Genomic DNA, 56683 nt, shown 5'->3' with positions numbered 1-56683 from the left:
GGCTGTGTTATGCTAGTCGTAGTCACCGGGCATAATACAATTCTGTATATGATTTGAGCCTATTACTCTCCCACCACGAGAGATCGTAACAGTCACAGCATCAAACCTCACGGGTGGATCCTTTTCCCCGTCATAACATTCGAAAATCCATATCTTAGCTAGGACAAGTAATCGCCTGGCCTTATGTACATCGATAGATTCCTCAGGGGTGCCCAAACTTAGGCTGGAGCGAGTCTTAACCTCGACAAATACGATTTCATCTTTGTCTTGAAAAATGATATCTATCTCGCCTTGCCGACATCGCCAATTTCGCGCAATGAGCTTATATCCTTTTGATAGCAAAAAATTACAGGCATAATCTTCGCCAATACGCCCAAGAGATCTACTCATGTCCTGCACCTAGCACAGCGCTTATAGGAGCGAATGAGCGTCTATGTTGAGGGGTGACACCATAGATAGCTATCTCAGCCTGATGCTCGCGTGTGCCATAACCCTTATGTTTATGAAAGCTGAAACCTGGAACGTATTCTGTAAGAGCTGCCATGTACCGATCTCTCGAAACCTTAGCTACCACAGAAGCAGCAGCTATAGATAGACAGAGAGCATCACCATCAACTATCGATACCTGATTAATGAAACAAGCTCTAATCTTGAACGCATCAATTAGAAGTACGTCCGGTAAATCGACGTCTCGTAGGGCACGAAGCCACGCCAACTCAGTAGCCCTAGCTATACCCAAAGTATCAATTTCATCAGGAGTACTTGCACCAATGCCGATATATAATGCTGTTGCTCTTATGGCTTCGTATGCTAACTCTCTTGCGTTGGGTGATAGCACTTTAGAGTCCCTGACGACCTGAGCAAGGGACCCTAAAGTGCTGAGGTCAGGAGGAAGCACCACTGCAGCCCCAAATACCGGGCCAGCCCAAGCGCCTCGACCGGCCTCATCCAGTCCAGCTACATAAGCATACCCTTGGCGCCACAGAGTTGGCTCGAATGGGTGAAATCCATTTTCCTCTATAGGAGCTATGGAAGCGCACATAGCACTTACTCTACTGAGTGCGCTTCTCCTTTAGCCTAGCAGCCTTACCACGGAGATTTCTTAGGTAATAGATTTTAGCGCGACGCACTTTGGCACGTCTTACGACCTCGATTTTATCAATACGAGGTGAGTGCAACAGAAAGTTGCGCTCGACCCCAATTCCATGGGAAGCGATCCTTCTCACGGTAAAGTTTTCAGATATACCACTACCCCTACGTCGAAGCACAACCCCCTCAAAAATTTGAATCCTCTCGCGGTTGCCTTCCACAACCCGGGCATGGACGCGCACGGTATCACCAGGACCAAAGTCTGGTATATCAGATCTTAATTGCTGCTGAGCAACAGAAGCTAGAACTTCTTGGGACATCGAAATCACACTCCTAGTATTAAGAATGTTTTAGCCAACTTTTGTGTGAAGGTAAGAGCTTTTACACGAAAAGAATGCCAACAGGCATTTTACTGATTTACAACAGCCGGTGTCAAAGTGTTCTCGTGCGCTGTGCTAATCAACGAATCACCTAGCGCAGATATTGACAACCCCTCTCAACTAGACTATAAATTGCTAGAAGAGGCGGTTATTTCGGGGGGCGAAGATGCATAAGTACGAGAAGGAAATAGAGGAAATAATAGCACGACTCGAATCCAAAGAATCCCCAAGACGCACAACCTCCAAGACTTATAGGGATATACCCCCGGTGCTGCCGCGCCGTAGAATGTCTTTTTCAGCAATTATGAATAAGGTAGCAGGTAAGCTTGGGTCAGGATTAAGGGACAGCGAGCTGCTGATATTAGGTGTGCTATTAATCTTTATATCATCCACATTGCTCTCAGGGCTTGGTGTTATCCAGGATTGGATAGCCGTAATCGGTGCAATCCTGTTCTTACTACCAAGCGTCTTTGGTGCTCTAAGGTGGAGACCACAAGATAGACCGGAGAAGCTATGGCGAGGCAGACCTGTGGATGATAGCAACCCTTGGGATAACATGATAGATAGGTTTAACGGATCATCTAGGGACTTTAGAGATAGGTTTAAGAGGCGTTAGTTTTATCCTAGATACTTCCCGTATATCTTGTAGCCACCTCTGCATAATTTGAACCCAAACGATGAATATAGTTTGAAAGACCTTTCATTAGTCTCTTGAGTGCTTAGCTGTGCATACTTAGCTCCCATAACATGGAGCTGCCTAAGGGCCCAGGATAATAGTTGAGCCCCATAGCCCCTACCTTGAAATTTTGGCCTAACAGCTAATCTATCTATATGCCCCCAATCGTCGTAGAGAGTTAGGCTTACGTATCCAATAGGTTCTTCAGATTTGTAGGCCACCCATGCTTGAACACCAGGAGAGTCAAGATATTCTTCAAATTCCCGACGTGAGTTCCGCCAGAGCCATGGAAAAGACTCCCAATCTATTGATATTAGTTCAGCTACCCCCCTCTTGAGCACTGATTGTATCTCTACTTCCACATTTACCTCCGGCCCAGGTATATGAGTGCTTCTCAGCATCAATATTGTTTCTAAACAAGAAACCTTGACAGTATGATAGAAATGAGCAGCTGACTTGTATTCGGTAGGGTCGACGATAATTGCTCCGGTAGTGTTGACTATAGATTCCATAAGAGATGTCCACAAAGCTGACCTATACCTATCGCCCCTGGATTCTAATATCTCAACTATGTCATCCCTGTTCCTCCATGGACCTGCTATAAGATACGCATTCGTACCAGGCACATACCAAGACATACCTGGGTATTTAGCAACATGTTGCACTAAATCTTCCCGAGAAAGAAGACTGGTCCATGGAAGCCTCAGATCAGAAGCGCTTTGTGGATCAAGTGGAACTGGTAACGCAAACCGCATTCCCTAGAGTTACCTGCTTTCAGTGACTACTATGTTATTTTACTCCCTGGATAGATGAAGTATAAACAAATGAGATATATGCTACAGCATTGAAAGTATAAACTGAATAGTGTTTGCTAGAATTCTTCGTATCGATCTGTGAACGACAGATCTTAGTAAGGATAACACCATGCCTAAGCCCATAGACTTCGAGATAGGAGACATACTTGAGTTAAGGAAGCCACACCCGTGCGGTGGCTATACCTGGACCGTTATAAGACTAGGAGCTGATATAGGTATAAAGTGTCACGAATGCGGTCGAAAGGTGCTTATGCCTAGAAGCGAGCTAGAAAAACGAGTAAAGAAGAGGATCCCAGCTCCCTCAGTTGAGGAAACCACGTGAGTAATATATCTACATCGCTAAGAAAGCCAGAAATAGAGCCAAGCATACTTAATCCTATTTTCCTTACATTATGGGCCATGCAGGCTCTTACTCAGACCTCTCAAAACGTAATCAACTTTGCTCTACTAATTCTGACGCAAACCATAACTGGTTCAACAGCTCACGTAAGCTTCATAATACTATCCTTTAGTTTACCAGCTGTCATCTTCAGTAGCATAGCTGGCGTCCTAGTTGACCATTGGAACAAACGTACTGTGATGGCGGCCAGCAATATAATAAGAGCACTTGCCGTAGCAAGTTACGTGTTCGTCAACGACAGCTCGGATATGCCTAGAGTGTACTTAGCTAGCTTTGTGCTAGCTTCTTCAGCTCAATTCTTCGCTCCTGCAGAGGGGGCTGTTATACCGAGGATAGTAGGAAAGCGAGCATTAATAACTGCGAACTCGCTATATAACTTGACTTTCATGGCTTCTCAGTTCCTAGGATTTACCATAATAGGGTGGTTGCTCATACGCTTCATGGGGCTTAGGACCGTATTCATACTCATAGCTATCCTGTATGCGATCGCAGCAATAGTGATTGCAACTCTGCCCATTCCCGATATACGGCCAAGGACGGGTGAAGGAATCAGCCTTGAAAAGATATGGCAGGATCTAAGAGAAGGCTGGCACTTTATCATTGAAAGAAGATCCTTAGCGATCACCATCATACACTTGTCGATCGCCAACTCCAGCTACTTAATGCTAGGTACATTAGGACCTTCGTTTGTAACAAACATACTGCATATAAGATCAGAGGATTTAGGATTACTACTTGCACCTGCAGGCATCTTCACTTTACTGGGAATAATATTGGTCAATAAGTTGGCTAAGCCTAGCAACAGGCACGAGATGATACATTTCGGACTAATGGGTGTAGGAGTTAGTGTGCTAGGACTAGCAATTACTACTCCCATCACGCATCTCATAGCAGAGAACGCATCAGTAATTACGCCTTCTTGGTTAACGACTTTCGTTGCAGTATTACTAAGCATGTTATTTGGATTCTCGGCAGCTTTTGTGGCTATACCTGCGCAGACAGTACTTCAAGAGAAATCACACGATTACAATCGAGCTCGAGTCCTGTCGACATTCTACACAGTTTCTAATGCAGCATCCTTTTTCCCTATATTGCTTGCAGGTAGCATAGCAGACCACATAGGCATATTACAGACGATGACTATAATCGGGCTATTTATTGTTACCGTTGGAGCTAGCAGTCAATACTTGTTCTTACAGAACAACAGGAACTGGGATAAAGCAAAGATAGGTATCACAGAGACATTTCCTGGGAAGGACTCAAAAGCTTAACAGAAAAACCTTATCTACTATCTCTGTTGTAGCCGCTATCTACAGGATTAGGATCCTTGTGCAAGAACTCCCTAAGAAGGTCAACAGGCACTGGGAATATCAACGTCGAATTTTGGTCAGCCGCTATCTCGGTTAAGGTCTGTAGGTAACGTAACTGTAAACTTATAGGTTCTTGCGCCATTATAGCTGCAGCATCCCTTAGTCTTTGCGAAGATTCATACTCGCCTTCAGCATGTATAATTTTAGCTCTTTTCTCGCGTTCAGCTTCGGCCTGGCGGGCCATAGCACGTTGCATACCTTCTGGCAGCTCTACATCCTTTACCTCTACTATACTTACCTTGACACCCCAAGGCTCAGTCTGCTCATCAATTATCTTCTGCAGAGTGTCGTTAATCTTCTCTCGATGCGCTAAAAGCTCATCTAGCTCCGATTGTCCAAGTACACTTCTGAGGGTAGTCTGGGCTATCTGGAAGGTGGACTTTATATAATCAACTACATTAATGACGGCCATCTTAGGATCAAATACCCTAAAGTAGACCACAGCATTGACCCTGACCGATACGTTGTCACGGGTTATCACCTCCTGAGCAGGGACATCCATGGTAACCACACGTAGATCTACTCTGACCATGCGCTCGATAAGAGGAATGAGAGGGATCAGACCAGGCCCCCTTACACCAGCAAATCTTCCCAGCCTGAAGATGACTCCGCGTTCATACTCCTGAGTCACCCGTAAAGAAGCACGTACCAATAACGCTAGAACTATTATCAGAACTATAATCACATATAGCATAGCACTGCTCCTCGATTACATAGCTATCTTGCGAAGCTCAGCTATCTGATCACGCAAGATAGCTGCTTTCTCAAACTCTAACGCCTTAGCGGCCTGTTTCATCTGAGATTCCAGATCCTTTATCATCCTGAATATCTCATCCTTGGATAGACTCACAGCACCGTCCGCTCGATATTGCTCCTTAGACTCAGCAATAGCCTTGACTCTCTCAGTAATATCACGCACTTCCTTGACTATGCTTGCAGGTACTATATTGTGCTTGAGGTTGTACTCCATCTGAATAGCACGTCTACGGTTCGTTTCATCTATAGCCTTCTGCATCGACTCAGTGATGGTGTCTGCATACATGATAACCTTGCCTTCAACATGACGAGCAGCCCTACCGATCATCTGTATAAGCGATCTCTCAGAACGTAAAAAGCCTTCCTTATCAGCGTCTAGGATAGCTACTAAGGATACCTCCGGGAGATCTAGTCCCTCCCTCAAAAGGTTTATGCCTACTATCACATCATATACTCCAAGGCGTAGATCGCGAAGTATCTCAACACGCTCCAAAGTATCTATCTCATGATGGATATAGCGGTTCTTGATACCCATCTCGCTCAGGTAATCAGAGAGTTCCTCAGCCATACGCTTATTGAGCGTAGTTATTATCACCCTCTGTCCCTTGGATACTCTCTCGTGAACCTCATCCAGGAGGTCGTCTATCTGACCTTCCGTAGGACGAACGCTGATCTCCGGATCAAGCAGTCCAGTAGGCCTAATGATCTGATGGACGATCTGTTCTGAGTGCTCCTCCTCCCATGGGCCAGGAGTAGCCGAAACGTATATGGCGTTGACTATATGGGATTGAAATTCATCGAACGTTAATGGGCGGTTATCTAACGCTGATGGTAGTCTGAAGCCATACTGAACGAGCACCTCTTTCCGCGATCGGTCGCCTGCATACATTCCTCTGATCTGAGGCAGAGTAATATGGGACTCATCGACTATAAGCAGGAAATCGTCAGGGAAATAGTCAAGCAACGTTATAGGGGGCTCCCCAGGTTTACGTCCCGACAGGTGTCTTGAGTAGTTCTCGACACCTGAACAGTAACCAGCTTCGGAGAGCATCTCAAGATCATACAAGGTTCTCTGCTTGAGCCTTTCAGCTTCAACTATCTTGCCCTGCTCCATAAACCATTTATAGCGTTCCTCAAGCTCTTCTCTGATAGCCTTGATAGCCTCTTGAAGCCTCTCTTGAGATGTCACGAAGTGCTTTCTAGGATATATATCTGCTCTGGTGCGCTCAATAAGCACCTCGCCAGTGAGGGGATCTATCTCGGTAATCCTGTCCACCTCGTCACCAAAGAACTCGATTCTTAGAGCTATCTCATCATAAGCAGGCTGTATCTCAAGAGTATCTCCTCTAACTCTAAACGTACCTCTTGACAAAGACTGATCATTCCGATCATATTGCGCCTCTACCAGGCGACGGATGACCTTACTGAGTCGTACAGTATCTCCCCGCTTGAGAGATATAACGAACTTACTGTACTCTTCTGGAGAGCCGAGACCATAAATACATGACACGCTGGCGACGATTATGACATCTCGCCTCTCTAGGAGAGCCATAGTAGCGGCATGACGCAGCTTATCTATCTCGTCGTTGATCTCGGTATCTTTTTCTATGTATGTATCGGTCTGAGGAATATAAGCCTCAGGCTGATAGTAGTCATAGTAGCTAACAAAATACTCAACTGCATTATTGGGGAAAAATTCCTTGAACTCAGCATAAAGCTGAGCTGCAAGAGTCTTATTGTGAGCTATAACCAAAGTAGGACGCTGCAGACGTTCTATAACATTGGCTACTGTGAAGGTCTTCCCCGTCCCTGTAGCGCCTAGCAGGGTTTGATGTCGCATACCTGCATTTACACCTTCAACCAAGGACTCTATCGCCTTGGGCTGATCACCTACAGGCCGAAGGTCAGATACTATCTTGAACTCACCCATAACTCCAACCCAATCACACCATTATGTAAGTCAAGTTCATTATATCTGACACGGAATATATAAACGAACTGAAGATCTAACCTCCCCCGATAAAGAAGAAGTCCCTGGTACCTTTTATCAGTCAAAGCACCAGGGACTCACAATTTGATCCAAAAAGCAGTCTTATTCTGATTTCACGGCAGCAATATACAAGGCAATCTTGACCTTATCGCTTACAACTGCCTGACCGCTTTCAAGCAAGGCATTCCAACGAAGTCCATAATCCTTGCGATTGATTTCCGTTTCAGCACTAAAGGCTGCTCTCTGTTTGCCATATGCATCGATTAGCTGCCCCTCAAATGTAGTATGCAACACTACCGGCAGAGTTACGTCCCGGATAGTAAGATTACCGTGTACATCAGCTGTGTTCTCACCTGTCCGTTCAATCTTAGTGCTTGAGAACAAGATATAAGGATACCTCTCGGCGTTGAAGAAATCATCTGAGCGTAGATGTTCATCACGCTTACTGTCTCCCGTATCGACGCTGCTAGCTTCTATCTTAGCTTCTACCTGGGAATTCTCTGGATAATCCTCATCAGCATGGATGATTCCCTCAAATCTGCGAAAGTAACCTTTGACCGTCGATACCACCATATGACGCACAGAGAACTCTACAACCGAGTGCGCAGAATCGATCACCCAAGCAGTGCGGACCTTTTCACCGGTTTCTATTGACATACTTCCCTCCTATAAGCAACTTACTTTTGATAACCAATTTTATCTTTCGTGTAAACCGTTGTCAAGAGAGCGCGCAACGTTTACAATTGTATTAGGATGGAGGATCATAGAATCAAACACGATGTATTCTGTCCGTACTACCAGAAAACGATCGAATTGATCGGACGAAGGTGGACTGGTGCCATCATAAGAGCGCTGCTCTCTGGGGTGAACAGGTTCTCAGATCTGCGAGAATCTATACCTGACCTTAGCGATCGTATGCTTTCCGAGCGTTTGAAAGAATTGGAGGAAGAAGGCATAGTAGAGCGCCATGTCTATCCGGAGACGCCAGTACGGATAGAGTATAAGTTGACACCCAAGGGGGAAGATCTAGCTGAGATAGTAGAAGCGGTATCAAGGTGGGCCCACGAGTGGCTGGCCAAACACGAGTCCACGGAAGAGATTAGAACCGTTTCATAATCTTAGAGTTGGGTGATCAAGCAACGATACGACAGCTAGGTAATGCTGTATAAGTTTTTTTGTCTTAATTTATAAAGATGCCTAACTACTCGTTGCTGCTACCGAGGTATCCTTAGCAGCATGTAAGAATTGTTCCCTGTAAAGCTTTGCGTAGAGCCCTTCAGCAGCTAGTAACTCGGAATGAGTGCCTCTTTCTATAATCCTGCCTCTGTCTATAACAAGTATCTGATCAGCCGACAAGATGGTGGATAGACGATGAGCTATAGCTATTGTTGTCCTACCTTGCATTAAGGTGGCTAGAGCTCGCTGTACAAGCCTTTCAGACCGAGTATCAAGAGCACTGGTAGCCTCATCTAGTATGAGTATACGAGGGTTTTTCAGAACTATCCTTGCAATCGCAATACGTTGCTTCTCACCACCCGAAAACCTATAACCTCTCTCCCCTACAATTGTGTCAAAACCTTCAGGCAGCTCGGTTATACGGTCGTAGATATTAGCAGCCTTTGTAGCGGCTATCAGCTCTTCCTCGGTAGCATCTGGTTTGGCAAACAGGAGGTTTTCGCGCACGGATGCATGAAATAGATAAGTCTCCTGAGATACCATGCCTATTATCTGGGGGAGGCTTGTCAATCTTATATCACGTACATCAATACCATCTATAAGCACTCTGCCCTTAGTGACATCATACAATCGGGCTATTAGATAGGCTATGGTGGTCTTACCAGCCCCGGTTGGACCCACTAAAGCCACGAGAGAACCTGGTGGGGCATCAAAGTTGATGTCATGCAGATTCATAGGCCGCCCTGTGCGGCTGTAGCTGAAGTACACATGATCAAAGGTTATCCTGCCTTTTACGGTGTGTGGGTCAAGCTCAACAGCATTTGGCCTATCGGTAATCTCTACTGGAAGATCTAGGTATTCAAATATGCGATCAAACAAAGCTAATGCTGCTTGAATCTGAACCTGCACAGTCAGTAGCTGTCCCAGAGGGAAGAAAAGCCTACTTTGTAGAGTTGTGAAAGCTACTATCCCTCCAACCGTTATCGGAGGCACCTGGTCAGGAGGGGTATGTATTATGGTTCTACCTGCAAAGTAGTAGACCAGTGCAGGGGTTATAGAGAAGAACGTAGAGGTAATCATAAAGAACCATCTACCAACCATTTGCTGGCGTAGTTGGAGATCAGCAAGGCGCTGATTCTCGCGTGAGAATCTATCAATAGACTCACGCTGCCTACCAAAGGTCTTGGTCAGCAGGACGCCAGACACAGATAGAGACTCCTCAATTAGAGCGCTAATATCGGCAAGGCTCTTCTGAGTGTTCTTAGCAAGCTCTCGCCTGATACTACCGACTTTGTAAGTCAGGTATAGGAAGAGGGGTAATAATGCCAGAGACAGCAAAGTTAGCTGCCATGAGAGCAGAAACATCGCAGTAATTGTAGACACAACAGTAGTTATATTAGATACTATGCTCGAAGCAGTGTTGGTAATAACATCCTGTATTCCATTGACGTCGTTACCTAGTCTTGATTGTATCTCTCCAGTTTTAGTCTCGGAGAAAAACCGCAAAGACATCTTCTGCATGTGCCTGTACAGTTCGTTTCTAAGATCGCGCATTACCCTTTGGCCTATTAAGTTGTTGAGGTATGTCTGCCACACACCGATAAGGCCATTCACCACGGGAATAACGATCATCAGGACCGCATACAAGATGAGTTTATCCATGTCTCGCTTGAGTATGGCGTCATCAACTATCAGCTTGAGGAGATAGGGGTTAGCCAAGCCAACCACAGAGATGATAAGTATCGCTATCAGTACAAGCAGCACATGTAGCTTGTACGGAGCAAAGAATTTGACTACTCGCCTAGCAGTGCCGGCCCTTATAGGCTTCTCAGGTTTCTCAGCCATAAGTGCTCTTCGAAAACCACCCCCGCCACCTCCTGCCCCCCTAAGCATCCAACGACCTCCTATTGCTACCGTTTACACCAACAAGGCTCTCAGCTTTACGCTCTGCATTCCTCTGCAGGCGTAGGTAAACGAACAACATAGCTATCAACGTACCAGCTAGACAGATAATTGCCATAAGCTGCAAAGTAAGAGGCACGCCGATCAAAGCCGAAAGGGAACCTACTATTACACCACCAAAAGGCGTACTACCAGCAAAGACAAGAAAGTACAGGCTCATGATCCTGCCACGCAAATGGTCAGGCGCGAGCAGTTGGAGCCTAGTGTTGGCGTTGGAGCTGAAGGTTACGCTGGCGAAACCTAGAATAAATAAACCTAGAAGTGTTAGTGGATAGAGCCTAGATACCCCTACTAACAATAAGGAAAAACTGAATATCAGTGCACCTGCCAGCATAACTCCTACTTTAGCCTTACCAGCATAGGCCACAGCTAACGCAGCTAGCACAGACCCTACGCCCATGGCGGATGTCAGTATACCCAATACCTCTGGCCCGGCTCCCAGTATGTACTTATCTATAAGCGGAAGCATGACAGTGAAGTTGTATCCGAATATACCTAAGCATGCCATCAGCAATAGCACAAGCAATATATCTGAGTGGCTGAAGGCATACTTGACGCCTTCAGCCACTTGAGTAAGCACGCGTCCTCTCGGTGACCGTGCTACAGCAACAAATTCGTCAGTATGCATAATAAAAAGACCAAATATGACCGCGAGAAAGCTAAGAGCATTAGCAGCAAAAGCACCGCCGGTACCTAGCCATCCTATCATTAGGCCACCTATGCTAGGCCCAATTATCCTAGCGGAGTTGAAGAGCATACTGTTAAGCGCCACAGCATTAGCAAGCTTATCTGGTCCTACAAGCTCCACTACAAATGCTTGTCTTGTAGGATTGTCAATAGAATTGATCACTCCTAGAGAAAATGCCAGCACATAGACATGCCACAGTTGAACATGATGCGATATCACAAGGAACGCTAAAATACCAGCTTGGATAGCAGCTGAAGATTGAGTTATTATCAAAACTCTATGCTTAGGGAGCCTATCCGCCAGCACCCCTCCGAATAATGCCATGACGGTAATGGGTAAAAACTGTAGCATCGTTACAAAGCCTAGAGCACTGGGGGAGTTGGTGAGTTGCAGAACCAGCCAAGATTGGGCTATGGTCTGCATCCATGTCCCTGATAGGGATATCAGCTGCCCAAGCCAAAAAACTCTATAGTTATATACAGACAGCGCACTAAATGTACGTCTTATACTAGCGGTCAGGCTCAATAGACACCTCCAAGGGGTTTGATGGCGAAGGTAGAGTCTCGGCAGCGTTACCAAGCTTCTCTAGCGCAACAGTCACCTCTTCCAGATCCTCACCTAATGCACGAGCTATATTAGCCAAGTACTCCCTATTAATCTGTCTTATATCGCCGACGACCGACTCTCCCTCAGGAGTTAGTCTAAGAGGTATAACTCTTCGATCTTCAGGTGTCTGGAGACGCTCGACCAATCCTGCTCTGACCAGCTTATCCACCAGACCACTGACAGTAGAGACAGTCACGCCTAACTGCTGAGATATAAAGTTAGTTGTGGCTCCTGGGTGCCTTCTCAGTATAAACAACACCCTGAGTTGTGGAAGTGTCAGTCCTTTGTCTTCCCACAACCTTAGCCTAAGTGCATCTACCAGGTGCACTACCTTCCAATATGCTCTCCGGAATCTAGCAAGACTTTCTTCTTCCATACCTTTAGCCCTCCGAATAATTATATACTGATTTCTAATATTTCGGAAATGCCAAAATGTTTGCAATTTGCACACTCTTCTCAAGAGTAACATGCAGTTCAGCATCTAACAACAGTGGGTTAGGAACTGAGCGTCTGGCAGGAAATTATAAGGTGCACTCTTGAGTTTCATATACATAGGGTAGAATTCAGCAGGTCAGACGGCTTTGGCATGGTTACTGATATCGGACATTAATTGCCAGTTTGCTTTGAGTAAAAAGTGTTCAGGAGTGAGTGATGGCAAATAGAAGATTTGAAGGGAAAATAAGGGCCCCAGATTTCCCAGGCGGTCTTAAATGGTTCAATACAGACAGACACATAAGCCTGGCAGATTTGAGGGGAAAGATAGTTATATTGGATTTCTGGACATACTGCTGCATTAACTGCATGCATATACTACCTCACCTACGAAAGCTAGAAGAGAAATATTCAGATGAGTTGGTAGTAATAGGCGTACATTCAGCTAAGTTCATGGCTGAAATATCAGACACGGGGATAAGAAACGCTATTAGGAGATATTCAGTTAGGCATCCAGTCGTGAATGATGTTGACCTCCAAATCTGGAGTGAATACGCCGTACGAGCCTGGCCTACTCTCTACTTTATTGACCCTACAGGTCGAATAGTGGGTATGCACGAAGGTGAAATAAGGTTCCCTGAACTTGATAACATCATCTCGCAGATGATCCAGGAGTACGACTCGTTAGGCATTCTCGACCGGACTCCCCTAAGATTCAATGCAGAGAGGGCTACAGAGGGAATACTAGCTTTCCCCGGCAAAGTGCTAGCTCTGGAAGATGAAGATAGCTTATATATAGCGGATTCAAACCATAACCGTATCCTAGAATGCTCGCTATCTGGAAAGATACGCCGAATTTGGGGAAGTGGTGAGGAAGGATTGGTAGATGGGTCTAACTTGGATGCAAAATTTAATCACCCACAGGGTATGACGATCCTTGGCAATGAACTGTACGTTGCCGATACTGAGAACCACGCCTTACGTCTACTGCATCTAAATGAAGGCAAAGTTGAAACTATAGCTGGTACTGGAGAACAGGGATATCCGATCTCTTTCCAACCTTCAATTGGAAAGTACACGGAGCTGAACTCCCCTTGGGACCTGGAGATAGTCAACGACGTACTATATATAGCTATGGCTGGATGTCATCAGATATGGGCTATGGAGTTGCCATCGAGAGTAGTGCGCCCTCTCGCCGGCACAGCTCGGGAAGGTATCAAAGATGGACCGGCTTCCGCGGCATGGTTAGCTCAGCCCAGCGGGCTTACTACAGATGGCCGATTAATATATTTTGCTGACAGTGAAACGAGCTCTATTCGTCTTCTCGATCCAGCCAGTGGAAACGTAGAGACTTTAGTAGGCATAGATCTATTTGAGTTTGGAGATGTGGATGGCATAGGCGGAATGGTTAGACTTCAGCACCCTCTTGATGTTGAATGGCATGCTGGAAAGTTGTACATCGCTGATAGCTACAACAACAAGGTCAAAATTCTAGATCCCTATACTCGTGAGTGTCGAACCTGGGTTGGATCTAGTAGACAAGAGCTAAGAGATGGTACCAAGCAGGACGCAAGTTTTGCCGAACCAGGCGGTCTATCTGCCACATCTCGCTATCTATACGTAGCCGACACCAACAATCACGCTATTAGAACCGTAGATCTCAGCACAGGTGAGGTATCTACACTGAAGCTACTCGAGTAGATTGCTATGTAAAGTACAATTGAGCGGCTTGAAGCCGTTATTGTAACCTTAATTCGGCTTTATCAGCTACATCACAACATAACGTGCAAGTATTATGAGCTTCATCATAATACCATGTATTCTTTTTCAGCTCATAGGTTTGGGCACGCTCTAGTATCACGCCGTTAACAAAAATCTTGGTAGGCATAAATCCAGGAGTTAGTTGAAATGTGAAGTCATGGCAATGGATTCCTTGCACAACTTCTATGGACAAGACAATTTCCTCATCCAGTACCGTAGTCTGTTTACAGATAGCAGTTTCCATCGCAACATAATAGCTAGCAAGCTGGCTAGGGGTCATCCAGACAATATCTTTTCTCCATGCAGAGTCTATGCGCCTTATTACTTCTCGCAAGCCTTCTAGACCCTTCCATGAGCCATTTGAAAACAAAGATTGCCAATGAGTGGTCATTACCAAGGGACTTTGATGACGTAAGAGAAATCCTAATCTACCACTTAAGCCATCTTCTGTAACCCACAAATCGATATCTGGATCTCTCCCTTTTTGGGTATGCCAGGCAAAGTCTATGCATGTACCAGAGACTATGCTTACTAGAGATTCGCTATACCCACACATAGAAATCCTTGGGAATACAATTTCAGAAGTATTATCACAGTGGACAAAATACCACCCGTGGTTTGTACCAGTAACAGCTTTAAGCGAAGTCCTGATGGCTTCACAGTATAGATCTTCAACAGCTGCTCCTAAGCTCCAAGGGGATGTAACACCATTGGGAGATAATCCAACGTGAGTAAGTATTTCTAATGCAACGCTTATGTAACTGACCATCGTGTCCAAGTTCTGTCGATCAAACCATACATCCTCACGCTCATCTAGTGGCCGCCATGCCGAGATATCCATGGCATAATTGTGAGTCAGCAATTCGGGAGAGATATCACACCTTTTCGCGATTCTCTCCCTAACTACCGTGAGAAAGAGTTCTAGTTCGTCTCCACTAACTTCTGGCAAGTAGCTATCTATTCTGCCAGTAGCTCCTGGGCAAGGGATCAGTGAGAATTTGCCTCTAACATCATACTGGTCGAGCAGGTCAGCAAAAGCCTCAAGGAATGAAATTGGCACTACAGGCTCATGGCCATCATTAGGAAACTCATACCAAGCAGGGTTACGACAGGGGACAGGATCATCTACCAGCAGGACGGCTGGTATTTTCCGCCTCGGCCACAAAACTCTAAAGTTGTCTCTGCTAGGCATGCTGGGTAACTCCTGACGAGTTAAACCTCTTCAGAGAAAGAAAGTCTATTGGGTAAGATGTGTGTCCTTCAATAGCAAGATCCGCCAGGACTTCCCCAATTACCGGAGCAAATTTGAACCCGTGACCTGAGAACCCACAAGCAAGTACTACCCCGCTTTGCAATGGGTGATGATCCACAACAAAGTGTTGGTCCGGCGTCATGGTATACATACATGTGGAGGCATCGACCGGATGAGATATGGAGGGAATTAGCTTAGCAACTATGTTTTTTAATCGTTCTATCTCATCCAGTGTAACTCCTCTGGCGATAGTATCCGGGGTGCAAGGAATGCCATCATCATGACGACCAAACTTCATGCCTACACGCTTGTTGTAAGGCATACCATAGTATGTCCCCTCAGGTAATTGCCATAAGTGTACTGGCAAGTGATAGCCTTCTATACCATCGCGCTCATCTCCACGCCTAAAGTAAGCCACAAATACTCTGAGAACCTGTAAAGGAATCCCTATATCTGCAAGAACCTCAGGAGTCCAAGGACCTACGGTAAGAATGATCCTCTCTGCCAGATAACCACTAGACGAAAGGGAGGTAAATATCCTGAAACCCGAGCCTTCTGACCTCCAGGACAAAACTTTCTCTCTCATGCGCAGGTGCACCCCACGAGATGCCGCACCCTGAAGGAAAGAGGATATACAAGCTTCAGGCTGCAGGACTCCCACCCCAGGTTCGTGTATGGCTACCAAATTCTCTGGCACACGTATTTCTGGATAACGATGCCTTAGTTCATCGCTAGTTAACAGTTCACAAGGAATATTCCACTGTTGGGAACTGAACAGCACACCACTGATAAGTTCCCCGTCACGAGGCCCTACATATAATCCTCCGGTTATAGTAAGCAATCGAGTATTAGTGTCTTCTTCCAGTGATCTCCATAGTTCGTAAGATCGCCTTACAAGCGGTACATACTGAGGTGATTCAAAGTACGCTTCACGAATAATCCGACTTTCACCGTGGCTAGAACCAAGAGAGTGTGGAGGAGAATAAGCGTCGAAACCTATTACTCTGTAACCGCGAGATGCTAGTATATAGGCAGTAGCGCTTCCCATTGCCCCCAGCCCTACTACCGCTACATCGTAACTAGCCGTATTGCTAGAACTCACAAGGGCACCTCCCTATATAGTAAATCAAGTCAGATGTCTTGCGACCATAGCAACCATAGTAATTGATTGTAATGAGGTAAAGTGTATTTCTCCTCATCTACGAAAACAAAGCCCTTCTAGCCCTTTACAGCTCCTGTGGTAAGTCCTTGGATAAGTTGCCTCTGAAATATCAGGAAAATCACTGTGAGTGGTACGTAGATAATTGTGGCCCCCGCTGCAGTGACTGGGATGTTAGTAGTCCAGCGCTGCTGGAAGTACAGCAGACCGACCGGTAGAGTCTGATACTGAGGATCAGTTGTCACTACAAACGGCAGGAGAAATTCATTCCATGTCCATATAAAGAACAGCAACCCTAGAGTGCCTATTACTGGGCGAATAAGCGGCACGAGCACCCACCATAGTATCCTCCACGAACTAGCTCCATCCACTATTGCAGCCTCTGTTATATCTTTGGGAACACTACTGAAGGCCTGCCTCAGTAGCAAGGTTCCAAAAGACAAGCTGAGAGCGATCTGAGGCAATATCAACCCCCAGTAAGAATTCAGCATGTACATAGTCTTAAGGACGTAGAAAAGAGGTACCACTATCGCTTGTAAGGGGACAATCAACCCTAGTAGCAGGAAAGCAAAGAGAAACTGAGCACCTTTGAAATCGAAACGGGAGAAAGCATAACCTGACATACAAGACAGAATGATCGAAGGTATCACCACCGCCACCGCGACTATCAAGCTGTTTATAAAGAACCTGCTAAATCCTCCCTGCGTCCAGGCAACAACATAGTTTTCAAACTGCCACCTGTGAGGAAGGGAAAAGGTTCCTTGGACGAGTTCTATGTCGGTCTTAAAGGATGCTAAAGTCATGATGATAAAAGGGCCTATGGCTACTATCAGGCCAACTATCAAGACTAGATAGATCAAACCTTTCTTAATCACTGCTTTCTCCAAATAGCCTTAGCGTGACCAAGGTCAAACCTAGAGTTAGAACGGCTATGATAACTCCCAGCACGGAACCATAGCCCACCCTGTTTATGTTAAATGCGTTCTCGAGCATATAGAGTACCACTACGCTAGTAGACCTTCCCGGACCGCCCCTAGTGGTAGCCCATATCACGTCAAAGACCTTGAGAGCATTTATCAGGTTAACGGCTATCACCACTGCCATCTCCCCACGCAGTCCTGGCAGAGTAACCGCAAGAAATTCCTGCCAGCCAGAAGCTCCGTCGATCCGAGCAGCCTCATAGAGTTCCTGAGGGATCTTCTGCAAACCTGCAAGAAAAACCACGTAACAAAAGCCATAAGTAGCCCATGCCCCTATAAGCCCCACAGAAGGCAGAGCAAGGTTGAAGTCGCCTAACCAACCCAAGGGTTGTATACCCAACAGTCCCAATAGGGTATTTACAGGCCCAAAAGCGGGGTTTAACATCCACCTCCAAACCACGCCTATAAGCACTCCAGGCATGATGTAAGGCAGGAAAAAACCTACACGGAAGATAGAGCTACCTCTCAGCTTGAGATGATGAACAACGGCAGCAGGTGCCAGCCCCAACACAGCTGGCAATAAGACGTAGTAAGGAATTAGTACAACATTATGCCAAAGAGAAAGCCAAAATATAGGATCCAAGAAAGCCTGCACATAATTAGCTAGTCCCACGAACTTGGGTGCTGTGTACCCATCCCAAGAAAGCAGGCTGAGCACCACAGCACCCAAGGTAGGTACACCAACGAACAGAGTAAATATTACTAATGAGGGCAGTAGGTAAAGATACGGCTCCAAGTTTGAGCCGTATCTCTTGCTACGTCCAGACATGCTGTACTTCACTCTGTGATGACCTACTTTTGTTCTTGCTGCAGGAATTTAGAATAGTCAGCCTCAAGCGCCTTGGCAAACTGATCAGGGCTCTCCTTATGTGCCAACAGAAGCTGCAGGTGAGCAGTTAGGGTGTCATAGAATGTGGGAGTAGCCCAGTCCAAGTAGTGCCCTAGAGCATTTTCGTCATTGACCTTATTCCAAGCCTTGTAGAGATCTCCAGATACCGTATTAGGCTTTATGTAAGACTGAGGAACCTTTATCGCTGGTAGCTGACCATTTTCAAGCAGTAGCTGAACTGCCCTGTCGGATACCAAGAAATTAATGAACTTAGCAGCTACGTCCGGATACTTAGTGGTCTTGATAATACCATATGGTATACCGACGCCGCCCACGTGGAGTACGGTCTTATTATCCCTGGGTGGCATGGCGAAGAAACCGGCGTTGCTCCCCATAGCCTTCTGTATATCCCCAGTTAGCCAGCTTCCCTGTAAAAGCATTGCACCTTTGCCGGCAGCAAAAAGCTTCCAGGCATCATCCGAATGCAGAGCAGCGTAGTTCTTTATAAAGTAGCCTTTAGACTCCCACTCTTGAAGCTTGGCAGCTGCCTGCTTGATCTGAGGAGTATCCCACGACTTATTCCCTTGGCGGTAAATCAAACCATCCAAGTAGTCCCTAGTGGTCATGGTCCCTAGTATCTCTCCATAGAGGTGAATAGCCTGCCATTTATCCAAGTTACCAAAGATAAGTGGGGTCACGCCCTTGTCCTTGAGCGTTTGCATCACCTGCTCTAACTCATCAAACGTCTTGGGAACCTGTACGCCGTTTTGCTGGAAGATTTTCTTGTTGTAATAAAACCCCACCAACTCTCCTGTCTGAGAAACTCCCCAGAGCACACCTTTGCCAAAAGTTTTGCCATCCTCCGTGTACATGTTCCTTGCAAGCAATGCGGGCGCAAACTTCTTGGACCAGCCATACTGCTTATCATACTTGGTAAGTGGGATGAGTAATTTAGCTCGCACTAGGGGCCCCATGCTACTTTCTCCATTGTTTATCTGCGCTATATCAGGCCCCTTACCGGAAGTGATGGCCCTCTGCAAGGTCTTTTGCAGTTCGTCAAACGGATAACCCTCATGCTCTATCTGGACTCCAGGGTTATCTTTCTCAAATTCTCTCGCTAGGGTCTCTATAACCTCTTTCTGCACGCCTGAAGTGGCGGTGTCCCACACAACGAGTTTGATGTTCTTCGAAGCTTGGCCACCAGAAGTAGGGCTAGGGCTAGGTTGAGCACTAGCAGATGGACTGGGACTGCTAGGAGAGGCTGCTGGGGTACTTCCCAGACTAGGCCCTGTTATCTGCTGACCACATGAGATCAAAAGCAGGAAACATATAAGGGACAAACATATTGGGATAAGTCTAGGCTGTCTCTTTGGCATTTTGATCTACCCCCGCTCTAGCTCTATTAAGCAGTAACTAAATATATAGCACAATAACGATCCCAGGGTGTTAAAACACCCTGGGATCCAAGGAAGGCATTAACAAGAGACATTATTTACCTTTGCCTTACCAGCGTATATGGGCCACTTCCCATGTAATCTACTACTGCGAGATAGTACGTACCTGTTCTGCCTCTTGGCACCTTGTATTGTAAAGTGACGGTATCTCCGTTCTCTTCCCCTATCTTGATAGGTATGGTCTCTGCAATCGACGTGGCATTGGGAGCGTAAAGTTCCAATTGGAAGCTAGTGGCTGCGGGCCTTGATAAAGTAAACGAGTACGTCCTGCCTTCTACCATCTTGTATCTGTAGACATCGGCACAGTCTCCATTACAACCAGGTAGAGGACCGCCAGAAACACCGTCTACAAGCTCCAGATAAGCGGTAAGTGGCTGACCTACCTTAGGACCAGGAACTCCTGGTATATTACCGTTTCGGTACACCCAGTAGTGGTAGCTGCTGCGCTGACCGTTAGATTCACCAAACGCATTGGATATATTCCCCTGACTATTGATGGCATAGAGGGCCCAATGAGCATATCTTCTCGAGGCGTTTGCGCTTGTACCATCAGTTGGGGCATTGGATAGGGAAAGTTGTGCTCTGCGTAGCAGCACTCCATTCCGATAGATACTAACCGTTGCATTAGGGCGTTTGTAACCGCCAGGAGACAGCCATTCGACTCCGTATCTGATCTTGCTGGATGGTGATAATTGTCGAACTATGGCACCCTCATGTGGAGTGATATCGTATTCGCTATCATGTAGTACTTTGACATATGGGTAAGTAGCAGTTGTGCCCTTGTTCAGAGGATTATAGACGAACACATCATTAGGTTCAGAAATAGCGGGTACGCTGATATAGGTATCTAGAAGAGCCATAGGCATACTGGCTGGATTGACAGGCCATGGATAACCTCTTGCAAGGAAATACGCAGATTGCCACTCATAGAAACCTGTAGCCACATTGTTCCACTCCAGCATAAAGGTATAAGAACCATCATTTCGGAGCGGAGCGAGGCTAAGATCACCGGGATCGATGTATTGACCCGATATGGTCTGAACATTCTTGCTGTTCGTAATGTACCCTGCCCCAGTTGCCGTTATCGTATAGGCTCGACCACCTGCAAGGTTACTAAATGTATAGAATCCGGCCTTATCGGTCGTGGTAGCAATAGCAAGTGGAGTGTTACCGTACTTGATAAACACGGTAGCATTTGCGATAGGTATACCAGTAAACCCGTCTACCACCCGTCCGGTAATACCAGTTCCCGATACTCCTAATGCCTTCCTCAAGTCAAGCCTTGGGGTAGCTATAGGGAAGCCCTTGGAGATGCCCAAGGATTGCCCAGTAGAAACAAGCCTATCCTGAACCTGTCCTATAGTCATGGCTGGATACTGACTCATTACCCTGGCAGCAGCTCCAGCGACCATTGGAGAAGCCATAGATGTTCCGGAGAACTCCACATATTGGCCACGTAGCGTGGGAGCGAGTACCTGCCATCCAGGGGCTGCTATTTGTGCCAGGTTATAGGTCAAATTAGTGTAGGTATTATCTGGAGAGCACTGTACAAATCCTGGATCATAGTCGCCAGGAGGGATTATCTTTTGACAGTTATTCAGCTTAATCGGAGTGGAGTAGTTACTAAAGAACGCTCTGTAGTCGTTGTAATCTGTTGCAGCTACGGATAGGACTCCCGGGAGTGCAGCAGGAATAGGAACAATCTTTTCACCTGAAACTACTGCAAGGTACTGAGATGGATTGTCGCTATCATTACCAGCAGCAGCAACTGGTAGTATACCGCTATTTCTGAGTGCGGATATACGAGCAGCCATTTCTTGATACTCTGGTGAGCCTATATCCGCATAGCCTCCCCAACTCATATTGGCTACTTTTAGATCAGGAATTTGGGTCTTAGCAAGGCGTACATAATCCAGGGCTGCGAATATCGTCATAAGGTCTGTGTAACCGAGATCATCAAAGATCCTAACAGCTAATATCTTGCTCTTAGGAGACACACCAGTAGTGCCAAACGAGTCGTCGGCGGCGGCGATTATACCTGCTACATGGGTACCATGTCCGACCGCGTCCATTGGATCGTTATCCTGATCGATAACATCACAGTAGAAACCTGCTTGAGCTAAAGCAGCCGGACAGGGCATATAATTGGGCTCTATATCAGGGTGATTATAATCCACTCCTGTATCTATCACCGCTACTACTGGTGCATTAGACGTCGGGCTAGGAGCCAGATCATAGCCTATCCTTTGAAGGCTCCACTGGAATGTCCCAAGGTTGCCTGGTATAGCTTGTGGAGATAAGCTCCCGCTAGCTCCTTGGTTCTCCCAAGCTGGCTTAGTAGATGAAAAGTCCCTCCTAGCTTGCTTGCTTATAGGTACGGGCAAACCAGGGATATCACTGGGAACCTTTATCTTCCTGTTGAAGAATATATTGATAGTATTGCTATCTGCCTTGAGGATGTTATACGCCCGGCTCGCAGCCTGTGCATCTGGATAAACTGCAAGATAAGTCCTGCGAAACCTAGTAGAGCTCTTAGTGATTTTACCTCCGGTTGCTCTAATCTTGTTCTTGGCTTGATCAACGGATATCTGCGACGAAAAGACTACTACCAGCTGATTTTTGACCTCATTCAAGTTCTGTCGCAATGATCTTAAATTGTGTTCGATCTGATTATTATCAGCCGCACGGCTTGGAAGAACTTGCCCAGCTACTGCCATTGTGAATGTTAGGATGCAGAGCAAAGCCCAGATCTTGGCATAAAAGTTAGCGTGATTGTATTGCATAATTCCTGCCTTTCGGAAACTAGTGACTATAACCACTTGTATCGCATTATAAGGAACGTTTTATCCTGTACTATAGTTACTGAGATGTATCCTCCTTCTCTATAAAAAAACTTTTATATCTGTGGGTTTCCACCTGTGATCCTTAGAAAGTTATTCTAATTGATAAGCGTTATACTCTTGTTGAAGAGGAACATAGCTATGAGATTCATAGACAAACTTAAGCAGGTCCAAGAGGCCAACAATACTCTGTTATGTGTAGGGCTGGACCCTGAGCTTGATTTCCTTCCAGAAGGATTTGAGAGGTCGCACAAAGGAGTGCTCGCCTTTAGTCATGCAGTGATAGATGCAACATCAGATCTAGTTTGTGCCTACAAGCTCAACTTTGCTTTCTATGAGGCTATGGGTGCGGACGGCTTCAGCCTTCTGCAATCGACGTTAGAACTTATTCCAAATGGGGTGGTGACCATAGCAGATGCGAAAAGGGGTGATATTCCCAACACCGCACGTATGTATGCTAAGGCCATATTCGAAGTATTAGGTTTTGACTCTGTTACCGTTAGTCCCTATATGGGACTAGACTCAATGATGCCATTCTTTGGATACCACGAAAAAGGGGTATGGGTTCTATGCAGGACATCGAATGCGGGGGGGGCCGACATCCAACTGCTTGAAGTGGACGATACACCTCTGTACCAAATCGTGGCATCTATGGTAACAAGAGGTAATCATGCAGCAGATGTAGGGCTAGTAGTAGGAGCAACCGCTCCGGACGAGCTGGAACAAGTAAGAAAGATCTCCCCTAAGTGTCCCTTACTTATTCCAGGCATAGGCGCACAAGGGGGAGACCTCGTTGCGGCAGTAGGAGCTTCTCGTTCAGGTCCTGTAGTAATAAACGTGTCTCGATCGATAATTAATGGCCCCGTAGATGGGATCAGATCCAGAGCTGAGAAGCTATGGGCAGAGATAAATGCTCTAAGAGTTGGCTATCCATAAGTAGACAGCTACAATCCGCTAAAGCCATCGCTTGCGTTTGAAGTAGTAGTACAAGATAACAGTAATCAATAACATCACAAAAAGTACGCCCGGATAGCCGTAGCGCCAATGCAGCTCAGGCATGTGCTCAAAGTTCATACCGTATATACCCGCAATGAGCGCAAGCGTCATCAATATGATCGACCATGATGTGAGTGTTCGTACAGTTATGTTTAGATTATTGGAAGCTACGGTCAAATAGGACTCGAGCACGCTATTGAGCAGATCACGATATAGATCAATGGTGTCCGTTACCCTCATAATATGATCGTATACATCCTGAAAGTATGTCCGGACATCTCCTTCAAGCAGTGCTGATTCCGTCCGGCTAAGATAAAGGAGTAGATCTCTCTGTGGACCAAGCACCCTCCTTAGCTGTAGCAGCTCCTTACGTAGCCTGAATACCTCTCCCTGAAGTGTGATCTGTTTTCCCGAGAATATATTTTCTTCGAAACTCTCTATATGGTCGCCCAAAGTATCTACTAGCGGGAAGTAGCTATCGACAATTGAGTCAATCATGCTATACAGCAGCACTCCTGCGGAGGGTTTGAGCTTGGAGATGTTCTGTTGCCATCTCCGAGCTACATCATCGAGCTCAGATATTTCCTTCCCATGCACCGTGACGATATAGTTACTGCCCAGGAATATATCTAACTCTACCTCTTGTATATCCACTTGCTCAGGAATAAATCGGGCAGTGTAAATAACAATAAAGTAATAGCTATCGTACTGATCAATCTTAGGTCTTTGCCAAGGTTTGAGCGCATCCTCGATCGAGAGTTCATGGAAGCCAAACTCTTCCTGAAGCTTTTCCATCTCGTTCTTGCTGGGAGAGATTGCATCTACCCACAGCAGGTTATCTTCTCGAGATATGATATCGCTTATGTCTTCGATATTTATGTTGGGAACTAACTCACTACCTTCTTTTGAGAGCATTATCTTGAACAAAGTAGATCTCCACTAGCAAGATTCCTAAAAGATTACCTTCATGGTAAAGCTCAATCTGATACTTTTGTTATCTACTACCTAGAAGGGATCGCAGCTCAAATTGTTCATCTGCAAGCCGCTTAGGGTCTACAGGAATATCCCTTGCGATGATTCTCCTAGATACGGAGAGTTCTCGAGGTCTGTTCACAGCAAGCGTAGCCACCAAACGATCGTCTGAAATATAGAATGCACACCAGGAGTTTGACGTTTTATCTCCCCTAAGGACCACCTGCTGATAGTCTTCTGGATATCCAACATACTGGATATGCAAATCGTACTGATCAGACCAGAAGAAGAGCACCGGAGAATATGACTCGCCTTTACCCAGAATACTTCGAGCGGCAGCAACTCCTTGGTTCTGAGCATTATCATAGTGCTCGACACGCACGAACTTCTCGACACGGGGATAGAACCACCTAGTTACATCGCCAGCAGCAAAGACCCCTGGGACAGAGGCCCTGCAGTAATCATCTACCAGAACACCATCGCTCATTTTGATGCCTGAACTTGCTAACCAAGAGCAAGCCGGAGTCACGCCTATTCCTACCACTACAAAGTCGCAATCAAGCTTCTTGCCTGAGCTAGTGATAACCTGCTCTACTCTGCCAGCACCTCGGAAACCAGTTACGTGCTCCTCTAGGTGTATTTGTACCCCATGAGACCGGTGCACCTCAGTAAATGTAGCTCCAATATCTTGCCCAAAGGCTTTCTGCATTAATGCAGATTGTAACCCTACGATTGTTACCTCTAGACCCATCTGCATGAAGGAAGCTGCGAGCTCACAAACTATAAAGCCAGAACCCACAAGGACAACCCTTTGGGCTTTTCTTGCCTCAGATCTTATATATTTAGCATCATCCAAACTACGCAGATAAAATATGCCCTCCAGGTCATTGCCGGGGACCTCCAGCTTCTTGGGAGCAGCCCCTGTACAGAGCAGTACTGAGTCATAGGTAATCCTGTTACCATTGTTCAACACAAGCACTCTCTCACGAGGGTGAAGTTCTACAGCCCGCTTGCCAAGTATCAGCTTAACCTCGTTATCAACATAAAACTGATCAGGTTGTAGATAGAGGCTATCCTCACTTACCTCACTTCTCATGAACGCCTTTGATAGTGGAGGACGCTCATAAGGTCTGTGAGGCTCTTCACCCACGAGAATTATCTCTCCATCAAATCCTTCCTGGCGAAGGGCTTCCACTGCCCTACCACCTGCCAGGCTGGCTCCCACGATTAATACCCTTTCCAACTTGCACTCCTCAGGTCACAATATCTCCCGAAACTATCTTACACTTAGAGAACTATGCAAGGACTAAATAAAAAGTCCCAATATCCGACCTAGATGTAAAAGTTCATGATACAACAACCTATACCTTGTGAGTCATAAGCTATTTTCTGATAAATTGCTGTGTAACACCTTTTACTTGGAGGAGCACATGCCGAGAGAACTTATTGCCACCGCGCCTAGAACACCGGCAATTCGTGAGTATGATGACCCGCCCCTTGGCCCTAAGCAAGTACGCATACGCACTGAGTTCGCATCCCCGAAACACGGCACGGAACTGGTAGCATACAGGAACGACCCAGAAGCAAATCGTCCATATGACCCTGATTCAGGTGTGGTCAAACCAATATCATCTGAGGAAGGTTTGAAGAGGTTCCCATTTAGACTGGGGAATATGGCAGTAGGAACCGTCACTGAGATAGGTAGTAAGGTAACTAAGTTTAGGGTCGGTGACAGAGTATTTGGCCATTTGCCCATACGTGAGACGCATACAGTGGATGAATCGGAGGTAGATGCAGTCCCCAAAGGGATATCCGATGAAGCATTAGTATGCCTTGATCCCGCTGTAATGGCTATGGCGATTAGGGATGCCAGAATAGATCTTGGAGATAGGATAGCAGTATTCGGACTTGGTGCTATAGGCCTAATGGCGATACAGATGGCTCGACTTGCGGGAGCAGATATGGTAATAGGAGTAGACCCTGTAGAGACTAGAAGGAAGTTAGCTGAATCCTTGGGAGCCGATATCACTCTGGATCCAACAGTCGGCGATGTCGGGGTAAAAATACGCGAGCTTACGCCACCATATGCCCCTATCGAAGGCACATCACCCAGGAGAGTAGTAGGGGGATATAGAAGTGCATCTCAGGACAGGAGTGGCTCAGGCGTAGACGTATCAATCGAGGTTAGTGGCAACATTATAGCACTGCAGCAGGCTATTAGATCAACGGGATTTGGTGGCAGGGTATGTGTACTCTCTTTTTATGGCAGAGATGCTAGTGGCTTATACTTGGGTGATGAATTTCACATCAACCGTATTGAGCTCATATCAGCGCGCTCAGAGAGCCTGCCTATGAGGGAATATCCTCGCTGGAATCTCGATCGATATGTTAGCCTTGCAATCAAGTGGCTAGCAGAAGGCAAGCTTAGAGTTGAGGGGATAATACATCCTGTAGTGCCCTTTGATGACGCTCCCGAGGCATATAAGCTAATAGATGAGCATCCAGATAGGGCGATCAAACTGGGAATAATCTTCCCTTAGCGTCCGTTCTATGATCACAAAGGGTATTTCAAATCAAGCTGCTTGCCGCCATTCTCGAAGCAGGTGTGCGCACTCTTGCAGGGCAGATTCAAGTTCACCTGCTATACGACATTCTATACCCAGGTAACCGTCATACCCTATTTCTTTCAGCGCTCTAAAGTCTTGAGTGAAGTCTATATGCCACCTGCCAGGTTGTAGACAATTACTATCAGCTACATGCACGTAGACGATTTGGTCTGCTGTGGCTTTTATGCTCTGGGTTATATCAGCTTCTTCTATGTTCATATGAAAAAATCGCCCATTATCCTCACTCTTGGGCTTATGTCGAGAGCCAGGTTGCAAGCATCTTGCAGAGTGTTGACTAGATGTGCTTCGTATCGGTTGAGTGGCTCCAGGAATATAATCGTGCCCCCAGTCTCAGATAGTTCCGAGAGCTCCCTCATTTGCGTTATAAATAACTCTCTCTCCAGCTCTACAGCATCCTTATAAGGAGAAGAGGTCAGGCAGCAGCGGTTTGGTCCCGAACTGAGGTACGAGCAGCACCCAATTCAACAGTTGGCAAGATTCATGGCTATTTCTCTTACAGCAGCATCCGGAGAGAGCAGGTCAGCAGGGCCCAAGATGTTGGCAACGTATACAGGGCTGTCGGCAAATACTGAACGGAGCTCCCAGGCAGAGAGGATTAAAGATGCGCCGTGCAGCTCAATACCTTCTATGCCGATATCGGACAGCCGTTCCAGCCTCTTGCGTAGAGAGTCCCCTGGTACCATTTCCTTCTCTGATAGCCAGCTTCATGAGCGCTTCCTGAATGTCTATATAGTAATGCGCTGTGCTTCAATTGCCCACTCAGGTCCTGCAAGCAGAAGTCTCGTAGTTTCTTCAGATATGGCAAATTCAGCGTGTATGGATGAGGTATTTGTAGCAACGAAAGTGTTAAGCCCCTCGGGAATCATCGATATATCCAACTCGCCAGGGATAACAAAGCGTAATACATCTCGATCAAGAGTTACGGTGACCATATTGCTTTCTGCAATATAATCGCCGACAAAGCCCTGCAGGTACGAGCGGTCGTATAACTCCTCTGCAGCTCGACGTCTGAAGACTACCTCAGAGACGGACACTTCAAGCGGAATACTAACTCTATCTACTATTCCTCTAGAATTAGCTGTAAATGTGGCAGGCAAAGGGTTAGGTAACTTCTCAAACTCTAATAGAAAAGTATTATATTGATAGTGGCTAACCCTTCCTGACAATTCATTCAGTCGTACTAATAGGCTCCCATCTTCCTCTTGGGAAATATGCAAGGTCCCATACCCAGGGTGGCTATAGGTACCGGTATAGTCTTCTAAGTTATGTGGACAGGCTGCATCAGGCTTCCTGTCCTTTTCTCTGACCTCGCGCCCCAGAGTTGTCATTTTCCTATACTGTTCCTGCTCAGATTCAAGCCTAGCATTCCAGTCCAGCGGGCTCATACCCAAAAGCCTGTCGTAGATTCCGAAAGTAATTGCTTGTGGAGCTGGACTCTGCCCCATATTTGACAGCACCACCAGACCGATGTTCAACTCGGGACAGAAGCTGGTCAGAGCAGAAAATCCATCTATATTGCCTCCATGATAAAGCAACCTATATCCTCTGTAAGTCTGCGAAACCCACCCCAGACAATAATCCTGATAAGATAGCTCCTCATACCTGGGAGGAGTACCTACAGGCATGTGTGGAGTATGCAGCTTTTCCAGAGAGCTTGTCGATCCAAAGACATCGCGAGTGGAATATCCCAAGTGAAATAGCAACCACTTAGCCATATCTCTTACACAGGAATTTATCGATCCTGCTGGTCCCATAGCTTCCAAATCAAAAAAGTCGGTTCTTCTTACTGCCTCGCTCTCCTGCACATAGGGCAGAGCATAATCGGCCGATAGCTGTGATGCCCGCACAGAAAAGTTGGTATTGCTCATGCCCAAAGGCTTCAAAATGTGTGTGAGAACAAAATCCTCCCAAGTCATTCCTGTAAGTTCCTGGATCAGGTAGCCTGCTACCACATACATTAGGTTTTGATATTGCCAGGCAGAGCGCAAGTCCTTGCTAGGTTCAAGATACCGCAGACGTGACAGCAGATCCTTCCGGGACAAATTAGGAGCGCTGTACCATACCAAGTCGTGTCTTGGCAAACCAGAACTATGAATAAGCAGATCGACTGGGGTAATCTTTGCAGATGCGTCCCTATCATATAGCTCGAATGATGGTATATACTCCTTGACCGGGACACTCCACTGCATCAGCCCACGCTCCACTAACAAAGCTAGGGCGGTAGCTGTGAATGCCTTAGTACAGGAACCTATAGCGAACAGGGTGGATTCTGTTGCTGGTAGTGCGAGGTCTACATCTCTTTGTCCAAAACCTTTGAGCAGCTCCTCTTTGCCCTCGATGACTACTGCCAAACCAATGGCAGGGACTTTCCACCTGTGTCGAGTTTCCTCAACCCAGTTTTCTATGGCCTCAATATCGATCCTCATAACCTCCTCCAATGAGAGCAAGCACATTTTACTATAACTTCGTTACAATGCTCTTGATAGACACCAAGGAGAGAGAAGTTGGAGGCAAACACATCTGTCAGGTTGGCTGATATACGAGTGATGAGCTTTAACATCAGAGGCGCTATCCATAAAGACGGCGAGAATGCTTGGGAGCACAGAGCGCCCCTGAACTTAAGAACCATTCTGTCTAATAATCCAGATCTTATAGGCTTGCAAGAAGTGCAAGAAGGTAACCTACAGAAGTACCAAGAGATGAGAGACTACGATAAGTACATAGGATCGCAGTATGGTACCAGAGAGCCATGGGAGTATGCCGCGATTTACTGGAAAAAGGACACGTTGGAAAGGGTCAATTCAGGCGGGTTCTGGCTCAATGAGGATTGCACTCAGATGGGGCTTGGATGGGATGCGGCCTGCATCCGCGTCGCCACTTGGTGCCTCTTCGAGCACAGAGCTAGTGGGTTGAGATTCTTTCACTTCAATACTCATCTAGATCACGAAGGCCGCACTGCAAGAGTAGAGGGAACGAAGAAGCTGCTCTCTCAACTAGAATCTATAGTCCCTAATGGATTTCCTGTGCTGATAACTGGAGACTTCAACTGCACCCCCCAAACCGAACCATACAAGCTCTTTATGGATGCAGGCTTTAAGGATGTCTACTTGGAGGCCGGTTGCCCAGAAGATGAGGGGGGGTTCACATTTCATAGGTTTACTGGTAAGCCTACACACTCCGGCAGGATAGATTGGATACTGGTAAGAGATGGAGATACCAGGTGGTACATCAGGAGCTTCCACCTCGATCGAACTGGTGAGCCTCCAATCTTCCCTAGCGATCACTTCCCTCTGATCGCAGATCTATCTTTAGGTTGATAATAATCTTATGTAAGGTCAGCCATCTTATGATTAGATCAGCTTCTCTAATCGCCTATCGGGATCTTTTCGTCCATCTAAGGTTGCATTTCCAGGTATTGCTGTCACCTGTATACCTATGGGGATGGTTGCTTGCTGGAGGAAGGCTCGGCCTAGATCAGGTGCTGGGATACATAGCACTACATGTGTTCCTATACGGCGGCGCTACAGCCTTCAATTCCTACTATGACCGTGACACAGGTCCAGTAGGGGGCTTGTTGCATCCTCCGCCTGTAAGCCGGTATCTACTACCATTTTCGCTGGCATGCAAGCTCATAGGCTTCCTCCTAGCCTGTACGGTTGGGACTGGGTTTGCTCTGGTGTATGTAGTATTTACCGTTCTGTCTTTGGCTTATTCCCATCCTAGTATAAGGTTGAAGAGCTCTCCATGGAGCAGTACTACCGCTATCGGCTTTGGGCAAGGGTTAGTTGTATTCCTAGCAGGATGGCTGGCGGAAAAGGGGAACTTGTCTGGTGTAATGTCGATCAGAGGCGCTCTTGGAGCCATGGCAGCCATATTTATCATACTAGGTCTATATCCACTTACACAGATATACCAGATAGAGGAGGATACGCAACGAGGTGACAGGACGCTTGCCGTCGCCATTGGTCCTACCAAGTGCTTCATATGGGCGATAAGTTTACAGATCATTGGTGGATTGCTGCTAGCTTATGTGCTAGCAAAATCATATAGCGGATGGTATGCGGGCATTGCACTGGCAGGTACTGCTCTACAAGCAATCCTCCTGACTTATTGGTCTAGAAGGTTCGACGAGGGAGCAATCATTAGCAACTACAGGCAGGTAATGCGTCTGAGCGCTGTCACGGGTATATCCCTCACAGCTTATCTACTGTGGTTGATAGCTATCTACTAGATAGGCAAGAGTCCATGGTTAGCTATTCACCTTTAATCTCCTGAGTTGCCAAATGACTACGGAGGCCATTAAAGCAGTGGCTATAGAGCCCACTACAGGTTGTATTGGAGCCCAGAAGTGCAGAGCTCCACTTGCACCCACCAAGAGCAGTACCAACTTATTGCATGTGGGGCATCCTATCGCAAGGAAGGAGAGCATACCACTTATGGTTGGCCTGTGCATGGAGTTTAGAGAGCATCCCTTTCTGGTAGAGAGGTAACCCCAAATACCAAACAGCAAGGCGTTCACGCACAGCAGCAGGTAATCGAATAATCGCACTGGTGTCATACGAGTGAACAAGGGATTCGGTATAACGTCCGTAGGGATCCCAACCAAGAGCACGAAAACTGTTGCCGACGTTATGGAAGTCATAAGTGGGTGCCTCAACATGGCTCATACACCGTCCACAAATAAACGATTGGGATTGGATCTTCTCGCTCCAAATTGACGAGCATAAGCTATGATAGCAGCTGCTGAGGTAAGCAAGGAAATGCAGGCCCCCCAAGGAATTATCACAGCTGAGAAATCAGGGATGCGAATCATGAGGTTGAACACGCCCACAATCAAGCAAATAATCGATGGATAGAGGCTATTGATGCCTCGTAGCTTGGTTTGCACGATAGAAAGAATAGTTGCCGCCGTAAAAGTGCAGACGCCAGCAAGTATTAACCAGAAAGACGCTTCCGACCAGAACCGTACGTAGAATGCCTTGTGTTCGGGTGATATATACCACGGCATCGAGGACCACCAATAAGCTAGATCTGTCAATGTTACTGCCAGGAAATAGCCAGCCCCAAAAGCAAGTGATGAGGATACAAGCTGTGAGCACCTTGAGAATATCAGCTCGTCACCGTGACCCGGATGTGGCATATCTACTGCTATCAGAAAGATAAAGCCACCGATAGCAGTGAGTCCATGCAGGAGCACATTGGGCCCAAAGAGTGGCATAAACCCGAAAAGAGTCTCAGTAAAGGGGAACAATCCTAGCAAGGCTAGTAGGAAGAACGTAATTGTCGCGAATCTAAGCGACATGTACGCGGTGTAGTCGCTCCTGGAGGCGTACAAAACGACGCATCCGATTAGTATATGAAGTGCATTTAAAAGTAAGTTTCTGGGTAAAATGCCGAACAGATACCCATAGGCATTCTCGATGATCAAGTCGGGTGCAGACTCGGGCCATGGAGCATGAATTACGGGTATGGTACCCATGACACCCAACACGGTAAAACAGAGCCCAACCAGAGTGCTAAACGCCTTGGTCATGGTATACCCTCTAAGCCTAGGCTCACCGATCACAAGCGGTTGGTTATCTTGACCCAACGAGGCACGGATATAAACACTCTCGAAGCTCTGCCAAATAATACATAGACTTTGTGCCTAAAAGCTACAACCGGTATCCCTAGTAGCATGAGAACCCTCTTCTCTATGGGCATATAATCCCACCACAACTGCTTGCGAATCCTGTAAGTCTCCTTCCATTGCACCTGCTTTGGAATACTCAACTTCATACTCTTGCCATCACTGACCATTACAGAAAGCGACCTCTTTTCAAGCAGGTTGGGCTTCTTTCTAGGATACTCTACCCATGCGTGATCGAGGGAATACCGCAGCTTATAAGGAATACCTTTGTATTCCAGTATGCTGGCAAAGACGATCATACGCGCTTGGCAATCTCCTGCTCTGTTAGCCAAGGCTTCACTCACAGTAGGAAAATACCAGGGGACGTTATAGGTTTGCCAAGGGACTTCGTAACGAACGTAGCTATTCACGGCGCTCTCAATAGCTGCTGGATCGTCGGGCAACTTCGAAGCCATATCTGCCACAGCATGTTCGTCGATGGGCGGAGATATAGCCCTTGGAATTGAATAGAATAACATTACTGGATTGGGGTAAAGAACAAGGAAGCTCCACAGCAGATACAAAGCTATGGAGCTAGAGATATATCGGGCCCTGGTCATCTTTCCACCACCTTTCACCTGTGGCGGAATTATAAACATAGTTCCAAGTTTTTAGAAGTGTTCAGAGTTCATCGAACTGTCCAAGACTTATGCTGGAGTTATCCCCGACATTAAGGGTAGTATGACTGCCCCGTACTACTGCGCTGTTGCCAATCAGAGAATGGTAGAGAGCCGCAAACTCTATCGTGCATTCTTGGCCGAGAATGGAATCCTGGATTATAGATGACTTTACCACAGCACCTTCATCCAGGCTCACATAGGGACCAATAATAGAGTCTTCAATCCTGGCAGACTCTGGGATGTAAACAGGGGATCTAATGACACTACCTGGGAAATTGTACTCATGCTGTGGATGCTTGCTGAGAAGATATCGATTCGTCTCTAACAACGCAGATGGAGTGCCGGCGTCGAGCCAGAGGTTAATCTCCTCGGTCTCAAACTTGGCACCCTTATCTATCATTATCTGAATAGCATCCGCCAGATAAAACTCACCCTGGGTTTGCTTGTTAGAGGAAATTAGCTCATCTATGGCCTCAATTAGCTGTTCTCCATAGCGGAAATAATACAGACCTACTATTGCCAGATTGCTCACAGGTGTCTTGGGCTTCTCAACTATCTTCTTGACATACTTGCCATCAAGGACTGTAACACCAAACCTGCGAGGATCCTCTACCTGATGAACGTACAAGAGGCCATCCGATTCTACCTGTAAGAGCCTAGTCACATCTGTTTCAAAGATGGTATCAGCAAAGACTATGAATGTAGGGCCGTTTATCCACTCCCGTGCAAGCTGGATAGCATGTGCTTGTCCTTTGGGTTCCTTCTGTTCCACGAAACGAGAGTTGAAGCTGTAATGAGTCTTTATGTATTCCTCTATCTGCTCGCCAAGATATCCTGTAATAAATATCATCTCCTCACAAGGCAGAGGGGAGAGACGATCTATGATGTGGGCCAAGAGTGGTTTGCCTGCTAGGCTTACCAGTGCCTTAGGTCGAGTATACGTATGCGGCCTGAGCCTTGTTCCAAGTCCTGCAAGTGGAAGTACTATCTTCATAGGCTAGCTTCATCTCCTATTTTTTTCTTTTTGATGCTTGAACGCGATTATATCACCCTGAAGGCTAGTACCAATCCCTAGATCTGGTTTTGTTTTAGTTGTGAACCCTCATTATTGGTTGAGACCAAATTGAAAGCACAGGCTCGATCAGCCTCTCAGCCCTCATACCTGCTCATATCAGGGCAAATATTTGTCACAGTCGCGGTCATAATTGTGCCTCCATACTTGGCTGCTTTCTGATAAGCTGCCTTGAGACCAGCAAAAAGGGCATCGATATCCCCGGTAACTGTGGAGTGTGTTGGGAAGACTTGAACCTCCAGACCACTCTCACGAAGAACATCTATAGCTGCATCGACTGAGGCATAGTTCTGTTGTCCTATGGGATAAACTGCTACAAGGGCTGTTACCTTCATGTTACCTCCTTTTTGGCTACCAAAAATGCTGGTTGATTGCCTGCCCTGACCCCAGCTTTGTCAGCTTCATCAAATGGTGGGCGTGCATCAGGTGCCAGATGCACGCATCCTTTGACTTCCTCAGATTCTATCCCCAATAGCCTCCCGATATCTTCCCGACTCTTGAGCTTGGCGTGTGGCCATGGAGGTATATCCAAATCTCCAAGGTATCTGTATAGCGCCGCCCAAGGCGAGAGAGCGTTAAGGACGCCCAGTATTAACCTTCCCTGAGGTCTAACTATGCGCTTCATCTCAGAGATTACGATCTCTGGATAGCTGACGAACTCAAGCACTGTTATTGCAACCGCGGCATCGACGCTATTATCTGCCAACGCTATGTGTTCTGCTGTTGAGTTGATCCAGCGCACAGACAGATCTCGAGTGGTTTGGATACCGATATTGCGCATTGGGCCAGATGGCTCTATAGCTACTACGTTGACACCGATACTAGCAAGTTGTGCAGCAAACCTACCGGTACCTGCCCCCACATCTGCTATAGTCTCGCCAGCTTGTGGGGCCAGCAATGACATCACCAGACTAGTTTCCAACTGATCTATATAGTTACCAAGAGGTTCGCGGTACCATTGGTCGTACTTGGAAGCTATAGGGGCGAAATAATCCTCAAACACCTCCAGGGCCCTCCGCTTTAGACATCTAACTTGATGGCCTATTACTCAGAGCCAACAATTCTCCTATCAACCGGTCCTTGAGAGTCCACACTCTGTCTTTCAACCTATGCGTGGTAACAATACGAATCCTACGCTGGTAAGATTCGTAGGCAGAGAGGTCGTGAGAGCGCATGCCTGTGGCCTCGCTCCAGGTCATTATTTGATTCAAACCTATTGGTGGCTTGCGAAAAACCACTAAGGCATCCACATCCCAACGTTCAGGTTTAGGGATATCTATCAGTATTTCGTAGGGCATCACCTCCAGTCCAGTAAGTTCGGACAAGATATTAGCCAGCCTGATCTCAAGTTCCTTGCGACTTCCCGGATGGTAGAAAAGAGAATTAAGACGCTGGAAAATCACTCCAGCTTGTACAGAGAATTCTATGGCTCGCTTGTGTAGCCTTCTTGCAACCAAACTCTCGACCAGACTCCTTGTAGTATCTGGCATGTCCGAACGAAGCAGCAAAGCTATTAGAGAGTAATCATCGTGGTTCATCAGGTCGTCGGAAGACAGCGTCCCAGCATCTATAGCGTCCTGTACGGCTCTGAGCAGCATCACCATGCAGGCACGATTAGTATGATGCCAGTATACGTTGTCGAACATCTCCTGACGTGCACGGATCAATGAATGCAGAGCGCTGATACCTTTGTCGGTGATCGCCAGATGTGGAGAGCCTTCAAATTGCAGGACACGTAGAGAAGCTATAAGCCTTTCAGTATCCACCCTGCCATAGGGAACGTTACATGCATGAGCATCTCTCGGCAGATAGTCTATCTTGTCCACATCCAATGCACCTGACAGCAACGATCTATATATCAGCCATCTGCCGTTGATCTCATGTTCTGGAGATTTGTCGGGGGCTATCAGGCTTATAACTCGATGCGGGTCTACTCCCCAATCCCACAGTACAGAAGACACATCAGTGGAGCTTATCACCATGGCTCCTACTTCCTCATGAGGAAGCACCGGGGGACCTAACTCCTCGATGCCGTGGGAATACGGGTAGTGTCCTATATCATGAAGTAAGGCAGCGGCAAGAACAGTTCGGATCTCGCCAGGTTGAGGATCCTCTATCCCGCCGTTCTTCCCTAGACGTATCAGATGCTCCAAGGCCTTCCTGGCGAGATAATACACCCCCAGGGAGTGTTCATATCGAGTGTGAGTGGCACCAGGCCAGACCATGTAAACCCAGCCAAGTTGCTTAATACGCTGCAATCGCAGGAATTGAGGGGTAGATATGAGCGCACGTACGTGCTCGCCGATTGGAATTTGGCTGTAGAGGCTGTCGCGTATGACGGTGACGTCTTCGCCGATGAAGTTTTCCATTTGAGGATTGTAGCACGACTTTGAGATCGTGTGGTGATGGCAAGCATTCCCAAATAAATAGGACTAGCCTGCCATCACCTAACCTTATAGTTACTTCTCTACCGGAAGGCCCTTCTCACTCCAGGCTTTGATTCCCCCTTCAAGGTTATAGGCCTGCCTGACTCCAACTGCGGCTGCCATCTCAGCTGCGACTGCGCTCCGCTGGCCAGATGCGCAAGAAAATATCACCTTCTGGTCTGGAGACACATACTTAGTGGGATCTGATAAGAAGGTTTGCAGAGGTACGTGCCTGGCCTTGGGCATGTGACCCTCATCCCACTCATTCTGCTCGCGCACGTCTATGAGGACGGCCTCGCCGCTCTCGACCATGCGGTAAGCTTCCTCTGGAGGTATGCGGTCAAACGGTTCTTGGGTTTCTTCTTCATCCTTTGCAAGACGGTAGGGCATGTCTTTTCCTCCTGTAAAGTTTCTAGCAGCAAACTACAGGTTTCTCTTCTCCTGGCTCAGTGTTGACTATCCTGATGCCCTGCTCCCTAACATCGTTATCAATTATGTAAAAAGCCCGTAACCTGGGATTATCTCTGTCCTCAAGGCTACATATGAACTGTATGACGTCGGGGTAAAAGCGGGCAAAGTCTTTATCCATCTGCGAGGGATAAGCTTCGCTTGCGGGATGGGAGTGGTATATTCCATAAAGCTCCCAACCCTTCTCCTCTATCTCCATCATGACTTTGAACTGTTCTTGTGGCTCCATGATAAACATGGCCATAGGGTTCTCAGCAGAGTTTTTTACTCTATATACCTGCACTGGGTCGGGGTTGCCTGCTATAAGTCCGCATATCTCATTAGGCCAACCTTCCTGTGCATGCTGGACTATAGCTTCGTAGATCTTTCTAGGTAGCTCTACCATACGCCTTCAACACATCCTCTGCTTAGATTTCAACTTTATGAATTCTACCCGTTTCAACATCATAGATGGCAGGCGTAATGATCGTGTCTTTAGCTAGGAGACCAGAGCCAAGCAACTTGCGTACGTCTTCCCTCAAGCTCTCCTCGTGGCTGGTGAAGGGGAGGAAATCCAGCCCAGAGGCATCTACATTTAGGTCCTGTTTGATCTTGTCACGAAGCTGCTCGTTGGTGAAGGTGAGCATGCCACACTTTGTGTGCTGGATGATCGCTATCTCGCGAGTACCAAGCAACTGCTGGGAGATCACCAGGGATCTTATTACATCCTCAGTCACTCGCCCACCGGCATTGCGTATCACGTGAGCATCACCCAGCTCCAGACCCAGAGCACTAATGGGATCTATGCGGGCATCCATGCACGTGACTATGGCTATATGCCGACGAGGAGGTGCAGATAGATTGCTATAAGTGAAGCTTTGGGCATAGTTCTGATTATTCGCAAGCAACTCATCGAATACTGACACTTTTACCTCCCAAAACAGGGTATGATTGGGAATATTCCCAATCATACCCATGATACAAAATTCAGCCTTATAGGCTACTGAAAGATCTCAGTAGTGCAGTCACCTCCGGGAAGGTGCATTTCATGAGCCCGAGCAGTGCCGAAATCAACGTAGAAGTTCTCATCCAGCTTCATCCCGCCCTCGGGATCGCAGTCTATCTTGAGCATCCACGACTTAAGGCCCGGATAGAACTGATTATCCCACGAAGAATACAGAGAGTTGGTCACGTACAGGCGGCGACCATCCATAGATAGTTGTAGCATCTGAGGGCCGCCTTCGAGCTTGCGACCATTCATGTACACTGGCTGCAGGACTCCTCCGAGCCATACTTGTCCTGTAAGTTTGGGATTTGCTGGATCGGAGATATCGTATTGCCGGAGATCACCATGCAACCAGTCGGAGAAGTAAAGGAACCTGTCGTCCATAGATACTACTAGGTCCGTGATCAACCCAGGCACTGGGAATGGCCAGCCCTCGACGTCCTTGGGCTCAACCTGAATTACCTTTTGGGCCTTCCACTCGCCATCCTCTTTGTACCAGCGCCAGATAGCGCTGCTGAGGGCTGCACCTACAAAGCCAGTCTCAGCATCCGGGTTGTGTAACCAGCGAACCTCTAGTGGTATAAGACCTTCCTCTCCGAGATCGATGCTCTGCACTACCCTCTTCTCAGAGAGATCCCAAAAGTGTATGCTGTGGCCGTACTTACCCTCTTGGACGTCCTGTAGGTTGAAGCCATCCTGAAAAGTCTTGGGGGCAGCCCACTCACTGGAGATGAGAGTGTTCTTCCTGGGCTGATACCAGAAGTCGTAGTTGAACTGTATCTCGCCAGGATTAGCCTCCCACCTTCCCAGCACATCGAAGTTCTTGGCATCAAGCACCGCGAATCCGCCAGGAGTATCTCCGTTCTCATCGCCGAGCATGCTTATGACGACTACCTCGCCTGGCATGCAGTGTACGGTGTGGGGTGCTGAGAGGCCGGTCTTGCGCTTGATCTCCTCGCCGGATATAACCTTGGTGATCTCAGGACGACGAGGATCGGTCATGACATCTATGATATGCACGTTGGTACTTCGGAATCCTGGCACAACTATGTATTGGCGATTGAGGTTGGTGTGACAGGCGCTACTGCATACCTGCCAACCAAAGTGGTGTAGCTCATCACCCTTATTGGGCATGTATGTCCTGTGAATTATCTGGCCATAAGTATCGGAATCGGGATCGACGTCCACCACTGCCAGGAAGTCTGGTTCATCGACTCCTGTACCAGTGTGCAGAGAGGCAACATAGACTATCTCTTCCCTTGGGGCATTTAGGGCCTCTTCGGGCAATGCATAACCAACTCTATGGCCGTTGCCGTGGGAGTGATCATTATGGGACTGCATCCTTGCTACCTCCTATAACTTTACCTATAACTTTAAATAATTATGGGAGGCGATGCGCACCTCCCATAATACTGGTAACTAGCGCTCTATGGGTGCCCCTACTACGCTGCCCCACTCGGTCCAGGAGCCGTCGTAGTTGCGTACATCCTTATAGCCCAGGAGCTCGTGGAGCACAAACCAAGTATGGGCGCTGCGCTCACCAATCCTGCAGTAGGTGACCACCTCCTTATCAGGTGTAATTCCCTGATCCTGATAGATCTTGCGCAGCTCTTCAGGAGACTTGAAGGTGCCATCTTCGTTAACTGCAGTGCTCCATGGAATGTTCTTGGCACCGGGTATATGCCCACCTCTCTGAGCACCTTCCTGAGGCAGGTTCTCAGGAGCCAGTAGCTCCCCGGAGAACTCCTTGGGGCTGCGGACATCAACCAGACCTACATCCGGCTTTCCAAGTACCTTCATAACCTCGTCCCTTAGAGCCCTGAGCTGTGGAGTGGGGTCAGGAGCCTTGTAGTCTGTCCTGGGATAAGAAGGCACGTCATTGGTAAGCTCTCGCCCCTCCTCAAGCCACTTCTTGCGACCACCATTCATGAGTTTGACGTTATTGTGACCATAAAGCTTGAAAAGCCAGTAAGCGAAGGCAGCGAACCAGTTATTGTTGTCGCCGTAGAGGATCACAGTAGTATCAGGAGTGATGCCCGATCTCGAAAGCAGTTCCTCCCACTGCTCCTTGTTAGGAATGTCGCGGACTGGCTGCTGCTGCAGGTCTTGCTTCCAGTTCCAGGCGATGGCACCTGGGATGTGGCCCTGCTCGTAAGCTGAGGTGTCTACATCTACCTCGATAATACGGATGTTGGGATCATTTAGGTGCTGGGCCACCCACTCCGTGCTTACCAGTGCGTCAGGATTAGCGTACTGCTGAGTAGTCTGCTCCACCGATTGGGTCATATCTTTCCTCCTCAATTATCGATTTGATTTTCTTTTGCAATAAATCTCACGCAAGATTCCTCTTGCAGTGATCCAAAGCTTATTGACTACCCAATGAGGGCAGTCTCGTGAGGCACCCCGCAGAACTCAACGTAGTCTATAGGCTCCGTGATCGTTGGGTTCTCCCCACATACTGGACAGTTCGGGTCCTTTGTCAACTTCAATTCCCTGAACTCCGTATTGAGGGCGTCGACTATCAGCATGCGGCCGATGAGGGGTTCTCCTATGCCAACTATAAGCTTTATAGCCTCCATGGCCTGGATGGAACCCACGATGCCGCACATCACACCCAGTACACCTGCCTCAGCACAGCTGGGCACAGAACCCGGGGGTGGAGGCGTAGGAAACAGATCCCTATAGCACCCATAGCCTGGTGCATAGACCGTGACCTGACCATCAAACCGCATGATGCTGCCATCTACTAGGGGCTTGCCCTCCCAGTAGGAGACGTCGTTCACCAGGTAACGGGTCGGGAAGTTATCCGAGCCGTTGATCACGACGTCATACTGACGGATTATCTCTCGGGCATTTTCAGAGGTCAGCGGCTCATTGTGTTTGACGACGTTAACTGTGGGATTGACCCTGTGTATGGCATCAGCAGCGGAGTCTACCTTAGGGCGTCCAAGATCAGCATCGCCGTGAAGTATCTGCCGATGCAGGTTGCTGATCTCCACCACGTCAAAGTCGACTATGCCAATGGTACCTACACCCGCGGCTGCCAGGTAAAGGGCCGCGGGGCTGCCCAGGCCGCCAGCTCCGACGATAAGGACCTTAGAGTTGATCAGCCTTCTCTGCCCCTTGCTGCCGATCTCCGGCATGATTATGTGCCTGTGGTACCTCCTGACCTGCTCAGGAGTGAGCTCGGCGCCACCAGCCATAGCGGGCAGGATGCCGATCTTATCCCCTTCATTAACGGGAGTGTCAAGTCCCTGCTTGCCACGTACGTCTTCGCCGTTGATGAAGAGGTTGATGAACCTCCTGACAGAGCCATCTGCCTCGTACAGCTGGCTCCTGAGCCCTGGGTACTGCTCAGCCAGGTTGGCTAGCACCTCTGAGACGTTGCTACCAGATGCCTCTACCTTAGTCTGTTGGTTAGTATGTACCCTGAGAGGACCTGGTATCTGAACTTCAACCTTTGCCATGAGTTATCCCCCTTGATGGTATGATCTTTGCAAAAATCCTCTTGAAGAGAATGATACTATTTTGGACCCTGAAGCCTCCACAACTCAGTGGAAAGATATCTTGTGCCGGAATCTGGGAATAGCACGACCACCACTCCATGATGGAGCGTGCGTGCCACGTCCAGAGCCGCCTTGAGAGCAGCTCCGGCGCTAGGACCTACCAATATGCCTTCCTGCCGGGCTAGCTGCCTGGCAGCCTCGTAGGCATCCTCCGTGCTCACCCCTACTTTCTTGTCTATTACCGTCTCGTCGTATATGCCAGGCACTATAGCAGTCTCTAGGTGCTTGAGACCCTCGAGGCCATGGAAAGGTGCATCGGGTTCAACACCTATAAGCTTGATGTCAGGATTAAGCTCTTTGAGCCTCCTGCCGGTGCCAGTCATCGTGCCGGTGGTGCCAAGACCCGCCACAAAGTGAGTCACCCTACCCCCAGTCTGGTCCCATATTTCAGGGCCGGTGGTGTCGTAGTGGGCCTTCCAGTTGGAAGGGTTGTTGTACTGGTCGGCGTAGAAGTATTTATCGGGATCCTTGGCCACCAACTCACGCACGTACCGAATAGCCCCATCGGAACCTTCGTAGGGATCGGTGTAAATGATCTTGGCTCCGTAGGCCGCAATTATCCTCTTGCGCTCCTCACTAGCATTCTCGGGCATGACTATCTCGCACTGGTACCCTTTGACGGCGCAGATCAGAGCATAGGCGATACCTGTGTTACCACTAGTGGAGTCGATAAGTATCTTGTCGTGGGTGAGCCTGCCATCCCTTTCAGCATCCTCTATGATCCGCAAGGCAGGCCTATCCTTGACAGAGCCTCCAATGTTGAACCACTCAGCCTTGGCGTAGAGCTCCACTCCCGGAGAAAGTTCGCTCTCGAAGCTTTTGAGCCTGATGAGGGGAGTGTTGCCGATGAGATCCAGCGGAGACTCTATTGTCCCAGCCCTATCCAAATTAATGATCGGGTCATTTATGGTGTAAGCGCCATACATTTTATATGTGCCTCTCAGTCTATATTAGCTACAAGTGCAAAAATTCGCAATAACAATGCCAACATCACTACTGCCTTTTACAGGATATCAGAACCCAGGAGATTTGTGCAATACCACAGAACAAGATGGGGCAGCTTATTATATGCATCTATTTGCATTTACTACCAGATATCTGTTATGATTGAGATGCTATTAGAGGTTGAGGGGGTACTTAGGGTGGCAGACACGATCACTGTAGAGAAGGCAGCTCAAAGCTTGCAGGAGATGGGGTACAGGCTCACCCCACAGCGACTCATGATCCTGGAGGCTGTGCTCTCCAGCGAGGACCATGTGACCGCGGAGGAGCTGTACGAGCACGTCAAGAGCAGGTATCCACACATTAGCTTCTCGACAGTTTACAGGACTATGGAAGTGCTGCGAGATGCCGGGTTCGTAACACAGACTGACCTTGGCGGTGGTAGAGTGCAATATCATCCGGTCGATAAGGCTAAGCATCACCACTTGATATGTCAGTCATGTGGACACGTGGAGGAGGTAAGCGATGAGATCTTCGCCGACCTGAGAAGGGACCTGCGGCAGAGGTTCGGGTTCGATGCTCTACTGACCCACTTCGCGATCTTCGGGCGCTGTCGCGTCTGCAGGGAGAAGGAAAACCGACAAGCCCACCGGTAGTGATGCAGACTCTAGTTGACCTGCCTCGAGTCGCTAAGCATTAGCCTAGTATTATCTTCTCATTATAGACTACTTAATCAAGATATTAGTGCTATATAAACATCTTATATTGTCCATAAATTTTGATAATGCATATTCTTAACTTCTTCTCTAGGTATCCTTACTGGTACATAGATTGCGGCGCAAGTTCCTGGCCCCATTAGGGGCGAAACCATAAGATACGTAGAAAGGAGAGCGAGAGCATGTACCTAAGGATAGACAAGCTACAGGTGGAACTGCCGCAACCCGAGCATCCAGATCCTAACGCCGCTGCTGCAGTGCAGGAGTTGCTAGGTGGTAGGTTCGGAGAGATGTCTACCCTGATGAACTATACTTATCAGTCATTCAACTTCCGTGGGAAGAAGAAGCTCAAGCCATACTATGATCTGATAGCGAACATCAGCACTGAGGAGCTAGGGCACATAGAGCTGGTAGCAGCCACGATCAACATGATGCTTACAGGGTCCACTAATACAGATGAACCAGTCAACGCGCCGTTAGGGTCGGCAGTCAACTACCGCAACGTGCACCACTTCATAGTAAACGGGCAGACCGCTCTGGTGGGTAACTCCATGGGTGAGGCCTGGCGCGGAGACTATGTGTTTGCGAGTGGAGACATAGTGCTAGACCTGCTACACAACTTCTTCCTGGAGTGTGGCGCACGCCTTCAGAAGCTGCGCGTATACGAGATGACCGACAATCCTGTGGCTCGACAGATGCTCGGTTACCTGCTTGTAAGAGGTGGAGTACACCAGGTAGCTTATGCCAAAGCTCTCGAGACATTGACTGGTGTGAACGTGACGAAGATGCTACCTGTACCCAACATCGAGAACTCCAAGTTCCCAGAGGCCAAGAAGTTTGAGGAGCAGGGCATCCATAGAACGCTATACAGGTTCAGTCCAGAGGACTACAAGGACGTTGCCAAGATTTGGACCGGCACTCATCCAACCGATGGTGGTGACCTCAAAGTGGTGGATGGGCCTCCAGCCGGCGGCGAGATTCCCGACCTGAAGGAGGTGCCTGAGGAGTTTGCTCCCGGTTATGATCCCGAGATGTTGGCGGAGATCGCCAAGAAGCTCATGTCTTAGCGGACGCCAATACATAGGGGAGGTACTCGTACCTCCCCTATTTTTATATCTTCTTACACACGACCTTATGGAACAGATTATGCAGACCTATCTGTAGAAAAAGTGTAAGGAGTAGTGTGATGACAGCAATGAGAGCAAGGGAAGAAGCAGGTATAGGTCGTGGTATAGCTATGGGACTGCTGTTTGGAGCCATGAGCCTAGTGTTGATGCTCGTACTTAGCCCGATAGTAGGGACGATAGCTCTGCCATTAGCGTCCTGGATAGTGATCCTCTTGTGGTTACTGATGCCTGTGTTAGCCGGCTACGTAACCGATGGCAGGTTTGGAGCAGCGGTGACTGCGGGTGCTGTGGCTGCTGCCTTCGTCGTTCTGCCCGTATTGGCTATGCAGACACTCAGGCTCTCTGTGTTCGCTATAAAGGTGGGTTTTACTGACGCTAACTTCACCGGACAGCGCCTCTCGGTAATGCTGGCGATAGTGGGTATAACCATCTTTGCGGCAGCTATTGGCCTCGCCCTGGGGTGGATAGGACTGTTCCTGAGAAGGCATAGCACATAGCAACTCTTCACTCTGATAAGACAACTTGCAATAGCCCTCTCCGTAGCTTCTGTGAGGCTTGGTTATTGACTTGATAGCCAACTAGCTTTATATTCTTCCCGTAGGCCTATATTCAAATATTGAATAGTAATAGCTTTACTAATAGAGGCACTAATGGCTCATTACGGTAAGCAACCCCTTTCAGTCGAGTACGCATTGCTTGGACTACTAGAGGATAGTCCAGCTCACCCTTATGAGGTACATCAAAGGCTAGTAACCACTAGCCCTCTTGCCAACGTGTGGAGGATCAAGAGGGGGCACACCTATGCCTTGCTTGGGCGCTTTGAAGAGGAGGGTTTGGTAAGCAGTTGGCTTGAGCCCCAGGAGTATAAGCCGCCGCGCAAGATGTTAACCCTAACACCCGAGGGGCAAGCAGTGCTCGACAACTGGGTGAGGCAACCCGTGAGGAAGCCGAGGGAGATGAGGCTAGGTTTCCTTGCCAAGCTATACTTCGCGATACGCAAGGGAGTGGCTGTTGAGCTGTTGGATGCTCAATACCTAGAGTGCAAGAGGTGGCTGGATGAGCTGGAGCGCAGCCAGGAGCATGGAGATCTCTATGGCCGCATGGTATTGGATTTTCGTCGGCAGCAGGTGAGCTCGATTATGGAGTGGTTATGTGCGTGCCGTCAGGCTATTGATCTTGAGGAGGGAAGATATGAGCTCTAATTTGAGGTATATAGGCGTAATCGTGCTGCTGGTATGGATTGTTGGCTGCGGTCCTGGAAGCACAGGGAGCTCTAACGAGAGCTCACAGACCCTGAATGTGTTTGCAGCCGCGTCTCTAACTGGGGCCTTTACGGAGATAGGCAAGGAGTTCGAGGCGGCACATGCAGGTATCAAGGTGGTCAACAGCTTTGCGGGTTCACAGGACTTAGTAGAGCAGATGCATCAGGGCGCGCCGGCAGATGTGTTTGCTTCGGCCGATGAGAAGAACATGCAGAAGGCTGTGGACTATGGTTTGGTGGATCAGGCACATCCCAAGACTTTCGTCCGCAATCGGCTGGTGATCGTCACTCCTAAGAATGATTCCAAAGTGCAGTCGCTTACCGATCTAGCCTCTAAGGATGTCAAGGTGGTACTTGCCTCGGAGGATGTTCCCGTGGGCAGCTATGCGCTGAAGTTTCTGGAGCAAGCATCGCGGGATTCACAGCTGGGCAGCGACTACAAGCAGAAGGTGCTGGCCAATGTGGTGTCCTATGAAGATAACGTCAAGGCAGTGCTTCAGAAGGTGGTGCTAGGGGAAGCTGATGCTGGTGTGGTGTACAGCTCCGATGCTGCCACGGCGCCTGCTGACAAGGTGACCACGTTGGAGATTCCCGACGAATACAACGTGGTAGCTAGCTATCCTATAGCGGTAGTGAAGACTAGCAAGCATGCGGACCTGGCGGAGCAGTATGTGGAGTTCGTGCTGTCAGACAAGGGTCAGAGCATCCTCAAGCAGTACGGTTTCATCCCTGTGGGCAAGAGTAGTTGAACGGTGGCCTATGATGCAGTCACAGGCTGAGGAGATCAGCGCTAGGGAAGCGGAGTACCTGTCAGGAGTGAGGCGAAGGCCATGGTTGCCCAAGCACTTGTTGCTGATTGTCGCCAGCGCTCCGATGGTGGTCTTCTTAGCATTGCCCCTTGTAGCGCTGGTGGCTAGGGCGCCCTTGGCAGAGGTGATCACACGTCTCGCCGACAGGCAGGTCTCTATGGCGATAGCGCTGAGCGCCTACACGACCTTAGCGACTACCTGCTTGACAGTGCTTCTGGGCACACCATTGGCATATCTAATGGCAAGGCACCGCTTCTGGGGTAAGCGAGTGCTCGACACGCTGATCGACCTGCCGCTGGTGTTGCCTCCATCGGCTGCGGGCATCGCCCTGCTGCTTACCTTCGGCAGGTATGGGGTAGTAGGTGAACACCTATGGGACTTTGGGGTGCAGATCCCATTCACTCCTATAGCGGTGGTGATTGCGCAGACCTTCGTTTCAGCCCCTTTCTACATTCGCGCGACTATGAATGGCTTGTCTGCAGTGGACGAGGCGCTGGAAGAAGCCGGTATGGTGGATGGGGCAGGCCCCTTGAGGTTGTTCTGGAGCATAACTTTCCCTCTGGCGAGGGTGGCGATGATAAGCGGGGCGATCATGACATGGGCTCGGGCCCTAGGAGAATTTGGGGCCACGATAATCTTTGCGGGGAATTTCCCAGGTAGGACACAGACCATCCCTATAGCGATCTACCTGGGCTTTAACATCAACTTGGAGTCGGCGGTGGTGCTCTCGACGATCCTGCTATGTGTATCGTTCGGGGTGATCATGATCGTGAAGTGGGCGTTGAAGCAATCGGTGACGCGCGCGGAGATCTATTAGCTAAGGTGCTTGATGTGCTGCGAGATGTGAAGGCTATAAGTATCCCTTGAGCCGCTCAGACAGCTCAGACAAGAGCTGTATAGCAGCTTCCAGATCAGGCAATAGATCTTTGAGGGCAAAGCTGCCGTGATCCCATACTCTTCTTGAGAGGAGGAACTCACCTTCGGTGGGGGTTAGCAGGCCAAGCTCTATGGCCAGATCTATGACTCCTTGTGAGATAACTCCTTTTGTCCAATATTCTGATGGCGTAGACGGATCGAGCAGGGACTCTACATACTTGGAGTGAAATCTTTGCGGGTTAGCGACCTGACATGCATGAGATATAAGCATCTCCAGGTTAGCAAGGGTGACCGTGTATGTGTCAAGCAGCAGCACCAGAGCTTTACACCAAGGATGATCTCTGAGGGCCATTAAGTCTTGCCCGCTAGGTGGTGGAATCTCCTTGAGATCAATCGAGACCTCTTGAAGAGTCGAGATACCGCTATCGATATCTTGAATTATTCTCTCCAATTTCGACCCTGGATAAATCACTAGTATGGAATAAGAGGTTGGGATAGCATTGGCGTGCCCGGAGGGACTCGAACCCCCGACCACTTGGTCCGCAACCAAGCGTTCTATCCAACTGAACTACGGGCACAAATTCCCTCACACAAAGTGTAGCAAAGAGATGAAGGGGTGGCAAGATATGGGGGAGCTCCGTCCCACTTCCCTTAAAATGGTTCATCCTTCTCTACGAAGAACTCCTCACTACCAAGTATTGCGCCGAGTAAAAGGAAAGGGTATACAGTAGAGGGGGTCCCGCTTCTCCGGGCTCCTCCTCTACTTCCCAACATACTGCCTCCATGAGTACTGAGGATCATAGCCCAGCATCCTACGTGCCTTGTCGATCGACAGAAGTGTCTCATACTCCCAGACCTCCTTACGGAGCTCAACGTTGGGGAACACCTCCGCCAACAGTTCTCTACTCGGACGGTTCATGACGGTGTCGGCCGCGGCTATGATGAACACCTCAGCACTATTGATATCTGCCTGCAATCCAAGCCTGCACGCCTGGGCAACGTCCCGCGCGTCCACGTAGCCCCAGAGATTCCACTTGCGCTTCGTTGGATCATCCCAGAACGTAGGGAACTGGTCGTAGTCCTGCGGTTCCATAATGTTGGAGAAGCGCAGACCCACGAAGGGAACGCCTGTCCAGCGGTTGAACTGGCGGGCCATTTCCTCGCCAAGCACCTTCGAGAGCGCATAGCTGGACTCCGGATAGAGGGGATGATCCTCATCTATAGGTGCATAGGCCGGCTGCTCACGATCGAAGGGTAACCCCAAAGTGGTCTCGCTGGACGCCCACACTACGCGGGACATACCCAGATCCTTTGCTGCAGAGAAGACGTTATAGGTGCTCAGCGTATTCGTACGGAAGGTCACCTCGTCAGTGCGAATACCAGGGGCTGGGATGGCCGCAAGATGCACGATCATCTCGTAGCCCCTGAGTGCCTCGTAGGTCTCACCTAGGTCCGTCAGATCGACCACCAGCGAGGGACAAAGCCTATCAGCTGGCGGCACCAGATCTACACTAAGCACCTCGTAGCCATGCTCCAGGAGGTCTCTAACGACCGCTCTGCCGGCCTTACCACTACCGCCTGTTACGACTACCTTGGACATGATCCGTTCCTCCGATGATCTATTAGATCTGAGCTACAGAATCAAGCTCGGACAAGAACTGCTCGATCTCATCCAGTTCCTCCTGCGAGAGCCTGAATTCCGCAGCGCCTATTATGCCCTCCACCTGGTCAGGCCTACGTGCTCCCACTATCGCGCCCGTTACAGCCGGATGTCTTAGCACCCAGGCGATAGCCACCTCGGCAGGGGATCTTCCATAGCGACTGCCGATCTCGCGCAGCTTCTCCACTAACTTGAGATTACGTGAGAGCCTCGGTTCGTTGAACTCAGGGCTACGCTTACGCCAGTCATCTTCTGGCAGGTTACGCACCCACTCAGAGGTCACCTTGCCAGTGAGCAGACCAGAGGCCATCGGAGAGTAGGCGATCACTCCTATGTTGTGCTTCTGACAGAAAGGCAGTATCTCCTTCTCGATACTCCTGTTTAGCAGGTTATATGGCGGCTGCAGGGAAGATATCGGGGCGATGCGCATGGCCCGTTGCATCTGGTCTACGCTGAAGTTGGACACGCCGATGTAGCGCACCTTGCCCTCCCTCTGCAGCTCGGCCAGCGTGCTCCAGCCCTCCTCGATGTCCTCATCAGGGTTCGGCCAGTGTATCTGGTAGAGGTCGATAACGTCCACACGCAGGCGCCGCAGGCTGGCCTCCACCTCGCGGCGGATAGATTCCCTCTTCAGGCTGTTCGAGATGTTCCCCTGCTCATCCCACACAAGGCCGCACTTGGTGAAGATATAAGGCCTGTCGGAGATACCATCCAGCGCTCTAGCAACCACCTCCTCGGAGTGGCCTAGACCGTAGACCGCGGCGGTATCGATCCAGTTGATGCCTAGCTCCAGTGCCTTGTGGATCGCAGCTATAGATTCATTGTCGTCCTGAGGTCCCCAACCGGAAGCCCAACCACCGCCCCCGATCGCCCAGGCACCAAATCCTATAGGGGTGATCATCATGTCAGTGTTGCCTAAACGTCGAGTATCCAACTTCACAACCTCCTGGGAAACAAGATTTGACACAGGGAACCAGCACGTCCATATGCATTATACTTGCCACCATACCTGGCCGTTAGGGTGTATATAAGGTATCCTATGAGAGCACTAGCGTGACGGTGCGACTGGTTTATAATGGACAGAGCTCAAGCTGACTACGCTTGGTAACAGCGCTGGGAGGGGACATGAATCAGCAGGAGATACAGAAGATCGTCCAGAGGATAGACGTGCTCTCAAGAAGCGTCGCCGACAACCTCGACAGGCTTCAGGCGGCCACAGACCCTGACTGGATAGACGAGCTCAACGCCGAGATCTCAGCAGCCCGCCGTGAGATAGCACAGCTCAAGAAGAAACTGGCAGAAGCTACTCGCCAGGAGGCCCAGGAGCATGGGTCGGCTCAGTAGCAATGTGGTCATTCTGGGTGCCGGCATAGTAGGAGCTGCCTGCGCTTACGTCCTTGCGGGCATGGGACACCCTCCCATAATCGTAGATGCTGCAACACAAGGGGCAGCTACCCTAGCTGGCGCAGGTATAGTCGCTCCAGGAGTCACGTTCCATCCATCGCCCAATTATTATCCTTTAGCTTATAGGGCAGTCGAATACCTCGAAGGATTGGTAGAAGAGATAGGCAATGAACAGCTGCTAGACAGGTGTGGCTTGCTGTATCTCATTACCGACCCACACTCCCCGATCGATGCAGAGAGCCTCGCCAATGAGCTGAGGCTTCGCGGCAAGGAAGCTCCCATGCATGGTGAGGTGCGCTTGGTCGATCCGGAACAAGTCCATAAATACTTTCCACTGCTTACCCCTTGTCAAGGTGCGTTGTACGTAGAAGGCCCGGGTAGACTGATCGGTGATACCCTACGCGACCAGCTGCTGCTAGAGGCTGTCCACAGGGGTGCTCGGTACGTGCGTTCACAAGCGACGATCACCAAAGTGTCCCAGCAGGAGGTCACCCTACAAGCCGACAATGTTACCATATCTGCCGAAAGGCTTGTACTAGCCGCCGGCGCCTGGAGCAAGCAGCTGGTAGAGAAGTTTACTGTCGTACCACCGCCTATTAGCCCCCAGCGAGGACAGATCCTCCACCTAGATGTGCCCGACACCCGCACTGACCAATGGCCAATCGTGATGGGCGACTTCCCACATTACATGCTCACGTTTCCAGTAAGCAAAGTAGTAGCTGGAGCTACTCATGAAGAGGCAGGTTTTCATCCCAAGCCTACACTCGGCGGCATACGAGAGATAATCGACACGATCTACAAGGTGGCCCCCTCACTTGCCTCTTCCCGGCTACTGGAGGTGAAGGTAGGGCTACGTCCTATCACCCCCGATGGCTTGCCGATCATAGGCAGGATACCAGATATACCCCCCATAATCGTTGCTAGTGGGCACGGAGCCTACGGCCTGCAGCTTGGCCCTTATACCGGCATGCTGGCAGCACAACTGGCCACCGACCAAGAGCCAGAGATGGACCTCACGCCATACTCACCCCTGAGGTTTCGCGGCTAGACCTTCCTCCCGTGCTATCATCTCCACAGCCCACTGCTGCCTCTCCTGCAGCCTTGGGCTGAGAGTCACCCTGTACTCACCCACACCGCGGATCTCCTTCAGGTGCTCCGGCAATCGCTCTATCTCGCGCGCATGCTCCCGACGAGCCCTTTCAAGGTCGAAGGACTCAATGATCTTGCCAGCCCTCATCACTGGCCTCAATAGCGGCAGCCAGTCACCATCAGGCGGAGGCTCGTCCCTTCCGGCTATCATATCTTCTACATATCGTCCTGAGGGATCTAACCTGCGCCAAAGCTGCTTGGCCCCCACAATCGTCCTCTTACCTTCGCTCAGCTTCAGCTTCGGGCTCCCGTCGAACTGCACCAACTTGTAGCTCATGTCCAGGACTGGAGCATCCTCAGCAGTAACCACCCTGGTGCCAACTCCAAACGAGTCTATTGGCGCATCGCTTCGAAGTAGCCTGTCGATCTCGTACTCGTCTAACCCCCCGCTGGCCATTATCCTAATATCTCGAAGACCCGCTGAGTCGAGGATCTCTCTCACCTTTCTGCTCAGTGCTTCCAGGTCGCCGCTGTCGATGCGCACCGCTGAGATATGCTTGCCCAGAGCAGCATACTTCCTGCCGACCTCAACCGCGTGCTGTGCACCCATCGTCACGTCGTAGGTATCAATCAACAGAGTTACCCGATGAGGAAATGTACTCATAAACCCCTCAAATGCTTGCCTCTCATTAGGGAAGGACTCCACAAAGGAGTGGGCCATCGTCCCCACCACAGGGATACCATACACCTTGCCAGCCAGCACGTTGCTCGTACCACTGAAGCCCGCCAGGTAGCATGCCCTAGCAGCCGCCAGGGCACCATCAATTTCTGGGGCGCGGCGCAGCCCGAAATCAAACAAAGGCTTTCCTCTAGCAGCCAGAACGCACCTTGCAGCTTTGCTCGCCACTAGCGTGGGATAGTGCAAAGCGTTCATCACCACTGGCTCGGCTATCTGACCATGGATGATAGGGGCAGTTATCTCCAGCACCGGCTCATTGGGGAACACTATGGAGCCCTCAGGCACCGCCCACACATCTCCCTCGAACCTAAAGGTTCTCAGGTACTCAATGAAGTCCGGCCTTACCTGAGGCAGTGTAGAGATGTACTCTAGCGCCTCATCATCGAAGCTTAGATCCTCAAGGCGCCTCAGCGCATCCTCCACCCCTGCCACAACCAGGAAAGACCTGTTTGGCGGTAGGCTACGCACGAACAAACTGAAGGTAGCTTTGCCATTCATACCGAGCGCATAGTAACTTGCGCCCATCGTGAGCTCATACAGGTCTATCGACAGAGGTATAGCGCTCTCATCCAGACGGCTCATTACAATCACCCCTCGGGCAGAAATCTGTGATGGTCTGTCACATACAGGCCCTTTTATATTATTATTCACATTGCACTGGGGTCTAAAATTCCAGCTTCAAGGAGGAACACTTCATGAAGATCCGACTACAACTTAGGAAGCCATGGGTGTGGCTGTCGGCTGCAGGAGTAGCTGCTGCAGCCGGTGGCCTGTGGCAATGGCGCTCTCGCAAGCGCAGAGCAGAGTTCTCTACAGGACCAGCTATTCACAACAGAGAGAAGCACCCCCTGGAGACTCCACCAGAGGCCGCAGGCTGGTGGGCAGACCTGCGCAGAAGGGCTGGCTGGCTGTAGCGCCTACACCCTTGCAGGTTGAGGCGTAAGGGAGAAGTTACTCCGGAAAAGCTCTCTCTCCTTGGCGATGATGCCCCCAGCACATACCAGCGCAACCAACGCACAGATCACCAGTGAGGCCACCGGTCCCACTGCAGATGCCAAGCTGCCTATGTATAGACTTCCAAAGGGAGTCAGCCCCAGCACAACCAACATCCAGCAGCTCATGACCCTGCCCCTCAGCTCGTCTGGCACCACCGTCTGCAGAAGCGAGTTCCCCATCGCCAGGAAAGTCACGATCCCCCATCCAGCCACAAATAACGCCACTAGCGCCAGTGGTAGGTGACGCATCACAGCGAAGGACATTATCCCCAGCGCCGATGCAACCTGGGCAACTATCAACCACTTGCCCTTGCTCGTGATCTCCCCTTTGAAGGCCAGCATCATTGCCCCTACGAAGGCTCCGAGTCCTACTGCACCCAGCAAGAGGCCATAACCACTAGCTCCCATATGCAGCACATCCTTGGCAAACACTGGCAGCAGTGTATTGTAGGGCTGCAGGAAGAGCGTCTGTACAGCTGCCAACACTACGATCGTTCTAATCCTGCCATCAGCCCACACATAACGGGCTGCATACACCAAGCTTGCGGTATCTCGGCTTCTAATAGAGGACATATTCCTACTGGCAAATCGGGGTCGTATAGCCCACAGCGTGGCCATCGCAACCACCAGCGTCAGGCCGTTGAAGAAATAAGCTCCGGCAATACCTATGTACTTTACCGCAAAGCCACCTAGAGTTGGCCCTACGACACCTGTCAGGTTGAACTGAGCCGAGTTAAGCGCAATCGCGTTCATTAGGTTCTTGCGCCCCACTATCTCTGGCAGCATCGATTGCTGCGACGGCATGCTTATGGCACCCACGGACCCAACAACCAGCAACCAAACCATCAGCAGCCATATATTAGCCTTTCCTGTAGCTACCAGTAGGCCCATGAGCGCCATGAAGATAGCGTTGATACACTGGGAAGTCATCACAACCTTGCGCTTCTCGAACCTATCAGCCAGCATCCCTCCAGGCAGCGACAGCAGCAGAAAAGGTAGGTTGGCGCAGAACGCTATCAGACCAATCAGGAATTCCGAACTGGTAAGGTTCACTATCAACCAGCCCTGGGCAACTATCTGTACCCACATGCCCAGCGCCGCAACCATAGCTCCTGGAAAGTATATACGGTACTCCTTAATACGGAATGAACCAAAGGCACCCGGGTAGAAGATATCTGCTGTCTTCTTTGCATCAAAGCTAGAATAGTTATTCTCTGTTTGCAAAATCCCGCCCCTGTGTCAAAATAGAAACATAAAGAGCCACGGATTCACCTCCATGACTCGGACCAGAATCAATTATGCCATCAATTTCGTGAGGACACACTAGTAGATTTCTACTAAGATCAAGTATCCTCGTGATTTTGGGATTTGTTCGGAGGCTGGAATGCACGCTCTACTCGATGGTGCTAGACCTTTGTTTGTCTTCATGCCACCACAGTATGATCACAGTCGGGAATGGGCGAGGCGCCTTTCTGAGGACGTGCCCGAACTGGAAGTAGCAGTACCAGAATCGTTCAAGGAAGCAGCAAGGCTCCTTCCACAGGCAGTAGCAGCCTTTGGAACAATCCCTAGAGAGATGCTAGCCCTGGCATCCAACCTCAAGTGGCTGCAGGCGCCAGCAGCAGCACCTCCCGCTGGTTACTACTACCCTGAGCTGGTAGCACACCCCGTAGTCGTCACGAACTTCAGAGGTATCTACAACGATCACGTAGCCACTCACGCCATGGCATTTGTACTGGCCTTCGCAAGAGGCTTCCAAAGATACCTGCCCCTGCAGCTACAGCAACAATGGCAGCCAGCACCCGAGAACTCTGGAGTGGTGCATCTGCCGGAGGCTACGGCACTGATAATAGGCGTGGGAGGTATCGGTGCCGAGATAGCCCGCCTCTGTGCGGCGTTCGGCATGCGCGTGGCGGGCGTAGATGCAAGAAGGCACGATATGCCGCCAGGAGTTACCCAGCTACACCCACCAGAAGTCCTGGACTCTCTGCTGCCGACCGCAAACTTCGTTATCATGACAGTACCTCATACCCCCGAAACAGAAGGCTTGATGCACATCAAGCGCCTTCAACTCATGAAGCCATCTGCATTCCTGATCAACGTCGGTCGCGGCAAGACAGTGGTCCTAAAAGACCTGGTCAAGGCGCTGCATGAGGGCATCATCGCAGGCGCAGGACTGGACGTGTTCGAGGAGGAGCCACTTCCCCCAGATCATCCCTTGTGGAACACGCCAAACTTGCTCCTCACTCCACACGTGGCTGCTAATGGCCCTTACCTCAATGAGCGCAGGTATAGCATCATACTGGAGAACGCAAGGAGGTTTATATCAGGTAGAGAGCTCATCAATGTAGTTGATAAACCCAAGTGGTACTAAGAACAACACACGGAGGCAGGAATGCACCTAAGTTCTGAATCTAGCCGAAGGTTTCTCCATATCAATGTCCTGGACTTCCTACAACAAAGCACGGCGGGTAAGGTCCTATGGGCCCATCAAACAGAGGATCTTAACATCAACTTAGTACATCTGGACGCGGGCGCGTCAATCGACAGGCACTATAACAACGAGGTCGATGTACTGATACTAGTCATTCAGGGGGAAGGAAAGGTAGGTATAGATGACACAGAACTAAGCATTAGAAGTGGTGACCTGCTGGTCATCCCCAAAGCTGCCCAAAGGAGCATCACAGCTACAAAAACGAACTTACTCTATGTCACCTGCCACAGGCGCAGACATGGCCTGATGCCCACGATAAGGGATAAACACTAGATACCTTCAGTTATAACTGGGAATTTCTGTATCATTACCAATGGCTGAACTCCAAATCTGTTGGGAGGAGAATGTTATGTCTGAGGTTAAGTTTGGGGTATTCGTACCACAGGGGTGGACCCTCGACTTGGTGGAGATAAGAGACCCGATAGAGCAGTACGAAGCCATGACCAACGTGGCCAAAGTAGCGGATTCCATCACCGCCTGGGACTCTATATGGGTGTTCGACCATTTCCACACAGTGCCGGTGCCGGTGCATGAGACCACCTTTGAGTGCTGGACC

61 protein-coding genes, 1 tRNA gene and 1 pseudogene (1 of these 63 cut by a window edge) are annotated in these 56683 nt (G+C 49.0%); 22 read left to right on the top strand and 41 right to left on the bottom strand.

Going from position 1 to position 56683, the window contains the following annotated elements; translation table 11 throughout:
* A protein-coding gene (locus N2245_RS11750; protein WP_494536928.1) for a DUF8738 domain-containing protein crosses the window boundary here: on the top strand, window positions 1-16 show its end. 704 nt of this gene lie to the left of the window's left edge; the window shows 16 of its 720 coding nt (coding positions 705-720); the start codon falls outside the window, past its left edge; the stop codon is at window positions 14-16.
* On the opposite strand, the gene N2245_RS11745 is transcribed toward N2245_RS11750, so the two are convergent.
* The 3 genes from N2245_RS11745 to rplS are packed head-to-tail and all read right to left on the bottom strand — an operon-like array spanning window position 13 to window position 1409.
* On the bottom strand, window positions 13-390 hold the full coding sequence (locus tag N2245_RS11745) for a YraN family protein (protein ID WP_494536927.1): 378 nt from the start codon (window positions 388-390) through the stop codon (window positions 13-15). The genes N2245_RS11750 and N2245_RS11745 overlap by 4 nt on opposite strands.
* Complete coding sequence (gene rnhB / locus N2245_RS11740; protein WP_494536926.1) at window positions 383-1042, bottom strand: ribonuclease HII; 660 nt, start codon at window positions 1040-1042, stop codon at window positions 383-385. Before rnhB ends, N2245_RS11745 begins: the two co-directional genes overlap by 8 nt.
* Window positions 1043-1052: 10 nt before the next feature.
* On the bottom strand, window positions 1053-1409 hold the full coding sequence (gene rplS / locus N2245_RS11735; RefSeq protein WP_494536925.1) for a 50S ribosomal protein L19: 357 nt from the start codon (window positions 1407-1409) through the stop codon (window positions 1053-1055).
* Window positions 1410-1635: 226 nt separating this feature from the next.
* Between rplS and N2245_RS11730 the strand changes: the two genes are divergently transcribed.
* Window positions 1636-2085: a hypothetical protein gene (locus tag N2245_RS11730; protein ID WP_494536924.1), complete on the top strand. Its 450-nt coding sequence runs from the start codon at window positions 1636-1638 to the stop codon at window positions 2083-2085.
* Window positions 2086-2087: 2 nt separating this feature from the next.
* Here N2245_RS11730 and N2245_RS11725 read toward each other — a convergent pair whose 3' ends face one another.
* Window positions 2088-2810, bottom strand: a complete 723-nt coding sequence (locus tag N2245_RS11725) for a GNAT family N-acetyltransferase (RefSeq protein WP_494536923.1) — start codon at window positions 2808-2810, stop codon at window positions 2088-2090.
* A 259-nt stretch (window positions 2811-3069) separates the two neighbouring features.
* Between N2245_RS11725 and N2245_RS11720 the strand changes: the two genes are divergently transcribed.
* Together N2245_RS11720 and N2245_RS11715 are read left to right on the top strand one after the other, a co-directional pair.
* On the top strand, window positions 3070-3282 hold the full coding sequence (locus N2245_RS11720; protein WP_494536922.1) for a DUF951 domain-containing protein: 213 nt from the start codon (window positions 3070-3072) through the stop codon (window positions 3280-3282).
* Window positions 3279-4631: an MFS transporter gene (locus tag N2245_RS11715; protein WP_494536921.1), complete on the top strand. Its 1353-nt coding sequence runs from the start codon at window positions 3279-3281 to the stop codon at window positions 4629-4631. Before N2245_RS11720 ends, N2245_RS11715 begins: the two co-directional genes overlap by 4 nt.
* Window positions 4632-4641: 10 nt before the next feature.
* Here N2245_RS11715 and N2245_RS11710 read toward each other — a convergent pair whose 3' ends face one another.
* From N2245_RS11710 to N2245_RS11700, 3 genes are all read right to left on the bottom strand, one after another.
* A complete protein-coding gene (locus tag N2245_RS11710) occupies window positions 4642-5424 on the bottom strand; it encodes a slipin family protein (protein WP_494536920.1) in 783 nt (260 codons plus the stop codon).
* A 15-nt stretch (window positions 5425-5439) separates the two neighbouring features.
* The gene (uvrB, locus tag N2245_RS11705; RefSeq protein WP_494536919.1) at window positions 5440-7416 is read right to left on the bottom strand and encodes an excinuclease ABC subunit UvrB; all 1977 of its coding nucleotides are present in this window, start codon (window positions 7414-7416) and stop codon (window positions 5440-5442) included.
* A 162-nt stretch (window positions 7417-7578) separates the two neighbouring features.
* Window positions 7579-8133 carry a YceI family protein gene (locus N2245_RS11700; RefSeq protein ID WP_494536918.1) on the bottom strand — a complete coding sequence of 185 codons (555 nt, stop codon included), beginning with the start codon at window positions 8131-8133 and terminating at the stop codon, window positions 7579-7581.
* A 96-nt stretch (window positions 8134-8229) separates the two neighbouring features.
* Between N2245_RS11700 and N2245_RS11695 the strand changes: the two genes are divergently transcribed.
* Complete coding sequence (locus N2245_RS11695; protein ID WP_494536917.1) at window positions 8230-8592, top strand: winged helix-turn-helix transcriptional regulator; 363 nt, start codon at window positions 8230-8232, stop codon at window positions 8590-8592.
* 81 nt (window positions 8593-8673) lie between these two features.
* Here N2245_RS11695 and N2245_RS11690 read toward each other — a convergent pair whose 3' ends face one another.
* The 3 genes from N2245_RS11690 to N2245_RS11680 are packed head-to-tail and all read right to left on the bottom strand — an operon-like array spanning window position 8674 to window position 12284.
* The gene (locus N2245_RS11690) at window positions 8674-10545 is read right to left on the bottom strand and encodes an ABC transporter ATP-binding protein (protein ID WP_494536916.1); all 1872 of its coding nucleotides are present in this window, start codon (window positions 10543-10545) and stop codon (window positions 8674-8676) included.
* Window positions 10538-11827 carry an MFS transporter gene (locus N2245_RS11685; RefSeq protein WP_494536915.1) on the bottom strand — a complete coding sequence of 430 codons (1290 nt, stop codon included), beginning with the start codon at window positions 11825-11827 and terminating at the stop codon, window positions 10538-10540. The genes N2245_RS11690 and N2245_RS11685 overlap by 8 nt, the downstream gene beginning before the upstream one ends.
* A complete protein-coding gene (locus N2245_RS11680; protein ID WP_494536914.1) occupies window positions 11811-12284 on the bottom strand; it encodes a MarR family winged helix-turn-helix transcriptional regulator in 474 nt (157 codons plus the stop codon). Before N2245_RS11680 ends, N2245_RS11685 begins: the two co-directional genes overlap by 17 nt.
* A 275-nt stretch (window positions 12285-12559) precedes the next feature.
* Here N2245_RS11680 and N2245_RS11675 point away from each other — a divergent pair, with 275 nt between their 5' ends.
* The gene (locus N2245_RS11675; protein ID WP_494536913.1) at window positions 12560-14041 is read left to right on the top strand and encodes a thioredoxin-like domain-containing protein; all 1482 of its coding nucleotides are present in this window, start codon (window positions 12560-12562) and stop codon (window positions 14039-14041) included.
* A 37-nt stretch (window positions 14042-14078) separates the two neighbouring features.
* Here N2245_RS11675 and N2245_RS11670 read toward each other — a convergent pair whose 3' ends face one another.
* The 6 genes from N2245_RS11670 to N2245_RS11645 form a co-directional block, all read right to left on the bottom strand.
* Window positions 14079-15293 (bottom strand): hypothetical protein, encoded by a 1215-nt coding sequence (locus N2245_RS11670; RefSeq protein WP_494536912.1) that lies wholly within the window; start codon window positions 15291-15293, stop codon window positions 14079-14081.
* On the bottom strand, window positions 15286-16455 hold the full coding sequence (gene solA / locus N2245_RS11665; RefSeq protein WP_494536911.1) for an N-methyl-L-tryptophan oxidase: 1170 nt from the start codon (window positions 16453-16455) through the stop codon (window positions 15286-15288). The genes N2245_RS11670 and solA overlap by 8 nt, the downstream gene beginning before the upstream one ends.
* A gap of 116 nt (window positions 16456-16571) precedes the next feature.
* Window positions 16572-17387 carry a carbohydrate ABC transporter permease gene (locus N2245_RS11660; RefSeq protein ID WP_494536910.1) on the bottom strand — a complete coding sequence of 272 codons (816 nt, stop codon included), beginning with the start codon at window positions 17385-17387 and terminating at the stop codon, window positions 16572-16574.
* The gene (locus tag N2245_RS11655; protein WP_494536909.1) at window positions 17380-18261 is read right to left on the bottom strand and encodes a carbohydrate ABC transporter permease; all 882 of its coding nucleotides are present in this window, start codon (window positions 18259-18261) and stop codon (window positions 17380-17382) included. The genes N2245_RS11660 and N2245_RS11655 overlap by 8 nt, the downstream gene beginning before the upstream one ends.
* Window positions 18262-18284: 23 nt before the next feature.
* On the bottom strand, window positions 18285-19697 hold the full coding sequence (locus N2245_RS11650; RefSeq protein WP_494536908.1) for an extracellular solute-binding protein: 1413 nt from the start codon (window positions 19695-19697) through the stop codon (window positions 18285-18287).
* Window positions 19698-19813: 116 nt separating this feature from the next.
* A complete protein-coding gene (locus tag N2245_RS11645) occupies window positions 19814-22558 on the bottom strand; it encodes a S8 family peptidase (RefSeq protein WP_494536907.1) in 2745 nt (914 codons plus the stop codon).
* 198 nt (window positions 22559-22756) lie between these two features.
* On the opposite strand from N2245_RS11645, the gene pyrF reads away from it, so the two are divergent.
* Window positions 22757-23551, top strand: a complete 795-nt coding sequence (pyrF, locus tag N2245_RS11640; protein WP_494536906.1) for an orotidine-5'-phosphate decarboxylase — start codon at window positions 22757-22759, stop codon at window positions 23549-23551.
* An 18-nt stretch (window positions 23552-23569) separates the two neighbouring features.
* Here pyrF and corA read toward each other — a convergent pair whose 3' ends face one another.
* Both corA and N2245_RS11630 read right to left on the bottom strand, forming a co-directional pair.
* Complete coding sequence (corA, locus tag N2245_RS11635; RefSeq protein WP_494536905.1) at window positions 23570-24538, bottom strand: magnesium/cobalt transporter CorA; 969 nt, start codon at window positions 24536-24538, stop codon at window positions 23570-23572.
* Between the two features lie 67 nt (window positions 24539-24605).
* Window positions 24606-25826, bottom strand: a complete 1221-nt coding sequence (locus N2245_RS11630; RefSeq protein WP_494536904.1) for an NAD(P)/FAD-dependent oxidoreductase — start codon at window positions 25824-25826, stop codon at window positions 24606-24608.
* Window positions 25827-26013: 187 nt separating this feature from the next.
* On the opposite strand from N2245_RS11630, the gene N2245_RS11625 reads away from it, so the two are divergent.
* A complete protein-coding gene (locus N2245_RS11625) occupies window positions 26014-27123 on the top strand; it encodes a zinc-dependent alcohol dehydrogenase (RefSeq protein WP_494536903.1) in 1110 nt (369 codons plus the stop codon).
* A 33-nt stretch (window positions 27124-27156) separates the two neighbouring features.
* Here N2245_RS11625 and N2245_RS11620 read toward each other — a convergent pair whose 3' ends face one another.
* From N2245_RS11620 to N2245_RS11610, 3 genes are all read right to left on the bottom strand, one after another.
* Complete coding sequence (locus N2245_RS11620) at window positions 27157-27408, bottom strand: hypothetical protein (RefSeq protein WP_494536902.1); 252 nt, start codon at window positions 27406-27408, stop codon at window positions 27157-27159.
* Window positions 27409-27671: 263 nt separating this feature from the next.
* Entirely contained in the window at window positions 27672-27893 is a 222-nt protein-coding gene (locus N2245_RS11615; protein ID WP_494536901.1) for a hypothetical protein, read from the bottom strand.
* 42 nt (window positions 27894-27935) lie between these two features.
* Complete coding sequence (locus N2245_RS11610; RefSeq protein WP_494536900.1) at window positions 27936-29636, bottom strand: serine hydrolase; 1701 nt, start codon at window positions 29634-29636, stop codon at window positions 27936-27938.
* A gap of 78 nt (window positions 29637-29714) precedes the next feature.
* On the opposite strand from N2245_RS11610, the gene N2245_RS11605 reads away from it, so the two are divergent.
* A complete protein-coding gene (locus tag N2245_RS11605) occupies window positions 29715-30527 on the top strand; it encodes an endonuclease/exonuclease/phosphatase family protein (RefSeq protein ID WP_494536899.1) in 813 nt (270 codons plus the stop codon).
* Window positions 30528-30556: 29 nt separating this feature from the next.
* Entirely contained in the window at window positions 30557-31441 is an 885-nt protein-coding gene (locus tag N2245_RS11600; protein ID WP_494536898.1) for a UbiA family prenyltransferase, read from the top strand.
* A gap of 18 nt (window positions 31442-31459) precedes the next feature.
* On the opposite strand, the gene N2245_RS11595 is transcribed toward N2245_RS11600, so the two are convergent.
* The 14 genes from N2245_RS11595 to N2245_RS11530 form a co-directional block, all read right to left on the bottom strand.
* Window positions 31460-31852, bottom strand: coding sequence for a hypothetical protein (locus tag N2245_RS11595; protein ID WP_494536897.1), 393 nt, complete (start codon window positions 31850-31852; stop codon window positions 31460-31462).
* 21 nt (window positions 31853-31873) lie between these two features.
* Window positions 31874-32743: a DUF4383 domain-containing protein gene (locus N2245_RS11590; protein WP_494536896.1), complete on the bottom strand. Its 870-nt coding sequence runs from the start codon at window positions 32741-32743 to the stop codon at window positions 31874-31876.
* A 29-nt stretch (window positions 32744-32772) separates the two neighbouring features.
* Window positions 32773-33438, bottom strand: coding sequence for a transglutaminase-like domain-containing protein (locus N2245_RS11585; protein WP_494536895.1), 666 nt, complete (start codon window positions 33436-33438; stop codon window positions 32773-32775).
* Window positions 33439-33499: 61 nt separating this feature from the next.
* Complete coding sequence (locus tag N2245_RS11580; RefSeq protein ID WP_494536894.1) at window positions 33500-34492, bottom strand: sugar phosphate nucleotidyltransferase; 993 nt, start codon at window positions 34490-34492, stop codon at window positions 33500-33502.
* A gap of 155 nt (window positions 34493-34647) precedes the next feature.
* The gene (locus N2245_RS11575) at window positions 34648-34905 is read right to left on the bottom strand and encodes a YkoF family thiamine/hydroxymethylpyrimidine-binding protein (protein ID WP_494536893.1); all 258 of its coding nucleotides are present in this window, start codon (window positions 34903-34905) and stop codon (window positions 34648-34650) included.
* The gene (locus N2245_RS11570) at window positions 34902-35573 is read right to left on the bottom strand and encodes a class I SAM-dependent methyltransferase (protein WP_494536892.1); all 672 of its coding nucleotides are present in this window, start codon (window positions 35571-35573) and stop codon (window positions 34902-34904) included. The genes N2245_RS11575 and N2245_RS11570 overlap by 4 nt, the downstream gene beginning before the upstream one ends.
* A gap of 25 nt (window positions 35574-35598) precedes the next feature.
* Window positions 35599-36939, bottom strand: coding sequence for an HD domain-containing protein (locus tag N2245_RS11565; RefSeq protein ID WP_494536891.1), 1341 nt, complete (start codon window positions 36937-36939; stop codon window positions 35599-35601).
* Window positions 36940-37029: 90 nt separating this feature from the next.
* Entirely contained in the window at window positions 37030-37386 is a 357-nt protein-coding gene (locus N2245_RS11560) for a rhodanese-like domain-containing protein (RefSeq protein ID WP_012875251.1), read from the bottom strand.
* Window positions 37387-37408: 22 nt separating this feature from the next.
* Entirely contained in the window at window positions 37409-37849 is a 441-nt protein-coding gene (locus N2245_RS11555) for a M67 family metallopeptidase (RefSeq protein ID WP_494536890.1), read from the bottom strand.
* A 22-nt stretch (window positions 37850-37871) separates the two neighbouring features.
* Window positions 37872-38414, bottom strand: coding sequence for a beta-class carbonic anhydrase (locus tag N2245_RS11550; RefSeq protein ID WP_494536952.1), 543 nt, complete (start codon window positions 38412-38414; stop codon window positions 37872-37874).
* Between the two features lie 29 nt (window positions 38415-38443).
* On the bottom strand, window positions 38444-39790 hold the full coding sequence (locus tag N2245_RS11545; protein ID WP_494536889.1) for a selenium-binding family protein: 1347 nt from the start codon (window positions 39788-39790) through the stop codon (window positions 38444-38446).
* A gap of 78 nt (window positions 39791-39868) precedes the next feature.
* On the bottom strand, window positions 39869-40735 hold the full coding sequence (locus N2245_RS11540) for a sulfurtransferase (RefSeq protein ID WP_494536888.1): 867 nt from the start codon (window positions 40733-40735) through the stop codon (window positions 39869-39871).
* An 86-nt stretch (window positions 40736-40821) separates the two neighbouring features.
* The gene (locus N2245_RS11535) at window positions 40822-41916 is read right to left on the bottom strand and encodes a ubiquitin-like small modifier protein 1 (RefSeq protein WP_494536887.1); all 1095 of its coding nucleotides are present in this window, start codon (window positions 41914-41916) and stop codon (window positions 40822-40824) included.
* 56 nt (window positions 41917-41972) lie between these two features.
* On the bottom strand, window positions 41973-42941 hold the full coding sequence (locus N2245_RS11530; RefSeq protein ID WP_494536886.1) for a PLP-dependent cysteine synthase family protein: 969 nt from the start codon (window positions 42939-42941) through the stop codon (window positions 41973-41975).
* A 216-nt stretch (window positions 42942-43157) separates the two neighbouring features.
* On the opposite strand from N2245_RS11530, the gene N2245_RS11525 reads away from it, so the two are divergent.
* The 6 genes from N2245_RS11525 to N2245_RS11500 all read left to right on the top strand — a co-directional run bounded on the left by N2245_RS11525 (window position 43158) and on the right by N2245_RS11500 (window position 47687).
* The gene (locus N2245_RS11525) at window positions 43158-43613 is read left to right on the top strand and encodes a Fur family transcriptional regulator (RefSeq protein ID WP_494536885.1); all 456 of its coding nucleotides are present in this window, start codon (window positions 43158-43160) and stop codon (window positions 43611-43613) included.
* 242 nt (window positions 43614-43855) lie between these two features.
* Window positions 43856-44740: a manganese catalase family protein gene (locus N2245_RS11520; RefSeq protein WP_494536884.1), complete on the top strand. Its 885-nt coding sequence runs from the start codon at window positions 43856-43858 to the stop codon at window positions 44738-44740.
* A 119-nt stretch (window positions 44741-44859) separates the two neighbouring features.
* Window positions 44860-45297, top strand: a complete 438-nt coding sequence (locus tag N2245_RS11515) for a hypothetical protein (protein ID WP_494536883.1) — start codon at window positions 44860-44862, stop codon at window positions 45295-45297.
* A 153-nt stretch (window positions 45298-45450) separates the two neighbouring features.
* Complete coding sequence (locus N2245_RS11510; protein ID WP_494536882.1) at window positions 45451-46002, top strand: PadR family transcriptional regulator; 552 nt, start codon at window positions 45451-45453, stop codon at window positions 46000-46002.
* The gene (modA, locus tag N2245_RS11505) at window positions 45992-46810 is read left to right on the top strand and encodes a molybdate ABC transporter substrate-binding protein (protein ID WP_494536881.1); all 819 of its coding nucleotides are present in this window, start codon (window positions 45992-45994) and stop codon (window positions 46808-46810) included. The genes N2245_RS11510 and modA overlap by 11 nt, the downstream gene beginning before the upstream one ends.
* Before the next feature lie 10 nt (window positions 46811-46820).
* Entirely contained in the window at window positions 46821-47687 is an 867-nt protein-coding gene (locus N2245_RS11500; RefSeq protein WP_494536880.1) for an ABC transporter permease, read from the top strand.
* Window positions 47688-47720: 33 nt separating this feature from the next.
* Here N2245_RS11500 and N2245_RS11495 read toward each other — a convergent pair whose 3' ends face one another.
* The 4 genes from N2245_RS11495 to N2245_RS11480 form a co-directional block, all read right to left on the bottom strand.
* The gene (locus N2245_RS11495) at window positions 47721-48197 is read right to left on the bottom strand and encodes a hypothetical protein (RefSeq protein WP_494536879.1); all 477 of its coding nucleotides are present in this window, start codon (window positions 48195-48197) and stop codon (window positions 47721-47723) included.
* A 50-nt stretch (window positions 48198-48247) separates the two neighbouring features.
* A tRNA-Arg gene (locus tag N2245_RS11490) sits at window positions 48248-48324 on the bottom strand.
* 182 nt (window positions 48325-48506) lie between these two features.
* Entirely contained in the window at window positions 48507-49346 is an 840-nt protein-coding gene (locus N2245_RS11485; RefSeq protein ID WP_494536878.1) for an NAD-dependent epimerase/dehydratase family protein, read from the bottom strand.
* Between the two features lie 22 nt (window positions 49347-49368).
* Window positions 49369-50340 carry an aldo/keto reductase gene (locus tag N2245_RS11480; RefSeq protein WP_494536877.1) on the bottom strand — a complete coding sequence of 324 codons (972 nt, stop codon included), beginning with the start codon at window positions 50338-50340 and terminating at the stop codon, window positions 49369-49371.
* Window positions 50341-50531: 191 nt separating this feature from the next.
* Here N2245_RS11480 and N2245_RS11475 point away from each other — a divergent pair, with 191 nt between their 5' ends.
* Window positions 50532-50750 carry a hypothetical protein gene (locus N2245_RS11475; RefSeq protein ID WP_494536876.1) on the top strand — a complete coding sequence of 73 codons (219 nt, stop codon included), beginning with the start codon at window positions 50532-50534 and terminating at the stop codon, window positions 50748-50750.
* Window positions 50734-51858: an NAD(P)/FAD-dependent oxidoreductase gene (locus N2245_RS11470; protein ID WP_494536875.1), complete on the top strand. Its 1125-nt coding sequence runs from the start codon at window positions 50734-50736 to the stop codon at window positions 51856-51858. The genes N2245_RS11475 and N2245_RS11470 overlap by 17 nt, the downstream gene beginning before the upstream one ends.
* Here the strand turns inward: N2245_RS11470 and N2245_RS11465 are convergent.
* On the bottom strand, window positions 51835-53220 hold the full coding sequence (locus N2245_RS11465; protein WP_494536874.1) for a nicotinate phosphoribosyltransferase: 1386 nt from the start codon (window positions 53218-53220) through the stop codon (window positions 51835-51837). The genes N2245_RS11470 and N2245_RS11465 overlap by 24 nt on opposite strands.
* A 113-nt stretch (window positions 53221-53333) precedes the next feature.
* Here N2245_RS11465 and N2245_RS11460 point away from each other — a divergent pair, with 113 nt between their 5' ends.
* Window positions 53334-53552 carry a hypothetical protein gene (locus tag N2245_RS11460; RefSeq protein WP_494536873.1) on the top strand — a complete coding sequence of 73 codons (219 nt, stop codon included), beginning with the start codon at window positions 53334-53336 and terminating at the stop codon, window positions 53550-53552.
* Window positions 53553-53555: 3 nt separating this feature from the next.
* Here the strand turns inward: N2245_RS11460 and N2245_RS11455 are convergent, their stop codons facing one another.
* Window positions 53556-54857 (bottom strand): MFS transporter, encoded by a 1302-nt coding sequence (locus N2245_RS11455; protein ID WP_494536872.1) that lies wholly within the window; start codon window positions 54855-54857, stop codon window positions 53556-53558.
* A gap of 160 nt (window positions 54858-55017) precedes the next feature.
* On the opposite strand from N2245_RS11455, the gene N2245_RS11450 reads away from it, so the two are divergent.
* From N2245_RS11450 to N2245_RS11440, 3 genes and pseudogenes are all read left to right on the top strand, one after another.
* Window positions 55018-56007 (top strand): D-2-hydroxyacid dehydrogenase, encoded by a 990-nt coding sequence (locus tag N2245_RS11450; RefSeq protein WP_494536871.1) that lies wholly within the window; start codon window positions 55018-55020, stop codon window positions 56005-56007.
* 21 nt (window positions 56008-56028) lie between these two features.
* Complete coding sequence (locus N2245_RS11445) at window positions 56029-56400, top strand: cupin domain-containing protein (protein ID WP_494536870.1); 372 nt, start codon at window positions 56029-56031, stop codon at window positions 56398-56400.
* Window positions 56401-56476: 76 nt separating this feature from the next.
* A pseudogene (locus tag N2245_RS11440) lies at window positions 56477-56683 on the top strand (LLM class F420-dependent oxidoreductase); the annotation flags it as partial.

This window comes from Thermobaculum sp. T2p (genome assembly GCF_059335935.1).
The sequence above is the reverse complement of the archived record's forward strand: the minus strand, read 5'-3'. Positions and strand labels throughout refer to the sequence as shown.

Excerpts from the sequence above, each read along its gene's own strand:
- N2245_RS11555 (WP_494536890.1), bottom strand. The coding sequence starts at position 37,849 with ATGGTAGAGCTACCTAGAAAGATCTACGAAGCTATAGTCCAGCATGCA.
- N2245_RS11650 (WP_494536908.1), bottom strand. The coding sequence starts at position 19,697 with ATGCCAAAGAGACAGCCTAGACTTATCCCAATATGTTTGTCCCTTATA.
- N2245_RS11475 (WP_494536876.1), top strand. The coding sequence starts at position 50,532 with ATGAATCAGCAGGAGATACAGAAGATCGTCCAGAGGATAGACGTGCTC.
- N2245_RS11510 (WP_494536882.1), top strand. The coding sequence starts at position 45,451 with ATGGCTCATTACGGTAAGCAACCCCTTTCAGTCGAGTACGCATTGCTT.
- N2245_RS11550 (WP_494536952.1), bottom strand. The coding sequence starts at position 38,414 with ATGATTGGGAATATTCCCAATCATACCCTGTTTTGGGAGGTAAAAGTG.
- uvrB (WP_494536919.1), bottom strand. The coding sequence starts at position 7,416 with ATGGGTGAGTTCAAGATAGTATCTGACCTTCGGCCTGTAGGTGATCAG.
- N2245_RS11460 (WP_494536873.1), top strand. The coding sequence starts at position 53,334 with ATGAAGATCCGACTACAACTTAGGAAGCCATGGGTGTGGCTGTCGGCT.
- N2245_RS11515 (WP_494536883.1), top strand. The coding sequence starts at position 44,860 with ATGACAGCAATGAGAGCAAGGGAAGAAGCAGGTATAGGTCGTGGTATA.
- N2245_RS11530 (WP_494536886.1), bottom strand. The coding sequence starts at position 42,941 with ATGTATGGCGCTTACACCATAAATGACCCGATCATTAATTTGGATAGG.
- N2245_RS11600 (WP_494536898.1), top strand. The coding sequence starts at position 30,557 with ATGATTAGATCAGCTTCTCTAATCGCCTATCGGGATCTTTTCGTCCAT.
- N2245_RS11590 (WP_494536896.1), bottom strand. The coding sequence starts at position 32,743 with ATGACCAAGGCGTTTAGCACTCTGGTTGGGCTCTGTTTTACCGTGTTG.
- N2245_RS11560 (WP_012875251.1), bottom strand. The coding sequence starts at position 37,386 with ATGCCCTACCGTCTTGCAAAGGATGAAGAAGAAACCCAAGAACCGTTT.
- N2245_RS11695 (WP_494536917.1), top strand. The coding sequence starts at position 8,230 with ATGGAGGATCATAGAATCAAACACGATGTATTCTGTCCGTACTACCAG.
- N2245_RS11470 (WP_494536875.1), top strand. The coding sequence starts at position 50,734 with ATGGGTCGGCTCAGTAGCAATGTGGTCATTCTGGGTGCCGGCATAGTA.
- N2245_RS11620 (WP_494536902.1), bottom strand. The coding sequence starts at position 27,408 with ATGAACATAGAAGAAGCTGATATAACCCAGAGCATAAAAGCCACAGCA.
- N2245_RS11535 (WP_494536887.1), bottom strand. The coding sequence starts at position 41,916 with ATGGCAAAGGTTGAAGTTCAGATACCAGGTCCTCTCAGGGTACATACT.
- N2245_RS11710 (WP_494536920.1), bottom strand. The coding sequence starts at position 5,424 with ATGCTATATGTGATTATAGTTCTGATAATAGTTCTAGCGTTATTGGTA.
- pyrF (WP_494536906.1), top strand. The coding sequence starts at position 22,757 with ATGAGATTCATAGACAAACTTAAGCAGGTCCAAGAGGCCAACAATACT.
- rnhB (WP_494536926.1), bottom strand. The coding sequence starts at position 1,042 with ATGTGCGCTTCCATAGCTCCTATAGAGGAAAATGGATTTCACCCATTC.
- N2245_RS11545 (WP_494536889.1), bottom strand. The coding sequence starts at position 39,790 with ATGCAGTCCCATAATGATCACTCCCACGGCAACGGCCATAGAGTTGGT.
- N2245_RS11520 (WP_494536884.1), top strand. The coding sequence starts at position 43,856 with ATGTACCTAAGGATAGACAAGCTACAGGTGGAACTGCCGCAACCCGAG.
- N2245_RS11615 (WP_494536901.1), bottom strand. The coding sequence starts at position 27,893 with ATGGTACCAGGGGACTCTCTACGCAAGAGGCTGGAACGGCTGTCCGAT.
- N2245_RS11450 (WP_494536871.1), top strand. The coding sequence starts at position 55,018 with ATGCACGCTCTACTCGATGGTGCTAGACCTTTGTTTGTCTTCATGCCA.
- N2245_RS11540 (WP_494536888.1), bottom strand. The coding sequence starts at position 40,735 with ATGACCCAATCGGTGGAGCAGACTACTCAGCAGTACGCTAATCCTGAC.
- N2245_RS11445 (WP_494536870.1), top strand. The coding sequence starts at position 56,029 with ATGCACCTAAGTTCTGAATCTAGCCGAAGGTTTCTCCATATCAATGTC.
- N2245_RS11675 (WP_494536913.1), top strand. The coding sequence starts at position 12,560 with ATGGCAAATAGAAGATTTGAAGGGAAAATAAGGGCCCCAGATTTCCCA.
- modA (WP_494536881.1), top strand. The coding sequence starts at position 45,992 with ATGAGCTCTAATTTGAGGTATATAGGCGTAATCGTGCTGCTGGTATGG.
- N2245_RS11655 (WP_494536909.1), bottom strand. The coding sequence starts at position 18,261 with ATGTCTGGACGTAGCAAGAGATACGGCTCAAACTTGGAGCCGTATCTT.
- rplS (WP_494536925.1), bottom strand. The coding sequence starts at position 1,409 with ATGTCCCAAGAAGTTCTAGCTTCTGTTGCTCAGCAGCAATTAAGATCT.
- N2245_RS11485 (WP_494536878.1), bottom strand. The coding sequence starts at position 49,346 with ATGTCCAAGGTAGTCGTAACAGGCGGTAGTGGTAAGGCCGGCAGAGCG.
- N2245_RS11500 (WP_494536880.1), top strand. The coding sequence starts at position 46,821 with ATGATGCAGTCACAGGCTGAGGAGATCAGCGCTAGGGAAGCGGAGTAC.
- N2245_RS11580 (WP_494536894.1), bottom strand. The coding sequence starts at position 34,492 with ATGAAGATAGTACTTCCACTTGCAGGACTTGGAACAAGGCTCAGGCCG.
- N2245_RS11720 (WP_494536922.1), top strand. The coding sequence starts at position 3,070 with ATGCCTAAGCCCATAGACTTCGAGATAGGAGACATACTTGAGTTAAGG.
- N2245_RS11595 (WP_494536897.1), bottom strand. The coding sequence starts at position 31,852 with ATGACTTCCATAACGTCGGCAACAGTTTTCGTGCTCTTGGTTGGGATC.
- N2245_RS11680 (WP_494536914.1), bottom strand. The coding sequence starts at position 12,284 with ATGGAAGAAGAAAGTCTTGCTAGATTCCGGAGAGCATATTGGAAGGTA.
- N2245_RS11690 (WP_494536916.1), bottom strand. The coding sequence starts at position 10,545 with ATGCTTAGGGGGGCAGGAGGTGGCGGGGGTGGTTTTCGAAGAGCACTT.
- N2245_RS11465 (WP_494536874.1), bottom strand. The coding sequence starts at position 53,220 with ATGAGCCGTCTGGATGAGAGCGCTATACCTCTGTCGATAGACCTGTAT.
- N2245_RS11730 (WP_494536924.1), top strand. The coding sequence starts at position 1,636 with ATGCATAAGTACGAGAAGGAAATAGAGGAAATAATAGCACGACTCGAA.
- N2245_RS11670 (WP_494536912.1), bottom strand. The coding sequence starts at position 15,293 with ATGCCTAGCAGAGACAACTTTAGAGTTTTGTGGCCGAGGCGGAAAATA.
- N2245_RS11610 (WP_494536900.1), bottom strand. The coding sequence starts at position 29,636 with ATGAGGATCGATATTGAGGCCATAGAAAACTGGGTTGAGGAAACTCGA.
- N2245_RS11585 (WP_494536895.1), bottom strand. The coding sequence starts at position 33,438 with ATGACCAGGGCCCGATATATCTCTAGCTCCATAGCTTTGTATCTGCTG.
- N2245_RS11565 (WP_494536891.1), bottom strand. The coding sequence starts at position 36,939 with ATGGAAAACTTCATCGGCGAAGACGTCACCGTCATACGCGACAGCCTC.
- N2245_RS11700 (WP_494536918.1), bottom strand. The coding sequence starts at position 8,133 with ATGTCAATAGAAACCGGTGAAAAGGTCCGCACTGCTTGGGTGATCGAT.
- N2245_RS11625 (WP_494536903.1), top strand. The coding sequence starts at position 26,014 with ATGCCGAGAGAACTTATTGCCACCGCGCCTAGAACACCGGCAATTCGT.
- N2245_RS11745 (WP_494536927.1), bottom strand. The coding sequence starts at position 390 with ATGAGTAGATCTCTTGGGCGTATTGGCGAAGATTATGCCTGTAATTTT.
- N2245_RS11575 (WP_494536893.1), bottom strand. The coding sequence starts at position 34,905 with ATGAAGGTAACAGCCCTTGTAGCAGTTTATCCCATAGGACAACAGAAC.
- N2245_RS11645 (WP_494536907.1), bottom strand. The coding sequence starts at position 22,558 with ATGCAATACAATCACGCTAACTTTTATGCCAAGATCTGGGCTTTGCTC.